Origin of the sequence: Haloarcula terrestris, assembly GCF_031624315.1 — an archaeon.
GTDB lineage: Archaea > Halobacteriota > Halobacteria > Halobacteriales > Haloarculaceae > Haloarcula > Haloarcula terrestris.
On sequence record NZ_JAMQOM010000001.1, the window covers coordinates 383,918 to 440,297 of the forward strand.

Below are 56,380 nucleotides of genomic sequence, written 5' to 3' on the forward strand. Positions count from 1 at the left end.
CACCTCGTCGGGGCCGGCCTCGGCGGGATGGTCGCGCTCAAATACGCCCATCAGTACAGCCGCGCCCGCTCGCTGACGCTGTACTGCACGGCGGCCTCGGGCGACGCCGTGGACCGGGACGCACTCGATTCGCTCGCACTCGATGCGCAGTCATCACTCGACGGTGCCTTCTCGCCAGCGTTCCGCGAGCACGACCCGGACCTCATGGACCGGATTGCGGACTGGCGCGCCGAGGAGGACGCCACCGGCGAGGCGCGCGCGGCCCAGGCCGCGGCGATGACGGCCTTCGACGCGCCGCCACTGTACGAGATCACCCAGCCAGCCGAGGTGTACTACGGCCTAGAGGACCCCGTAGTGTCGCCCGAGGCCGCAGAGTCGCTGGCGGCCGACCTACCCCGTGGAACAGGGGAGGCTGTCGAGGGCCGGCACTGCTGTTACGTCGAATACGCCCCGGCAGTGACCGACCGCCTGCTAGCGCTGCTTGACGAACAGACCGAGTGAGTCCATCCGCTACGGCAGGAAATCGTCGTCTATATACCCCGAGCAGTCGACGGGAATCGCACGCCACATCTCGTAGATTGCGCCCTTTGTCGTCCAATTTTCTCCCTCCATCATCGCTGCACAGCCGCGACAGAACTCACCTTTCGTCAGTTCACCGGTGTCGAACAGGACATACAGCAGGTACGTCGGCGGAACGACGCGGTAGCTCATTCCGGTCTCTTGCTGTCGTTTCTGGAGCCTGTTGCGAGCCGCCACGTCGTTTATGCAGATGACCTGGTACGCAGACCCGTGCTGCTCGATTTCCGTCTCGATAGAGATCTCGCCGGCATCCTCGCCACTCGGTGCCGGGACGACAGTGACAGTCGAGAACGCCGCGTCGCTGTCGTCAAACGCTTCGAGTACGCGCTTACTTCCGTGATGGAGCCGGTGTTCTCTCGTCCCGTCGTGTGCGTATTCGTGGTTCTCTCGAACGTGCCGCTGGAGTTCGTTTCTGCAAATATTGGTCGTCGTCAGTTTGAGCGTCGTCGTCGCCGTCGTCCAGTAGTCAGACATCGCGACGGCGATCAATGCGCTCGTGTCTGCGAGTATCGGATAGCGCGTCTCAGACATGCACAGAACAGTTACTGGACGAGGTCACTCGTGTCGTCAGCCACAGCGGCCTCCATCTGTTCGGCCTCGGCCTGCATCGTCTCGAACTCGTCACCGAGCAGGACCCGGGCGGCGTCTTCGCTGATTTCGCCCGCCCGAAACTGATTCCAGACTGCCAGTTTCTCCTCTGCTTTCGTGACCTCTGGGAGCAACGCCCGGAGTCCCTCGCGGGCCAATTTGCTCGTGTTCAACCCCTCGACACGCAGAGATTCCAGCGTCTCCAGGGCCTCACCGACCTCCTTCGGACGGAATCGGACGGCATCTGAACTTCCCATACAGTACAGTACGCGTCAGAACAGTAAAGTTTTACCACAACTACCACAGCTACTACAGCTGAGTGTGGGGACCATCTACCCTGGCTGTCGCCTGCAACAGAGATTCTACACCAGTGCGGACGCAATCCACAAATACGCGGCCTGATAGGTGATAGGTATGACTGACCGGACGGCGGCCGTCACGCGGACCACGGCCGAGACGGACATCGAAGTCACGCTCGACGTTGACGGCGACGGCGACAGTACAGTTGACACCGGCATCGGCTTCTTCGACCACATGCTCGACTCCTTTTCTACCCACGGGCTGTTCGACCTGACCGTCCAGTGTGACGGCGACCTGGATATCGACGACCACCACACCGTCGAAGATGTCGCCATCACGCTCGGCGAGGCGTTCACCGAGGCACTGGACGACAAGCGCGGCATCCGCCGATTCGCCGACCGCAAGGTCCCGCTTGACGAGGCCGTCGCGAGCGTCGTCGTCGACATCTCCGGCCGGCCGTACTTCGCGTTCGACGGCGAATTTTCACAGGACTCGGTCGGCGGGATGACCAGCCACATGGCCCAGCACTTCTGTCGCTCGCTCTCGATGAACGCCGGGCTGACGCTGCACTGCGGCGTCGAGGGCGAGAACGCCCACCACGAGATCGAGGCGCTGTTCAAGGGGCTGGCGCGGGCACTCGACGACGCGACTCGTATCGACGAGCGACGGTCCGACGTGGCGAGTACGAAAGGCGAACTCTAGCCGACTGCACCCTCTGTTTCGGTTGCTGTCGGCATCGATTAGTGGCCCCATACCCATCCTTGCGTATGTTCGACGAGAACATCCGGAAGTTTATAACTGATAGTAATATTGTATCCAGGTGTTTCATGACTTCTAACTCCCGAAAACGCCGTAGCCAGCAATAGTTGCTGGTTTTTCGGCAGGCGTTTGATTACTATCAGTTATTGCAGACAGACGGGCAGAAACCGGGTGCTGGCCGGACGCAAGCACATGCGTATTCACCACTTGCCAGTCTGTCATCTCGGTGCGTGTATTGCTACGGATTCCTGCCCCCTAAATCCACCGATTTCGCGGGCTTAGGTGGTGTGAAACCCTGAAATCGGGTGTGTGAAACACTGATCCTCTCCCCTCTCAACGTAAACGGCCCAGTCGAGACTACTCCGACGCAGTCTTGCGATTAGAAATCAGGAGCGGTTTTCGATGGTTTCCCGGAGATACCCCGGCGGTTGTTCGTTGTCACTCGCCGTCGTCGGCAGTCGGGAAGTCAGACAGTTTCGTTTAGTGACGACGATATTTCTGGTTAACTGATTTGTCGTCGGGACAAACGTATGCCTCCCTCGTCAAGTTTTCATACTGATTTATCTTTCCTAACACATCAAATTGTAGAATGTTTATGGTTTTTTATATTGGCTTTTCGATACCACCGTCCCCCTCTTGCGGGGGTGTTCCGCAGGATTTCCGGGTTTCTGGAACCAGTAAATCCCCTATCGCTTACGCATTATTCACCGAAAGGTTTAAGTATCTGGAAATACTACCATATAATGTTGTCGGAAACGGCAACCTGCACACGGCCCCAGTCATGGCCCTCTGCGCAGTGTGTGTGATCGCAGTGCAGCAACATCGGTGTGCTGTTCGACACTGGGCCGGGAAGTCGGGATTAAACCGGCAAGGCCCACCCTTTCCGTCGCATGAGTGCAGATATGTCAGAAGAAACGAGTATGTGGATGAAGCGAGCCGACAAGCAACTGGTTCGGGAGTACCGGGACGCCGTCTTTGGCGATTCCGACGTTGCTCTCCGACACGCTGTCCGTCACGCCGTACAGCAGGCCCGAGGTGACGACGAATGAAGGTGACGCTGGAAGTGTCCGACGAGTACGAGCAGGCTGTTCGTCGTCGTATCGAACAGTTGCAGTCCAAGCGTGCCCGACAACTCCGTAACGCAGGCCGGGACGAACTGGCTGCGGAAGTCGAGGACGCCGACGCCGACGCTGCGCAGTACATGAAGGAACTGGTAAGGGACGACTTGGCCGACGCCGGGCTGGTGGACGAATGAAAGAATACACGATCCGGGTAGACGACGACGGTGTCCGTAGCAAGCATGACGCGCTTGTCCGGCTTGCACAGCGGAGTCGTCGGGCGTCCCGAATGAGTCGGGACGACATCGAAGCCGAAGGGCCGGACGACGACGTGGCCCAGTTTCTCGCCTACATCGTACACGAGGAGTCGGGGAACAAGAAAGGCCGGTAACTGGTAGTATGTGGGCTGAGAGTCCGGTATGCTGTATATCGCATACGAAGGCAGGGTAGGGCTGAAACCCCGCTTTCTGTCCCGCTCGGACACTCTCGTCCCGATTCTCCCGTCACCGACGGGACACCTATTGTCGCAAACATGTCTGTATGCAGTCTGAAAGCAGAGGAGTACGGTGTACGTCACTACACCGGAGTCAACGAGAATCGGCTTGGGTTCGCACGGGGTGAGTCCCTGTGCTAACTGACAGTATGAGCGCCACGCATAAAAACGTTTCGGTGCGTGGCGATTCCGACGCCCCAGAGCCGTCCGGCGAAACCGTGCGACGGCTTGCGGTCGAAGCCGGGAAGTTCGTGGGTGTCGAAGCCGGGGAGTCCCTCCCCGTCGTCGAAGTCTGTCGGCAAGCAGAAGCCAACGGGTACGCCGACGAGGAGATCACCCAGTTGCTCGCCGACGCCGGAGTCCGTCACGCCGACACCGTCACTGTGCCGGAGCAGGGGGGCTTGTTCGGCGAACTGTGGAAACCAGATGCTGGAGTACCATACACCGACGCCCCAACAGATCCGGACACAGAGACGCCCGACGCTGTCGAACGATTCCGGAACTGGTTGGAACAGAAGAACAACGACGATGCGATGGGGCACACGTACTCCCGTCACACGGCAAACCGGCGATACGCTCGCGCCAAAGACGTGGGCCGTCACTTCGTCTCGGAGTACGACACTTTCAGCACCGTTCTCGTCACCTACGACAGAGGTGTACCGGACGACGACGAGATGGTGGCCGAACACGCAACGGGCTTCTACCCCCGGAAAGTCACCCGAACCCGGCGGGAACTGCTGAAGGAACTGGGAGTATATCGGGAGTACGCCGGTGTCTCCCTGTTGGCCCCGAAACTGGGGCCGGGTGGGGACGACAGAGTACCATACCCCGACGCCCCAAACGACGGTGTAGTGACGACACACGCACACTCGTTCTACTGGATACCGGGCGACGTGTCCGAATCAGACTTCGCGCCCCTGATAGACGCCACCGACGCCGACGTACATGTGTCCGTCCAAACGCACGACTCGTCGGCAGTGACGACGCCGGAACGGGTGGCCGACAGAGGGACCGATGTGGACGGTGCACGGGGCGATACGACGGCCCTTCCGCACGAGGTAGGAAACAACCTGCCGATGCTGAAAACGCTTGTAGACGCCCGTGGCTTGCCCAGATACGCCGAAATATGGTGTGCGCACATGCGTCTCGGAACCGACGACTCACTCGATACGGACGGCGTCTCACTGTGGCGTCCGATGCACAATGGACGGCATACGTCCCGGTTCCGGGAGATCGCGGACGAATCGTATCAGTCCGACGACGGCGACGAGTCCGGGTGAATGAATGCCCTGTGGTGGGGCGCCGGGTTACGGTACTCCAGTGAGGGGGTGGCTTAGAACGGCCCCGGTCCGGGGAGGATGTCAGAGCCGAATCCACCATCATCCTCGTAGAACCGTCCTCCACACTTCGTACAGATGATGACGGTTGTACCGTCCCCGTGTTGTCCACCGATAGGGCCGAGTTTGCCCCCTTTCTTCTGTTGGACTGTCTGTGTTTCCTTGTGCTTCGGGTCACAGTCGCATAGGTCGTGCTCGCTCTCGACCTCTGTATACTGCGACTTGTCAATTGGCTCATCAACAGGCCCGTCATCACCTGCTGGAGTTCCGTATGCCGGAGTCGTATCGCGGTCGGAAACCGGTTCTGATGGTCCGGAAACCTTTGTGAGTTCAGGGTCGGTAAACTCCTCGTCTACTTGCTGCTGCGACCATCCATGAGCGTTCAGAAGGTGTGAGCGAATTGCATGCTCACTGCCTTCCTCTGCACAGACGGGACACTCAGTCCTGTCTCCGAAACCGTCACCGGTATCCTCTGGGTTTCGTTCTCCGAATCCAGTCATCTTACTCGTCGTCCTCCTCGTCTCTTTCGTAGAGTCGCACCGCCTTCGGCGTCAACCGGTAGCGATAGGCTTGGTTGATGAATACGATCTCGCCGTAGTCGTCGCGGGTTTCGAGGTCGTCCTCCTCCTGTATCGCCTCGACTGCGTCGTTCAACTTCTCCAGCGGATCCCCGATGCGCAGTTGTTCTTCGACCGCAGCTGGTTTGTAGTCGAAGGCAGAGGCGACAGTGTTGCGAATGGTTGGCCCTGCTCCGTCGGCCACGGCGGGAGTATCGTCGCCCTCTATCGGGTCGTCGTCGTGCATGTGGTCTATGAGGGCTTCGATAGCCTCAGTAGCCGTTTCTTCGACTTCGCCCATGATGAAAGCGTCTTCGTCTCGCCAGTCGGCGATTACGAAGGTGTCCGGGCCGGGCCGTCGGAACTCCTCGACCATGTCGATGTCTACCAGATGCTTTAGCGACGTTTTCGGTTTATGATCAAGGTCCAGGTGTAGTTCATCTTCGACGTTTGCCCGCTTGATCCCGTCGTGTGCCGGGCCTACGTCGTAATCCCACATCCCGTGAGAGATTTCAACCTGTTCGTCCGTACTGTGAGCGTTGCTTTTCTCGTCTCGAATCTCGTCTTCAGCGTGTTCTTTCGCCATTTTTCATGGTGGCTGCGTTGAAATCAACAGGGCACAACGTTAAACACGCATGGACGACAACTACCAGTTGCGCAGTTGCCCTATTGCGTCACCCACGCAGTGGGGTAGACTGCTGGCGTGTGCGCCCGAAGGTTGATGGCCCGTGGGCACACACCAACGATTCGCTTCTGGGCGCCCAGTCGTGCGTAAAGCACAACTTGGCAGTTGGTAAGTCGTTCCTGAGCCTTTTAACACTTTCGTGGGTTATGGACATTCGTCGTGCTACTATACAAGGCAAGACATATTTTTCACTCTATTCCGCCCTGGATTATTAGGAAGTCCTTAATCTAACCGATTCGGACTGGCACCAATTTGGACGACTGTACAATTTCGGCGTTAATGAGTACGTAATTCAGAGCGATAACTGGGTATCATAATGGTCGTCCTTCGAGTCGGAGTGTCCCGGACGACGTATTCCCGCCCGTTCCCATCTCTCCGAACTGCGTGTTGTCGAGAATGACAGCGTATTCCGGACTGGTTACGTCTGTCGATGCTGCACCTATCCCCTCTATCTGATCTGAAAAATCAAAGTTGGGATCATCCCGCTCCTCGAAATCTTCCATCTCGTCGCCGTCGATGATGTAGAAGTCAACCCCGTTGCCTCCTGTGATGTTGAAGTCGTATGTCAATCGGATGTTGATTGACGACGAGAACCCCTGTGATGTCCATTCTCCGGGTTCAAGGCTGAATCGTCCGCCCGCTACGAATCGGCCCCCTTGTGTCTGAAAGTCCCACGACTCCCATGCGTCATCACCCGCATTTTCAAACGTGTAGTCTGACGAGCCACCGAGTGCCGAACACCCGGCAATTGCCGATACTGACGCCACAGACGCTGAACTGCGGAGAAACGTCCGTCTGTCCATACGTAATTGGTAACCAACTGAACACAAAAAGCCTGCCCTCGTAACCGGCACATTCGTGTTGGTGAGCCACCTAACGGCGTCTCCTACGAAACGGCGAACGGTTCAACCTGACAGCCAGTCGTCGGCTACCCGGTTCATCCGCCGGTACTCGTCAGCCCTATCGTACACGTCTCTCAGTGTGTCGGGCGACGTTCCGACGATGTTGGCGACTGTCGAGTGGCTGTGATCGTCCAACAGACTGGTGATTGCTCCGTGACGGACTTGGTGCGGGCTTCGAGTCTCGTTGCAGTGCTTATACACCTTCGAGGGGTAGGGGTTGCGTCCGTGTTCGGCCCGGTACTCACGACACCCGTCACACTGACACTCGTCTCCGTACGTCGTCGGGCAAGTGAGCCAGTGTGCCCGTTCCCTGACGGTTCGGCCCGACAGACGGGCGTTGTGTTCCCCAGTGAGTAGGCCATACAGCCCGTACTCGTCCGGTTCGTCGTGTTCCTTCCGGGAGTCCGTGGCTCCGTGCTCGCTCCCGTTCTCGACGTAGTGACGGAACACTTCGGCATGCTCCGGTTGCAGGGGAACAAGACGGCCCGCCAGTTCCTCCCGCTTGTTCTTGAGGGGCAGTCCCTTGTCGTCTTCGCCCCCCAGTTCGGGCCGATCCTTGAGCCGAAGGTGGGGCTGAAACCCTTGTTCCTCCGGCCAGTCGTCGGGCTTGGACAGTCTCAAGTCGTCCCGATCCAGTGCCCGAATCGCAGACACCCGGAACCCGTACCTGAACAGAAGCAACCAGAGGACATGCGCACGACCCCCGAAGTGGTTGGCACGAACCCACTTCGTGATTTGCTCCCCGCGTTCGGGCGGTAGCGGATTCGAGCGGATCTTTTCGTCGTCGTCTACCTCCGGTTTCACGGCGTCCCACGTCTCGTCGTCGGGCACGTCGGACGGATCGATCCAGCCCCTCGACTGTGCGTGTCGAACGACTGTCTTGATCCGTGACAGGTGCATGCTACGACTGAGTTTCGTCTTGTCGTACTCGTCGTGAGCCACGATCCAGTCGTCATGCCGTCCGGGAAAACTCGCCGTGAGATCCGTGAGATAGATGTGTCCCTGCTCATCCATCCACTCACAGAACTGTCGCCAAGCACTCTCGTACGGTTGCAGTGCCGAGTGTGCTTTTTCGTCGGCCTTCCAGTGTTCCTTGAACTGCTTGAACACCCACTTGGGCCGTTGATCCTCGATGTCGTCGGCCCCGTCGTCGTGTTGCAGTTTCTCTGCTACTGCTTCCGCTATCGCGTCAACGTCGGCGTTCGTTGATTCGCTGGCGATTCCTCCAGTCCTATCGGTTTGACGTTCCACTCTGTGTTCGGTTGTGTCGGTATCAGACATGCGACGTAACACCGCACCGAACCGACGGACAGCGCGGTGGTGAATAACTGAAAGGCATATTTCTTCCCTTCAGTATGCACATGTGCATATTTCCACTCATAGCACTTGAAACCTTGGATTTATCGGGTTTCTGATGCCGGTGTTCTTGCCCCCACTTAAGGGTTTTAGAAACCCCAAGACGGAAGCAGTCCGCCTGCAATGACTTCCGCATGTTCGACGAGATCATGCAGAAGTTCGAGGACTCTCCCGGCCAGCAGGATGTCATCCGCCTGCTGCTGGAACGGGGGTTCTCGGTCAACGAGGACGGCCGTGTCGTCTCGGGTGGCATCGAAATCCCGAACACGGGCATCGCCCGCGAGGCCGGCGTCGACCGCCGCGTGGTTAACGCCACGACGGACGCGATTCTCGACGACGACGATCTGCGGCGCATCTTCCGCAACATCTCCTCCGTACCGAGCCTGCTCGACCTCGCGCCGGTACTCGATCTGCACGCAGTCACAGTCACCGTTCGGGCCGCCGACGAATCCGGCATCGTCTCGACGGTCACCTCGGCCATCGCCGACCGAGACATCTCTATCCGGCAGGTTCTGAGCGAGGACCCCGAGTTCACCGACGAACCGAAACTGTACGTCATCACCGACGAGGAACTCCCCGGCGACCTCATCAACGAAATCCGCCGGCTGGCGTTCGTCCGGACTATCGAACTGGCGTAGCGCCGGCCGATTTTTGACGGGTCCCGCCCACAATCCGGTATGAATCCGCGAACGCTTGTCCGCCTCGAAGGAGCACTCGTCGGTGCTGGGGCGACCGCGCTGTACGTCCTGCAGGGGCGGTCCCTGCTCCTCTTTCTCGCCCTGATTCTGGCCCCCGATATTTCGATGGCTGGCTATCTCCACAGCACGCGCGTCGGTGCGGCCAGCTACAACGTGGTCCACACGTACCTGGCTCCGGGACTGCTGGCCGTCATCGGCGTCGTCGCTGCGATGGAGATCGCCGTCGGTGCGGCGCTCGTCTGGACCGCCCACATCGGGGCGGACCGGCTGTTCGGCTTCGGGCTGAAATACGCTGACCGGGAGTTCGGCGACACGCACATTCAACAACTCTGACGATGCCAGCAACACTCACCGTCGAGACGCCCGCCGGCGAAATCCACGAACTCACTGCAGAGGTCGGTGCCGTCCTCCGAGATGTCCTCCTCGATGCCGGCCTCTCGCCGCATGGCCGGTACGCGAAACGGGTCAACTGCGGCGGCCGCGGCATCTGTGCCACCTGTGGCGTCCGGCTCGCCGACGCGCCCGACCCCGATCACTGGCACGACGACCTCGCCGACCGATTCGGCTACCCGCGTCTCTCCTGTCAGCTCCGCGTTCGAGACGGTATGGCCGTCAAACTGCTTGACAAGCGGGTCTGGGGATCACGGCAGTCCGGCGACGGCACGGACTGACTCGACTTGTGGCCGCGGAAAGCGCGAACGACAAGCGCTATTCCGCCACCGGGTGTATCCCGATTTGTGACGGACAGCTACCGGACCGTGCCGGGCCGCGGCGAGGCGCGCTTCGAGGTACGGGGCTCAGAGTTCATCGGCCGCGTCGCGCCCGCAACGACCGTCGAAGCCGCCGAAGCGTTCGTCGACGCCGTCGGCGAGGAGTACGCCGACGCGACCCACAACGTCCCCGCCTATCGCGTCCGAGCGGATCCGTTTCGGGAGTATGCCAGCGACGACGGCGAGCCAAGCGGCAGTGCCGGCGACCCCGCACTGAACGTCCTCCAGCAGCGCGAGATCGAGAACGTCGTCGCCGTCGTTACGCGCTACTACGGCGGGACGAACCTCGGTGTCGGTGGCCTAGCCAGTGCCTACTCCAAGGCGGTGAAGGAGGGTGTCGACGACGCCGGTGTGGTCGAGGAGGTGCCCCACGAGCAGTTCACCGTAACCGTCGCCTACAACGACTCCGGCAGCGTTCGAAGCCTGCTTGAATCAGCAAGCGTCGAGTTTGATGCTGACTACGAGGCCGAAGTCGTCTTCGACGTTCGGGTGCCTACCGTCGAGGGCAGCGAACTGCGGGACCGGATCCGGAGCGCGACCAGCGGGCGGGCAGCTATCGAGCTGGAGTGAGAATCGTTACTCGTAGCTCGGCAGCCGCGCCGACTGCGCCGATCCGTCGATGAAGGGCAGGTCGACCTGCTGTGCGCTGACCGGGTCGCCGTCGACGCGAATCGTCAGAGCGTCTTCGGGCCGTTCCCAACTGAGATTCGCAAGGGCAATCGGGGCTTCCCGCATCGGACTCCGGCCGGCGCGGGTCACGTCGCCGACGTGCTCGTCGCCGGCGAACACCGCGGCACCGGGGTCGGGACACGCCTCGACGGCGAGGCCGACCAGCCGCTGGGTCGGATGGCCGCGGTTCTCGATTCGGGAGACGACCTCCTGGCCGACGTAACACCCCTTCTCGAAGTCCAGGGCGTTGCGCAGGCCCAGGTCGTTCGGGAGCGCGCCTTCGATCTCCGTGTCAAACAGCGGCGTCCCCGCTTCCAGCGTGAGCGTCTCCCAGGTCTGGTAACCGAAGGGGACGGCATTGAGCCCGCGGTTGACGAGCGTGTCGAAGACCGGCTCGGCGTCGTCGGCGCTACAGACCACGTCGTAGCTCTCCTCGCCGGCGAGGTTGTCCGTCCGGATGACCGAGACGCCGGCGTCGCCGAGCTCGCCCCGCTCGAACGTCAGCGGCGCTGGCGGGGTCCCGGTCTGGTGAAGCACGCTGGCGATTTTCTCGGTCGCCTTGGGTCCGTGGACGCCGAAGATAGCGAACTCATCCGTTGCGACATCGAACTCGACATCCTGAATGAACGTCTTGTCCGCCCAGTCGGCCGCGAGGTCCTCGGCCTTCTGTGGCGGCGTGAACACGAGTAGTCGCTCACCGGCGTTGTAGACGTACATGTCCGTGTCCACGCGACCGTCCGGATCGAGTAAGAGCGCGTAACAGCCCGCGCCGTCCTCGTCGGGCACGCGGTTCGAAACGGCGTTGTCGACGTAGTCGACGCGGTCCTCGCCGGTGACGACGATCACGCCGTAGCCGTACTCCATCGCTCCGACAACGTTCCGAACCGCACGGTGGGTCCGCTCCGGTCGCCCGTAGTTGTCGACGACGCGCCGACCGCCGACCTCCCTGAACGTCGCTCCGTGGGCCTCGTGGACGGACTCAAGAACAGTCATTGCACGGTCATGCGGCCCTCGCGGGGAAAAGCGTCCCGTTAGCGTCGTCGGCGTGCGAGGACAGCCACCGCGAGCAGTGCGGCCATCGTCAGGGCGACAGTGAAGCCCGGGCCGCTACCGTCAGTGGTCTCGGTCGCCGTCGCCGTCTGTTCCGGCGTCGTAGCCGCTCCCCCTGTCGTCGTCTCCTCGCCCGGTCTGAAGACGGTGACGTTCGTCGTCGTCGTGAGGTCCCCGGACGACGCAGCGAAGGTGACGTTGCCGGCCGTCGGGACCGTCGCGGTTATTTCGCCGTCCGCGTCGGTCTGTCCGACCTCGGTCCCGTTCCGGGTCACTGTCGCGTTCGCCACCGGGTTGTCGTACTCGTCGACCACTGTTAGCCGGACGTTTGCGTCCACGATGACCTGTCTGTTATCGGGCGTGAGCACAATCTCGGGCGTCCGCTGGATCGTGACGTTGATCGACTTCGCGCTCTCGCGAATCCTCACTTGTTGTTCGACCGTCTCGTATCCTTCCTTGGTCACGATCACGTCGTAGCGGTCGTTGACCGGGACGCTGACCGAGGCCGTCCCGTCGGCGAGTGTCGGGACGGTCCCGCCGGACCGGTCGTCGGATTCGACGCGGACGGTGGCGTCCCGAATCGGTCGCGGCTCATCGAAGTGGTCGTCAGCGACGGTGGCTTCCAGCAGGACCGACCCTTCCCGTATCTCGACTGTCGCGGTCGTCTCGTCGGAGACAGCAACAGTGGAGAGGTTGCGGTAGAACCCCGGCTTCGTGACGATAACGCTGTACTCCCCTTCCTCGATGCGCTGTGTCGTAATGGCCCCGTCGTCCCCGGTGTTCCGGTCGACCACGTAGTTCCCGTCGCGGTACAGGCGGACGCGGGCGTCCGTCGCGGGTTCACCGTTCGTGTTCACAGCGTTGACCGTCGCCGTCGCCGACTCCGAGACTGCGACTTCGATGGGCTCCGACTCGGCGTCCTCAACGACATACGGGACGTTTCGGACGTACTCGTCGTCGTCTATCTGGAGGGAAACGTTTGCGCCCCCCGGCACGTCGACGAGCGCTTGACCATTCGCCCGTGTCGTCTCGTTGGCCGGTCCGCCCGCACCGTCGTCCCACGTCGCTGTGATATCGATACCACTGAGCGGGTCGCCGTCCTGATCGACGACAGTGACTGTGAGTGTGACCTGAGACTGTGCAGCGACTGTGCCTGCCAGCACTCCTGCCCCCACGAGTAGTACGAATAAACCGGCAATCAACGTGGTTCGGTCAGTAAACATACCTGACTAGTAAAAGAGAGAGCATAAATCAGTACTGGCGGTATGGTCCATCGTGTTTAGTTAAGCGTGAAAAGTGAGGCGGACGGATTTCTTGGTGCCTATGCCAGAAATCAGCCGCCTCAGCGGAGATAGAGACTGGATTGATTTGGATTTTGTGGAGCGCGAGCGGACACCCGAGTCCGCGATGGCACTGGGTATTCAATCGCACGTTGCGGGATTGTCACTGTCGAATACCGTCGAATTACTCGAAGATTTGGGTGTCCAACGCAGTCGCAAAGCCGTCCACGATTGGGTGCAGAAAGCCGATCTACAGCCAGAATCTGGGAAATCTCCGAATCAAATTGCGCTCGACGAAACAGTGATTCGGATCAACGATCAGCAATTCTGGCTGTACGCCGCCGCCGATCCGCAATCAAACGAACTGCTTCACGTCCGGCTATTTGCGACGACTACGACCACCCTCACAGAAATTTTCCTGCGCGAACTTCGGCAAAAACACGATGTCAAAACTGCCGTCTTTCTCGTCGATGGCGCTCAACACCTCCAAACCGCACTTCAACGAGCCGGACTCCGATTTCGGATGTGTCACCACGGAAATCGGAACGCTATTGAACGGATTTTTCGAGAGCTGAAGCGTCGAACCTCGTCGTTTTCAAACTGCTTCAGCCACGTAGACCCGGAAACCGCCGAAAACTGGTTGCAGAGCTTCGCTCGATGGCTCAACGCTACTAACTAAACACTACCGTATGGTCCGCCTACGGCCGTCTAGACTGCTGTTTACTGACAAGGCGCGACACTTCGGACGGTTCGAGCGGCGTCAGCGGCCCCGACATCGTCCGGGAGAGCGCCGCCGCCGCGACACCATGGAGCAGTGCCTCGTCCGTGTCCGCGCCGGCGGCCAGTTGCTGGAGCGTCGCTCCGACGAAGGCCTCGTGTTGCCCTGACTCGTCACCGCCTGTCGTCTCGATGGCGTCCTGTTCGTGGACGACGCCGTCGTGATAGGCCACGGCTCCGTACTCGCTCCGTGTGAGAATCACGCGGGTGAGGTCGTACTCTGTCGCCAGCGCGTGAACGAGTTCCCGCGGACTCCCAGTAGTGTCAAACACTGTGGACGCCTGCTCTTCGGCGGCAAAGAGGGTATCGACGGCTGGAAGGAGACCGTCGAGTGCATCGCGCGCATCGTCGGCGTCCCACAGCCCCGGGTGGAAATCGAGGTCGAACGCCCGCATCCCCGCGGCCGCTCTGAGCAACGCGCCCGTCGTGTCCGCGACGGTATCGGACAGCGAAAGGGTCGCCCCCGAGGTGAACACCACGTCCGCGTTCTGGATCTCACCCATTGGAAGTTCACCGGGTGTCAGCGTCGCCATAGCGGTGTTACCGCGGTCCTGCAGCAGCCGTTCGGCCCGGGGCGGATCGGCGTCCTCGTGGAAGGTGAGCCCCTGCCGGCCGGCCGCTGGGTCGGCCCAGACGACCTCTGTCTCAAGTCCGCACTCCTGTAGTTCTGCGACGACGCGCCGTCCCAGCGGCGTATCCGGGACTTTCGAGAGCCACTTGGCGTCGGCCCCGAGCCGGCCGGCCGTCGCTGCGACGCTGCTTGCAGTCCCGTCGACGCGGATCGAGGCCTCGCGGGCCGTCTCGAACCGTTGTCCGTCCGGGGGTGCAAATCTGAGGGCGGTCTCGCCGAACGTTACGAGTGACATACCGCGTGCATCGGGAGACGTAGGTTTAGTTTAATCGGCTGTATCGGCTGCTGTGTCGGGGACGGCTGCCCCTCCCCTCGTGCTACCGCCGCCGGCCACCGTGGCCGGGGTAGTCCCGCTCGAACCGATCTTCGAGTTCCTGCCGGTCGATGTGGATGATCGTCGGTCGCCCGTGGGGACACGCGTAGGGGTTCTCACAGTCGTCCAGCGCGGCGAGTAGCTCCCGGACGGAGCCCTCTGTCAGCGACGTGTTCCCGGTCACGGAGGGGTAACACGCCAGGTCGCCGAGCAGTTCGTCGGCCGCCGCTTCGACGGTCGCCGCCGCCTCGTCGTCGCCAGCGACGAACGCCCCCAGCACGTCCCTGACAATGTCCGGGCCGGCCGCGTCAGCGATGACGCCGGGGAGCGTTCGGACCTCGACGGTTCGCTCGCCCGTCCGCGCTGTGTGAAAGCCCAGGCTCGCCAGCGCGTCGCTGCGCCGGTCGAACACCTCGGCTTCGCGGGCGGTCAGCTCCAGTTCGACGGGGTCGGCCAGCGCCTGCGTCGTGGTTTCGCCCTCGAACTTGGCCTTGAGCCGCTCGTAGTTGACCCGCTCGTCCGCGGCGTGCTGGTCGACCAGTACGAGGCCGTCGTCCGTCTCAGCGACGACGTAGGTATCGGCTAACTGCCCGAGAATCCGCATCGAGGGCAGCGACTCGTGGCTTGTCTGCGGTGCGTCGCCGAGGCGTGCCTGCTCCTGCGCGCCGGTGAATTTCCGGTCCCCGCTCTGTGCGGCTGGCCGTCCCGGTGTGGGCGCCGCGGACGGTCTACTGTCGCTATCTCCACTCGAAACGCTACCCTCTGTTCGGCTCGCTCCGGATTCGCCCGACGCATCGCCCGTCGTCTCGGTTGCGGAGGACCGTTTCGTGTCGGCTGAACTGGACGACGAGGCCGTCTCGGACGGCTGGCGATCGGCTGTCCCGGTCTGCGTGGTGTCTGTTGTATCTCCGGGTTCAGTGTCCGACGCTGTCGTTGCCGTATCGTCACCGCTCTCGGTCGCTGTGGCGTCCGTGTGCTCTGTCGGTACCGCTTCGTCCACGGAATTCCGGTCCTGCGAACCAACACCTCCAGAGACGCTATCGCCGTTCTCTGATGACTCCGGCGCAATCGCCGTCTGCTCGGGCGCTGATCGCCCGCGTGGTGCCGTGGAGCGCAGTAGTCCCTCTCGCAACAGCGCGTCCTCGACGGCGGTCCGGACCTGCTCGCGAACGCCCTCGTCGTCCGCGAAGCGGACCTCCATTTTCCGGGGGTGAACGTTCACATCCACGTCGCCTGCGGGCACGTCCAGAAAGAGGACGGCGAAGGGGTAGCGGTCCGGTGCGATCTGTGTCCCGTAGGCGTCGACGACGGCGTCGCGAACGGTGCCGGCTCTCACATAGCGGCCGTTGACGTACGTCGAGAGGTACTCGCGGCCGGCGCGGTTGGTCTCGGGATGGGAGACGAGGCCGTGGACGCCGTCGAGCGGGCCGTCGGGGAAACTGCCGGGGTCGTCGCCATCCGCGTTCGCTCCCGAGCCGGCACCAACCGGGATCATCGACTCGGCGACCTCCCGTCCGTAGACGGACATTACGGTCTCGCGCAGGTCGCCCTGTCCCGTCGTCGAGAACGTCTCGCGGTCGCCGTGGGTCAGCGACACGGCCACGTCCGGGTTCGCCAGCGCGTAACTGGCGACGACGGTGTTGACGTGGGCGAACTCCGTCGACTCCTGTTTGAGGTACTTCCGGCGGGCCGGGACGTTATAGAAGAGGTCTTCGACCGCTATCGTCGTCCCCTCCGGACAGCCGGCGGGGCCGACCGACGTGACTTCGCCGCCTTCGAGCACCAGTTCGGTTCCCACGTCGCCGCCCCGGGGCCTGGTTTGGATAGTCAGCCGCGACACCGCCCCGATTGCGTGCAGGGCCTCGCCGCGGAACCCGAGCGTGCCGACGCCGCCCTCCAGGTCCGCGATGTCGTGGATTTTCGAGGTCGTGTGTTTCTCGACGGCTGTCTCGACGGCCTCGCGGTCCATCCCGACGCCGTCGTCCGTGACGCGGATTCCGTCTGTTCCCCCGGCCTCGACGACGACTTCGACCCGGGTCGCGTCGGCGTCGATGGCGTTCTCGACCAGTTCCTTGACGACGGAGGCCGGCCGCTCGACCACCTCGCCGGCCGCAATGCGTTCGACGGTCCGGTCGTCGAGTCGCTGGATGTCGGTCATGCGTGCCTCCGCATATATGGTTGCTACCCGCTAACGGACGAAGCGACTTGATACTGTCTGCCCTCGCCGCGCCTATCAGCTTAATCATGGAAATAGTTAACATAGAACAGTCCTGACCCCCGCATGGTGACGACCCATGTGCCACCACAGAGAACGCTCCTGGACAGAAGCGACCGCGGACGACGAGGCAACTGACGAGGACGAGGCGGAACTGCCGTCCTTCCTCAACGAGGAGGCGACCGAAACCGAGGTGCTGACCGACGGCGGCGACAAGGCGTAGCAGCGACACACTCCACGGCAGAGGTGCTGGCAAACCTGCCGTTTTTTCGCGGACGCGAGTACCGCAAACCCGATAGGTAAAGTACGCTCGCCGTCACACGCCAGTATCCTGTGGATTTCGCATGGAACAATACGACCAACTCTACCGGCTCTACAAGAGCGTAGACACGACGACGCTGCGAGGATATCAGGAGTTCGTCGACCTGTTTCCCCCGCTTAGCTCGACTGTCGCGCTGGAACAGTGGGAGACCGCCAGCGACCGCCTCGATGAACTCAAAGCAGACATCACCGACGAGTTTCCCGGGACCGGCGAGACCTACGCGGAGATCGCAGCCCGGCTGACCCGCGACGAGGCCTTCACCGCGCTCGATCTCTACTCGAAGTACGGCCGGTCGGTGAACGTCCTCGTGCTGGATGTCGACGAGACGCTCCGGTCGGCCGGCGACACCGACAACGAAATCCCGCGCGATACGCTGTATCTCCTGACACAGTTCCACGAGGCGGGTGTCCCCATCGTCGTCTGTACCGGCCAGACCTTAGAGAATGTCAAGGGGTTCATGATTCAGGGGCTGGGCAACGACCTCGTTTCCTCCGGACAGATGAGTATCGTCTACGAGTCCGGCAACGGCGTGTTCACGCCCAAGCACGGGGAGGACACCAAGCGACTCCTCTACGAACGCCTCGACGACGCGGTCGTGGACGTGTTCGAGACCGTCCGCCGGCGAGTCCTCTCGGAGGCCCCCGACGCCGTCGGCAAGCGCTGTCACCTCCAGGGCAACGAGTTCAACGTCACACTGAAACCCAACGCCGAGGTCGGCAGCGACAACGCCGTCGAAATCATCGACGAGTCGCTGCGGTACCTCTGTGGCCTCGTCGGGGACGCCATCGCCGCGCAGGTCGACGCCGACGTGGACGACCCCGCAGGCTACGCACGGGCCTACTTCAGCCGCGACCCCGAAATCCTGGACGTGCTTGAGGCCGGCGGCCTCTCGACCGACGCCGACATCGACGACGCGCCCGATGCGTTTCGTGACATCCTCGAACGCGTCGACCTGGGCTACTACGAGGGCGATGCGGCCGAACTCGTGAGCCTCGAACTGGACAAGTCCGCCGGCGTCGAGGAGGCCTTCGACGTGCTGGGTATCGATGACCCGTTTGCGCTCGTGATGGGCGACAGCAAGAGCGACCTGCGGGTGATGCGATGGATCGACGACACCGACGCCGGCATCGCCGCCGCGCCCGCACACTCCTCACCGGACGTACTCGACCACGTCAGCGCCAAGGACGACCTGGTGTACGAGGCCGGCGACGCCAGCACGGTCCTCCGGACCATCTACGGGCTCCGTCTCATCGAACAGTTGGACGAGCAGAGCGGCTAGGACGCGGTTTTACCGATTGACTTCGGTTCCGTCGCTACGGTGCTGCTCGGGCCATTCGCCAGCTGACGGCGATTCGGGGTCGATGTCAGCGACGAATCGCATCGTCGTGATGTTGAGGGTTAGCCCCAGAAATCCCCCAACCAAGATTCCGAAGGGGATGCCGATAACTGGAATGTTGACGACGACGGCGGTCGCCACCGCCGAAACGAGCAAAACGAGCGCCAGGTAGCCGATTGTGTAGGAAAGGTACGCCCCACCGTTGACAGCCAGTTTGTACGACCGCCTGGCCGCTGCCACCACCCCAGTCCGGCGCAGGACAATCAGATACGGCGTCGCCCAGAACAGATACCCCGCGGCGATGAACGCTGGAATCAAAAGGAGCACAGCGCCGACCATCGCGCCCCCGCCACCGAGGCTCCCGAAGCCAAACAGTCCCAGTGCCAGTGGGACGAGAACAACATACGGGAGAGCAGTTATCACCAGAAACGGGACAAAATATGTTAGCACGCTCATCGCGAAGCCCTCGTGGCGACCGAGGAGGTCTGCGGCGATTGTTCCGAAGTACCCCGCACTCAGCCCGGCACGTAGCAATATCGCTCCCGGGATGACCAGCGACGCGAACGGGGCCGACAGGGGGAGGCCAGGGTTTGCCGTGACACCGTTACCGGGCAGACTCACGAACTGCCAGATGGTCACAACGGACGCGGGGACGCCGAACTTGATGCCGATGTGCGCCCCGTCGTAGGTGAGTATTTGCCGGATACTATCCGTCTGCATGACCGCGAGCAGTATCGGGACCAAGATCAGCGAGATGTGATCGCTCGCTCTCTGCCAGCCATCAGCAATTCGGGCAGTGAACGTCGGCATCAATCGCGTTCCCCCGCCAGAGTCGGGTATTCAGTTGACACTGATCGCGATACACATAGTGCCACAGATTCGAGCCGTCGCTGTGCAACGGTCGTACGGTTGGTGGAGGGCATCGACTGGGATATCCGCACACGATATGTTATGCGTTCTGGTGGGACCGGGCTGGCATCTCGCGTCACCCAACCATTAGGCGTCTCCCAGCCGAACAACCACTATGAGTCTCGATAACGTGTTTGGGCAGGTGCCGGACCCGGAGTCGTACGCCTTCCCGGACTACTCGCTCCCGCAGGGCGACCCCGTCAAGCCCATCGCGCTGACCGACGGCGAACTGACGGCGCTGCTCGACCTGTACGACGCGTTCAGCGCCGTGGACCCGACGGGGATGGACTCGAACCCGTTCCTGCGGGCGACAAGCGAGTTCCTCCAGCAGACCCTCGGTGCGCCGCTATCCCGCCCCGACGAGGAACTGAACGACGACATCGCCGCGCTGCTCAACGACTTCTCGGACGATTTGGGCGGGCGGTCGATGGGTGTCGTCGACGCCACGCCAGCCCACCACCGGACGCTGTACTTCTTCCTGACCAGCTGCAAGGCGTATCACATGGCTCCGCACCTGCAGTTCGACCCCGACCCGGCCGCCGTCGAGACGCTGTATGCGGTGTACGAACGCGTCACCGAGCAGGCGTTCTATCTCAAGCGGCCGAAAAGCGTTCTTGAGTGAGTCCCAGCACACGCCCGCATGACGCTCCGGACCGTTTATCGGGCAGCGAAATAAACTGCCGCCAATGACAGCCGACCAGCCCGAGATACCGGTCGTTTGCGAGGAGTGTGGGACGCGAACGTCGGTCGCGTTCGAAAATGTCGAGGACGCCGTCGCGCGCCACAACGAGCAGATCCACGACGGCGACCCGGTCGCGGAGGTCGATCCCGACGTACTGGAGGAACTGACCGACCGACTGGCGAAGGACATCGGCCTGCTGGAATAGTCAGTCGACCGGCGTCAGTCGTCCAGCGGCAGCCGCTCGTAGGCCTCGCGGTCAGCGCCGGCGGCCAGCGCCTGCGGCCGCAGCCAGCAGACGTGCTTGACCGTCCGCGGGCCGAGAACGTGCGGCGAGACGAACCGCGGTCGCTCCGGCGCGGTTCCGGGGCCGTCGCCCAGCGCGAGAACAGCGCCGGTGAGGTCGGCGAGCGGGATACACGCCAGGTCCCCGTTGGCCGATTCGAACTGGATGTGCGTCGTGTCGCCGGGCATCGCCGCCGCCTCCAGCAGGTCGAACACGGCGACACCGGTGTACTCGCGTTCGATCCGGTCGCCCGAGGCACATTCGAAGGCAATCGGTCCGGAAACGACATCGAACGGCAGCGCCGCAGGGTCGACATCCCAGGGGAGCACTAGTGGGTCAGCCCCGTCGATACGGACCGTCGGGCGACTCTCCGGCGTCTGTGCCATACGTGTCGTTCCTGCTGGAGGGCCTTCAGCGGTTCGGGAAGACTGGGGAACGCCGCCCCGCCGTCACTCTCTGGAGTGAAGCGAGTAGGCGATAAAGAGGACGCCGACGAACTGGAACGCGCGAGTGACGAGTGTCAGCGGTTGCTGGAACTGGCTGGCGAGCAAGCCCTGTCGGAGGAGGACCGAGCCGGCGAACGCGACGACGAAGGCCACCGCCGTGAGACAGAACAGTCCGACGGAGAGGTACTGCATCGCGCGGCTGTCGTGCCGGCGATACCCCCGGTAGGCCTGGTAGCCGACGTACCCACCCAGTACTGTCGAGCCAAACGCCAGCGCGGTGATGAGCCAGTTCATGAGCGGTTCGATAGCGACCATCTCAGAGGTTCTCCCACATTTTTGTGAATCTATCCGCGGTGTCCTGTTCGTCCTGTCCCGGGAACGCCGGCGGTTCGGTTCGCTCGATAGCGGTCTCGAAATCGCCGTCAGCAAGCGCCAGCGAGAACTCAGAGAGCGTGGCAGCGAACACGCTGTAGTCGTTGCCGCCCGTCTCGATCTGGGTCTGTTCCTCGATGAGGCCGTACTCCTGGAGCCACTCGACCCGTCTGTACACGGTCGGTTGTGACATCTCACACTGGTCGGCGAGCTGTTTCGCGGACATGGGTTTGACACTCGTTGCTGCGAGGATGTCCCGGGCGTACTCGTCACTGAGCAGGTCGAGGATGTCGCCCACGGCCGGGTCCTCACTCACGTACCGGACCAACGACCCGTCCCTGAATAAAAGGTCCCGTCAGTTTCCGAGTCAGAAGTCAGCCACGACACAGCGTCAGCGGAGACCGGCGCAGTCAGGGAGCATCGCGGGGCGAGGGGCGGGGACCAAGCGGCACGGCCCACAGCACCCTCAGGGTGGCAGCCCCGGGGAACCCCGGGGCAGTGTGGTGGACAGACAGCGGCCGTCGCCGGAGGGCGATGGTGGCACGGTGTCATCAGGGCCGCTGCATCCGTACCGAGGGGTGGTTGGATAATATAACGTACAGTCGAACTTCTGACCCAGAAAACGGTGGCCTGATACGCCAGCGTGGGGGCTTACTCGCCAGCGGGGCAGCCGACTGATTGGCCGATTGCGATGAGCCGGTCCGCCGAGACGCCCTCGCCGCGGATCGTGTACCGGTAATTTTCACAGTTCCACGACACCGACGGTGTCAGGTCTCGACTGACCACTGCCGGTCGGCCGTCGATTGTCACCGTGGTGTTTTGCTCGGGACCGTCCGTCGTTCGGTTGTACTTGCTGATGGTGAACAGACTGGTCCGGTTCGCGTACCGGAGGCCGACGCTGTGGATCTGCCCCCGGGTCTGTGTCGCGTCTGTCAGTTCGTACCCCGGTGGGATATCTGGCGTCGGGACCCGGATGTCGGTGTCGGCGTCCAGGGCGCTGACCGACTCGTAGGTCTGTGTCTCGGGCCCCTCCGGGACGGTGACGGTCGTGTTGTCCGGGAAGTTGGGGATGAACACGTCCTCGGAGACGCCGGTGTCGTAGCTGACGTTCGTGTACGTTGTCGTCACGACTGTCCGTTCACCGTCTGTCGTCCAGGCGGTGCGCTTTTTGACCGGGAAGAACCGCTCAGTGTCCACCCAGATCGTCTGCTCGTAGGCCGCCGTGTCGTTTGCCGGAGCCACGTGGACGACGTAGGCCTCGCGCCCGTCGACGGTCTCCGTCCCCCCGTAGCTGACGGTCAACGACCCGGCGGTGTCGCCGGACACGCCGGCCGGCTGTCGCTCGCTCTGGGGGACGACCGGCAGCGGTTCGACCGACTGGGGCTCGGACGTATCGTCGGCCGCCGTGGACATGTTGAGCCGCGCGAATAGCCGCCCCAGACGCGCTCCGCGGTCTGACCCGGCCCCGCTGAGCGAGATGCGCGTCGCGCTCGCCCGATCCTGGTTGTACAGCCACAGCGTCGAGCCGTTGGAGACGCGAAGATCGTACCGCCGTGCGGTACTGTTGAGGACTGCTAGCCGTTTCTTCTGCGTCCCCGGCCGGAGCGCGGCGTCGTAGGTCGTCCGGCTCGTCACCGTCCCGTTCCGGGTGATTGTGGTCGTCTGTGTCGCGTTGACACCGGCTATCGCCTCGTAGCGTTGCTGTACGTCCGCGTCGACCTGGGGCTGGTCGGCTGTGCCCGTACTCGTGAACGCGAGCGACCACGCTGCGACGGCCAGCACACCGACGACGACCACTGTCGCGATGGTGAGGACCAGGCGTTCTGATGTGAGGTGTCGAGTGACCATGTGTGGGATGCAGGGCAGGGGACTGTCCGCTTCGCACGAGCAGCAGTGTTACCTATCACATCTGTGGCATCACAAGTAAAACCTCCTGTCCGCCGCGATCATACTGTCGGCTGTACGTCTGTGAAGAATTTCGCCACCGCGAATATCTTGAAATAGTTACAGCCGACAGTATCAGTAATCCCCGAGAACGCCGAGGCGTCTGGCCCGCCGGGTCGTGTACTGGAACACGACGTACCCAAACAGGACGTAGCCGGCCGGGACGCCGACGAGCAGTCCCAGGTCGAGGGCGGAGAACTGCCAGATGCGGGTCCCGTCGACCATCGCCCGCTGCAGGAGCGCGCTCCCGTGAGCCAGCGGTAGCACCCGTGTCCAGCCGAGTTCGAACACCGGTGCGGAGATGAGGATTATGAAGCCAAACTGGAGCAGATTGAGCCAGTTCCCGATGCGCTTGTACAGCACCGCGACGCCGCCTGCGGCGAATCCAAGGCCCAGCACCGACGCGATGGTCAGCGACGCGACGAGACCGACGGTCAGAAGGTTCAACTGGAGCGTCGTCCCGGTGATCGCCAGCATCACCGCAAGCACCACCGTCGAGGTGATGAACGTGCGGACGACTTTCGCGAGGCCCTTGCAGAACGCGACCGGCGCGAAGCCAAACGGCGTCATGACGTGGCGTTCGAGGGTGCCCCACTGGGCCTCGCTGGCGATGTCGTTCGAGATAGACTGGTAGGCACCCACGGAGAGCGACCACAGGAAGTAGCCGACGATGATGCCCTCGATGGAGTCGGTTATCGCTTGCCCGGCGAGCATCCGGCCGCCGTAAAACAGCAGGCCGAAGAAGAACACCGAGATGACGATGCCGCCGACGGCGTTGGCCGGATAGCGGACGAAGATGAGGTACTCGCGGTACAGCACCGCCCGCGCGAGGTCGAGATAACCCGCCTGCATGGCGGCATCGACAGCCGGGGTTTCGCCGCCGTCGCTCACGTGCGTGTCTGGACTCGCTGTCATCGGCGCTGCTCCCTCGCCGTCATCGGCTCGGCTCCCGGCCAGTGATGGTCTCCTGCCCAGTGATTTCGATGAACACGTCTTCGAGATCCGGCTCGACCGTGCCGACGCCAGCGAGGGTTACGTCGTGGTCTCGACACAGCGCGATCAGGCGGTAGAACCCGTCGCTGTCGGTCGCCACCTCAACGCGCCGCCCCCGCTCGACGCTCGTCACCTCGACCACCTCGAAGCGCTCCCGGATGGTCGCCAGCAGGTCATCGGTGATGTCCGGGCTGGTCACGGCGAACCCGCTCGCGGTAAACTCCTCAAGCACCGCCGAGACGCTGTCGTCGGCGATGATCTCCCCCTCGTTCATGATGATTACCCGGTCACAGACATCCTCGATGACAGCCATGTCGTGGCTGCTGACGACGGCGGTGAGGTCGCGCTCGTCGACGATGCGGCGCAGTTCACGCCGCAGTGTCAGCGAGCTTTCCACGTCAAGGCCGAGCGTCGGTTCGTCCAGAAACACCAGGTCGGACTCACTGGCCAGGACGCTCGCCAGCGACACCTTCTGTTTCATCCCGCGGGAGAGGTCCCGAACGGGCTCATCGGCTTTTTCGAGGAGGTCCAGTTTCGCCAGCAGCCGCTCATGTCGGTCGGCGACGGCGTCGGGCTTGACGCCCTTGATCGTCGAGAAATACCGCAGGTTCTCCCGGACGGTCAACCGCCAGTAGTCGTTTCGCGCCCCTTCGAGCATCGCGTCGACGTGGCGGTAGGCCGCCCGCGGGTGCTTGTTCATGTCGATCCCCTGCACCCGAACCCGTCCGGAATCAGGCAATACCAGGCCGAGGATCGACTTTATCGTCGTCGTCTTGCCCGCACCGTTGGGTCCCAGCAGGCCGACGACCGTCCCCTGCTCGATACGAAACGACACGTCGTCGACGGCCGTCACCGCGTCCGCGCCGCTGCCGAACTGCTTTGCCAACCCCTCGACGGCGAGTGCGGGCGTCGCTCGATCTCCCGTTGAGGTCGACTCCTCGACGGTCCGCGCGCCCCGCCGGTGGGGTCGCTGAGATGCCATTACTCGCATTGGGGGCTTCAGGAGTAAAAGACCACGTCCGGGAGCCGGTCCCCCTCCGGTCCCACCTGCTCAGGCGGGTTCGAGACCCGTCACTTCGAACCGTGCGCCGCCGGTCTCGCTCTCGGTGACCGTGACGGTCCAGCCGTGGGCATCGGCGATCCGACGGACGATTTTGAGCCCGAATCCGGTCCCGTCTTCGCCGGTCGAATACCCCTCTTCGAACACCCGCTCGCGGTCGTCCGGTGGGACGCCCGGCCCGTCGTCTGCGACGTAGAAGCCGTGCCGGTCCGCATCTTCGACCGGCCCAACGCTCACAGTTGTGTTTTCCCCGCTCTGTTCGTCGTCGGACTCCGACCGGCCGCTCCCGTGTTCCACACTGTTCCGAAGCAGGTTCGCCAGCAACCGTCGGAGTTTCGCCGGGTCCGCTCGGACCTGGCGGTCGATTTCGACGGCAAGCGTGGCCCGGTCCGCCTCGACGGTCTGCCAACACTCCTGGACCATCGTCGCGAGCGCGACGGGTTCGATATCGATCGCTGTTTCGCCGGCCCGTGCGAACGTCAGGAGGTCGTCTATCAGCGCTCGCATTCGCTCGTGGGCATCCGACACCTCATCGAGATAGTCGCTGTCGCACTCCGTTCTTGCCAGATCCAGGTTCCCCTCCGCGATGGTCAGCGGGTTTCGGAGGTCGTGGCTGACGATGCTGGTGAACTCATCGAGGCGTTCGTTCTGGCGTTCGAGTCGCTGTTCGTACGCCCTCCGCTGGGAGATGTTCCGGCCGATACCGACAGCTCCGACTGTCTCGCCGTCGGTGTCCGTCAGCCGAGTGCCGGTGAACTCGTAGGGAACGAGCTCGCCATCAGCAGTCCGGATCTCGGCTTCAACGGTCGTCCGCCCGTGGTTCAACGCCTGGTCTATCGCCTCGTGGATCGTGTCGCACTCCTCCGGGGGGAAGAACTCGCAGACTTCGAGATTGCTGATTTCGGCGTCGCTATACCCCGTGACCTCGGGGAGTCGCCTGTTCCACCGCCGGAAGCTCCCGTCCGCGTTGAGAACGTAGAACAGGTCATCGAGCGTATCGAGCGCCTGGTCGATGAACTCCCGTTCCTCGCGGAGCTGGCGCTCGCGGTCGAGCCGGTCAAGCGCCGCGGTCGCGTGTACCGTGAGCGTCCGTGCGAGCGTGACATCGGTGTCGTCGAACGCACTGACCTCGCATGAGCCGATGAGGAGGACGCCGTGGTCCCCAAGCGGGAGGAGGATCTCGCTTCGGATGTCTGTCTCCGGATTGTACCGGTCTGGGTTCGAACTGATGTCGTCGTGGATCCGCGTCTCCCCGGTTTCGAAGGCCTGCCACGCGAGCCCGTCGCCGGGCGTGAACACCGGCGGTTTACCGATGAGTTCCTCGACCTGGTCGGTCCAGGTGACCGGAGTCAGGCCGTTGTCGTCGGCGAAGTGGACCGCGTTGGCCGGCATGTTGAGGATGGTCCGCGCCGCATCGACCGTGATCTGGGCGATTGCGTCCTCGCTTGTGGCCCGCATGAACGCCCTGGCGGTGGTGTGGAGTTCTTCGATAACACGCTCACGCCGCGTGTTGTGTGCGTGTTCGGTCTCGTCAGCTGCCCGTTCGACGGCGTCGACAACGCTGTGTGCGAGTCGCACGTACGGTTTGGCACCGCCATCGGCCCGGAGATATTCGGTGACACCGGCCGAAATTGCGTCGCTGGCGGCTGCTTCGCTCCCCTCGCTGGCGAACAAGATAAACGGCAGATCCGGCTGTCGCTTGCGGACCGCATTGAGGAACTCGACGCCAGTCTGCTCCGGAAGGTCGTAGCCAGCGACGACGCAGTCGAACTCGTTCCCGTCGAGCCGGTGAAGTCCATCGGCGACGGTCGTCGCTGCCACAACTGTGATACCGCACTGCTCCTGTTCGAGGACACTTGTAGATGCATCAGTAATTTCCGGATCGTCGTCGACGTGGAGCACACGGATCCGGTCGGTCATTACCTGTCACCAGTGACAACTACCGTATAGCTTTTCGGTCGTAAATATCGCCGTTGAAAATCAGCCGGCCAGCTACTCGTCGTCCAGCTCGGCCTGCCACTCCTGGACTTTCGCCATCAGCTCGACCGGCGGCGTCTCATTGACATCCAGCGCCGTCAGTTCCGAGAGGACTGCTTCGGTCTCCGGGTCGAGCGACGCCGCCGTCTCGTCGCCGCCAGGGGTCTCGGTCACGGATCCCTCTGGCGCGTGTTCGGGGCTGCCGTCTGTCGCTACCGGCTCGTCAGCCCCGGCCGACGTGTCTCCCGACTGGGCCGCCCCGTCCGTGAACTGACCCGAATCCAGGTCGAAGACGGTCTGTGTCGTCCCGCCGCTGTCCCCCTCGCTGCCCCGAATCTCGATGGCCTTGTCGTCGCGCAGGCGGTCGAGCACCTCCTGTGACCGGTCGACGACGGGCTCGGGGACGCCGGCGAGGTCGGCGACGTGGACGCCGTAGGAGCGGTCGGTCGGCCCGTCCCGAACGGTCCGGAGGAAGGTCACGTCGCCGTCCCCCTCGGCGGATCGGGGTTCGCCGTCGACCGCGACGTGGACGTTCTCGACAGTCGGCAGCTCCTCGCCCAAGGCCGTCAGCTCGTGGTAGTGGGTCGCAAACAGCGTCTTCGACCGGATCGAATTGACGATGTACTCCGTCGCCGCCCAGGCGATAGAGATCCCGTCGAAGGTCGCGGTTCCGCGGCCGACCTCGTCCAGAATCACGAGTGACTCGTCGGTGGCCGAGTGGAGAATATTGGATAGCTCCTGCATCTCGACCATGAACGTCGAGCGGCCCTGTGCGAGTTCGTCCAGCGCGCCGACGCGGGTGAAGATGCCGTCGACTACGCCGACCGTCGCCGACCGCGCCGGGACGAAGCTACCTACCTGGGCAAGAAGCGTGATGAGCGCGGCCTGGCGCATGTACGTCGATTTCCCGCTCATGTTCGGGCCGGTGACGATGAGGAACTGGCGGTCGTCGTCCATGTAGAGGTCGTTCGGGACGAACTCCGTGGTCTGTTCGACGACCGGGTGGCGGCCGGCTTCGATGGACAGTTCGTTGCCCTCGACGACCGCCGGCCGGGTCCAGTCGTTCTCGACGGCGTGGACCGCGAGCGACGCGAACGCGTCCAGTTCCGCCAGCGTCCGCCCCACGTCCTGCAGTAGCGTCGCGCGCTCGGCCACGCGCTCGCGGAGTTCCTGAAACCGCTCGTACTCCATGTCGTGGCGACGTTCCTCCAGGCGCAACACGTCCCGCTCCTTCTCATCGAGTTCGGGCGTCGTGTACCGTTTGGAGTTCTTGAGCGTCTTGATATGCTGGTACTCGTCGGGGACGGCGTCGGTCTCGCTCTTGCCGACCTGGATGTAGTAGCCGTCGGTCTTGTTCCGGTCGACCGAGAGGTGAGTGATGCCGGTCCGCTCCTTCTCGCGCTCGGGCAGCGTCTCCAGCCACTCCAGGGCGGCCTCGTGCTCGTCGATGACCTCGTCGAGGTCGTCGTCGTACCCTCGCTTGAACAGGCCGCCCTGGCGGACCGTCCCCGGCGGGTCCGCGACGAGCGCACTGTCGAGTTCCGCGGCCAGCGCGTCGGCCGCGTCCCGGTCGGCACCGTCGAGGGCGTCGGCGAGCGGCGACTCTGCCAGCCGCTCGGTCTCAATCACGGCGTCGGCGACCTGGCCGAGCAGCGCCAGCGTCTCCTGTGCCGCTCGCAGGTCCCGCGCGTCGGCGCTGCCAGAGGTGGCCCGCGCCGCCAGCCGTTCGAGGTCGTAGGCGTCCGACAGCGTCTCCCGGATCCGCTCGCGGGCCATCGCCGCCTCCGACAGCGCCGCCACGCAGGCCTGTCGCCGTCGGAGTTCGGCCCGGTTTCGCCGGGGTCGCTGGAGCCACTGCTGGAGCAGCCGCCCACCGGCGGCCGTGACGGTGTGGTCGATGGTGTCAAACAGCGACCCGGAACTGTCACCCTGCATCGTCTCGGTGAGTTCGAGGTTGCGCTGGGTCGTCGCGTCGAGGTCGACGTGGTCGCGCTCGCCGTAGGCCTGCAAGCGCGTGACCGCCGCCAGCGTCCCGACACCGGTGTCTTCGACGTAGGACAGCACCGCGCCGGCGGCCCGGACTGCTACGTCCTGGTCGCCGATTCCGACGCTGTCGACCGTCTCGCCGCCGAACTGCTCGCGGACGGTGTGGCTCGCCCGGCCCGGTTCGAACGACGCCGCGTCGTGCAGCGTCAGCGCCGCGTCCGTCCGCTCGCGCAAGCGGTCCAGAAACTCGTCGTCGTTGCGCAGCTCGGGACCGGGCAGAATCTCGGCCGGCGCGAACGTGTACAGCTCCGTCAGCGCCTCGCCAGCGTCGGCGTCATCCAGTTGCGTGATCTGGAACTGGCCCGTGGTCACGTCCGTCGCGGCGATGCCGTAGGTGTCGCCGCCGTCCCGGCCGGTCTCCCGGACGACCGCGGCGAGATACTGGGCCGACTCGTCGCCGGTCTCCAGATGCGTCCCGGGCGTGACGACTCGCGTTATCTCGCGGGCGTGGCCGTTCTCGGTCTCGTGCTGGTCGGCGATGGCGACCCGGTAGCCCCGCTCGACCAGCGCGGAGACGTACGGCGTCAGGTCATCAACCGGGACTCCCGCCATCGGATAGGATGAACCATGCGAGGACTTCTGGCTCACCTTCAGGTCGAGCTCGTCGGCGACGATCTCGGCGTCCTCGGCGAAGAACTCGTAGAAATCGCCACACTGCATCGCCAGCAGATCCGCGTCGGTTCCCTCCTTGAGCGTGAGGAACTCCCCGACGATTCCCGTCGCCTCTGTCATACACGTCCGTGTGGCCGTCCCGGGCGTAAGGATTGCGGGTCCGACGCGGACACGACGCCCCCGATGAACCACCACAAGCGACAGGTCCCCCAACCTATTCATGCGCCACGAGCGGAGTGACCGTATGCAGCGACAGTCCCTCCTCGTGGCGGTCGTCGCCGCGGTCGCGCTGCTGTCGTTCAGTGTCGGGGCCGCGAGCATCGACGCCGCGACCGGCTCCGACCGGGCAGAGATGACACGGGACGACAGCGAGATCGACAACCCCGACGGACAGGGTCTCAGCGATCCACCAGGTGGTATCGACCCGCCGGAAAGTGAGAACGGCGCTCGCGCACTGTTGCCGAGTGTCCCCGCCCCCGCGGTCGGTGCGCTCGCCGTCGGCCTCGCGGTCGGCCTGGTCGTCCTCTGGCGGCTGGCCGGCCAGAGCCGGACCATCGACGAGACGGGCGGCGAGACGCCAACCGTCGCAACCGCGGAGTCGGCGAAGACCCCCGCACACAGCGCGGCCACAATCGACGTGCCCCTGACCAACGACGTGTACCGCGCGTGGGCCGCCCTCGAAGATTCGGTGACCGGGGACGACGATGCATCGTCCCCGCAAGACATCGAGGCGGACGCGACGGCGGCCGGTGCCGACCCCGACGCCGTCGCGTCGCTCCGGTCGGCCTTCGAGCGGGTTCGGTACGGCCGTGACGAACCGGACGCCGACATGGAGTCCCGCGCCCGCGAGGCACTGGAACGAGCCGCAGACGGCGCGGACACCATCGCGGCGGCCCCGGACGGCCTCCCGGAAGACGGTGCTACTGACGGCTCGACTACGGAGGACACCCGATGACGCTGCGCCGGGTCCCGCTAGCACTCGGTCTCGTTGCGACCGCACTCGGCATGGCACTTGCCGTCGTCGGCGCGCCGCTGTTGCCCGCCGGTGCCGTCTCGGACCTCCCGATACTCGCCGTGGCCGTCTTCGCGGGCGGCGTCGCGGTTCTCGCGTTGCTTGTTCGCTCGCTCGACGGCGAGCGCGGGGTCGCCCTGCCCGACACCGATAGCCAGTACGTCACGGTCCCCGGCGACGACATCGACGAGGCGCTTGCTGCCGGGGCCGGACAGGAAGCCATCCGGCGGCGCGTCGAGGGGGTCGCGGTCACCGTCCTCCAGCGTGACGGGCTCTCCCCCGACGAGGCAAAAGACGCCCTCCGGTCGGGTGTCTGGACGGACAGGAAGCCGGCCCGGGAACTGTTCGACGGGACGCCGATTTCCCTCCGAGCGCGGCTGTCAGGGTGGCTCTCGGGCGTCCACCCGTTCCAGCGGCGGGTCGCTCACGCGACGGCTGAACTCCGGCAGCGCGACGAGGAGCGATGAGCGAGACCCAACGGACCGGGCGCTGGTTCGGACTGGCCGGGGCCGCCCTGGTCGCCGTCGGCGTCGGGCTGGTGGGCCAGGTCCCCGCGCTCGTGTTGCTGGGCGGGCTCGGTGTCACGCTGAGCGCGTACGACCGCGTCGCCGTCCCGCCGGCGGCGAACATCTCGATACAGCGGTCCATCACGCCGACCGAGCCGGCGCTTGGCGAGCGGGTCACCGTCGCCCTAACAGTTCGCAACGACGGGTCGCGGACGATTCCGGACCTCCGGCTCGCCGACGGCGTCCCCGACTCCGTCCGGGTGGTCGAGGGGTCGGCGTCGCTCGGGACGGCACTGCGGCCCGGCGCGTCGACGACGATCACCTACGAGATTACCGGCGGGACCGACCGCTGCGTGTTCGACCCCGCCACGGTCGTCGTCAGGGACGTGGTCGGCGTCGTCGCCCGGCGAACCCGCGTCACGGCCGAGCCCGACACCGTCACCTGGGAGCAGCCGGCCAGTTCGGCGCTGTTGCCGCTGGTCCCGGCGGTGGCCCGCCGGCCCGGAACGGTCCCCGTCGACGAGGGTGGCGAGGGCGTCTCCTTCTACGCCGTTCGAGAGCACCGGTCGAACGACCCGCTCTCCCGTGTCGACTGGAACCAGTACGCCCGGACCGGGGACCTGCGAACCGTCGAGTTCCAGCGCGAGCAGTCCGCGACGGTGGTGGTCGTCGTCGACGCCAGGTCGGCGGCCGCACTGGCCCCGCGACCGGACGCCGAGACGGCCATCGAGCGGTCGACGATGGCCGCCGTCGCCCTCGTCGAGGGCCTCCCGGAGGACGGCCACGAGGTCGGAATCGCGGCGTACTCGCCACAGGGGGCGTGGCTCGCGCCCGGCACGAGCGCTGCCCACCAGCAGCAGGCCCGGGACCTGCTCAGGACTGACCGTGCTTTCGCCCCGACGACAGTTACTCGAACGCCGGACGCGGACAAGCTCATCGCGCAACTGCCGACGGCCGCGAACGTCGTCTTCCTCGGCCCGCTGTGTGACGACGACAGCGAGACGGTGGTCCGCCGGCTGGCCGCTCGCGGGCATCCGGTGACGGTCCTGAGTCCCGACCCGACCGCGACGGACACGGCGGGACATCGGCTGGCACGGCTCGAACGCCGCGAGCGGCTCCGTCGGCTGCGGGCCGCTGGGATCGCCGTCCACGACTGGGGCGCGACACAGCCGCTCGAACAGGTCACCGAACAGGCCTGGCGGGGTGGGCAATGACCGACCGGACCGGGGTGGTCTGTGGCGGTGCGGCGCTTTCGGCGGGCGTCGTGACGCTGTTCGTCGCCGGCATCAGCGTCGTCTCGACTGGTGCCGCTCTCGTCGGCGTGGTTCTGCTCGCCGGCGGGCAGTTGGTCCAGTCCAGGCGGCTTGTCGACCTCGCCAGCGCGTCGCTGTTCCTGGCGTTGCTGGTCGCCGCACTACAGGGAGCGACGACCACAACAGTGCTGGCCGCCGGCGGCACAACGGTACTGGCCTGGACGTTCGCCCACGCGGCCATCGACCTCTACGCGGACCTCGGGACGGCCCCGAGTACGCCCGTCGAACTCACCCACGTCGCGGGGACGACAGGACTAGTCGGGGGGGCCGTCGTGGTGACGACGCTGCTCTTTCGGCTCGATGTCCCACAGCTATCGCCGCTGGCGCTGGCGAGCATCGTCCTGGGGGCAATCGCGTTGACGGCGGCGCTCAGGCGATAGCGTCTGGAGGGGTGTTACTGCCGCGTCGGTCCAGCCTCGGGTTTCGGAGCGTCGGTCGGCATCAGCACGTCGTCGGCATCCGAGAGCGGGAGCCTGAGCGAGACGGTCGTCCACCCGTCGGCGCGTTCGTATTCGATGCCGCCACCGGCCGCCTCGGCGACCCAGCGAGCGAGCCAGATACCGAGCCCGCTCCCGTGCTGGAGGTTGGTGATGTCTTCGTCCTCGAACACGACGGCCCGCTCGACATCGGGAATACCGGGGCCGTCGTCGAGAACACGGACGAAGGCATCGGTACCGCGCCGCTCGGCCGTGATTCGGACGGTCGTGCCGTCGGGTGTGTGTTTGACCGCGTTCTCGACGAGATTGTCCAGCGCGTCGTAGACGGCTGTCCCACCGGTGACGGGGAGTGTCTCCGGAAGCGTCGTTTCGACCGGGACATCGGGGCGGTAGCTGTCGGCAACGGACCGGGCCAGTGCCGCTGCGTCGACCGACTGGTCGGGGTCCCCGTCGAGCGCGGTTTCGACGCTCCGGGCCTTTTCGCTGACGGCCGTGAGTCGGTCGGCTGCATCGAGGGCGCGAGACGCGGCCAGCGAGACGGACGAGTCGTCTGCCTGCGCACGGACGTAGTCGGACATCCCGAACACGACAGACAGTTCGTTCCGGAGGTTGTGCCGCAGGACGCGATGGAGGACGCGGAGTCGGCGTTTTTGCCGCCGGCTGTCCGTGACATCCGTGTACATCGCGAAGCCACAGCGACGGCTGTCGGCCGTATCGTACGGGACCCCGCGGTAGATGAATTCGCGGCAGCCGTCGGTCGTTTGCCGGGACACGACAGCGTAGTTGATTTCCCCCGAGGCGGTCCGCTGGTCGTAGTTGACTGCCTCCTCGACGCGGTCCCTGGGGACGATGTAATCGTTGAGCGGTTGACCGACGATCTCGTCGCGGTCGTAGCCGAACGTTTGGACGAACGCGGGGTTGACAGTTCGCACAATCGGGACGTAATTGACGATTTCGAAGCCAACGACCGCGTCTTGGATGAGATCAAACAGGTATCGGAACGGGTCGGAGGCCTCAGTCGTTCGACCGACCGAGCCGACGACGGACCCGTTAGCCGCCGTCGTGAGTTCAACCGTCACCGGGCCGGAGCAGTCGCTTTGCGGGAACGTAACCTGGCAGGTTCGTGTCACCCGGTCCGACGCGCTGCTGACGGCCTGTATCGCTGTGGCCAGCGTCTCGCGGTCCTCGGCTGCGACCACCGTTTCGGCAGGTCTCCCGACAAGTTCGTCAGTCGTCCGGTCGAGCAGTGTGGCGAACGCCTCCGTTGCGAACGTGAACCGACCAGTGTCGTCGATGCCGAACATCAGCTGTCTCGGACGCTGAGGAAGGGCGGGTCCGGTAAGTGCGAGACCGGCTGTTTCTCACCCACAGTACCACGCGGCGAGGCTGTGAGCGTTAGGTACTCGCGGCCGTCGGTTCGCGTCAGCGTGAGTTCCTGGTCGGCAGCACCCGAGTAGAACGCCCCGAGCGTCGCCGGAACGGCGTCGTCATTAATCACATTGACCACCGTGTCATGGGGTTCGAAGACGCCGTCGTCGTTCTCGTACCGGGCTTCTCTGGCAGCCTGTTCGCCCATCAGCCGAATCTCTCCCTGGATGTTCCCGATGATGACCAGTGGGGCATCCCGTCTGGTGGCCGTCGTCTCGTTGGCGGCAGCCAGCGAGGTCCGGTCGAGGTCGAACACGTTGTACCGAGGGTCCCAGTTCCCGAAGGCATCGAGGATGAACAGGGCGTCATCGTCGAGCGCATCGTCGAGCGAGCGGTCGGTCGCCGCGAACGCAGCGGCCAGCGTCGACCGGTCCAGCGACGGGGGCGGCGTCAGCGATATCGCCCGCTCGGCGGCGACAGCCGTCGCACACAGCTGGGCGATGGCACCGTCGATCTGCGTGTCGTCAGCGTACCGAACCACGGCCTGCCCGCCCATGACGAGCCCGCCGCCACAGAGGGTATCGAGGCCGTCGACACCGGTCGGGACCGTCGGTGCATCCGCCAGTCGGTCCTGCCGGTCGGCCTCGGCAGCGGCGAGTACGTCGTCGATCTCGTCCAGCATCGCGGTCTGCTCGGAGCGAGCGGCGCGGATCTCCGAGAGGTCGTCCTCGATGGCTGCAGCGCGGTCCGAAACCGTCTCACACCGCTGAGCGACGGCTTCGCTCGTCGTTGCCTGCTCGTCGGTTGCCGCCGAGACGGACGCGATGCCGTCAGCCGTCTCAGCGACGGTGTCGGCCACATCTTCGAGTCGGGCCATTGCCGTGGTGACCTGCTCGGCCCCGGTGTCGATGCCGTCGATAGCTTCATCGAGTTGGGCAACGGTGTCGTCCGTCGCATCCCGAACCGCCGCCAGCGTCGTTTCGATTTCGTCGGCCTGCTGCTGGGATTCCTCGGCGAGCCCCTTGATTTCGTCTGCAACGACAGCGAACCCGTCTGTATCGCCGGCGTTGCCCGCCCGTGCGGCCTCTATGGACGCGTTCAGCGCGAGCATGTTTGTCTGGTCAGCGATACGGTCGATACCCGCCAACGCATCGGCGATGCGATCGACCCGGTCCTGCAGGGCGGCCACCTCCGCGGCGACCGCCTGGCCCAGTTCGCGGACCTCGTCCATCGACTCGATGGCGTCGGCCGCGGCCTCCCGACCGTCGTTTGCCGCGTCCGTGGCCCGCTGGCTCTGGTCGCTGACTTCGGTCGCGGTCGCGGCGATCTCCTCGATAGTGGCCGAGAGCGAGGAGACTTCGTCGGCGATCCACTGTGCGTCGGTCGCCTGTGCCGTTGCGCGCTCGTCAATCGCCGCGAGCTGCTCGCCGACGGTCACTGACGCCGCCTGGACGACATCCAGTGCGCCCTGTGCGTTCGCGACGGCCCGTTCCTCTGTCACGGCCGTCGACTGGTCCGGAACGGAGGGGTAATGTTCCGAAGCCATAATCAGCTACATCCCCACCGAGAGATACTCGATTTGTGTGGTTTGCCGAGCAGTTGTACTACATACCCCCACTGTTTTCCGGACATTTATACCAAATCCGAATCTGTGGTCGCGAGGTATAATACTGTTGTCGCTGGCAACACCCGCCAGCCGACAGTGCGCGCAAGCAAAAACGGCCTATTTGGCCCCCTGCGGCCGGAACTGCGGTCAACAAACGTCCAAAATTCCAGTGTGCATATACGCGCTTTCTTGACGGAGAACAACCTTATATCCATAATATCATACCATAATCTGGACGGTCGTCTACCGTATCCCCCCTAATTTCCGGTTTCATAAAGGCAAACCTTATGTAGTGGTGTTACCAGAGGGTCTCCCGTGAAAGAGTTGAAGAAGTTGAGCCAAAGTGGGGCAAAGTTGGACATCCAAACGCCAGAGACTGAGAAAACGAAACAGGTGAACTAGAAATGAGCTACACTGCACTACAAGTCGACCCGGCTGTGCTCGCAGAGGGGGTTAACCTGCTGTGGGTACTGGTGGTATCGTTCCTCATCTTCTTCATGCACGCGGGCTTTGCCATGCTCGAGGCGGGCCAGGTGCGCTCGAAGAACGTCGCGAACCAGCTGACGAAGAACCTCTTGACCTGGTCGGTCGGAGTGGTGGTGTTTTTCCTCATCGGCTCCGGCATCTCGTCGCTCGTCGGAACCGGCTCCTTCGCGCCGGCGTTCGGCGCTGAGGCCGCGAACGACTACGTCGGCTGGCTGTTCGGCGCCGTCTTCGCGATGACGGCGGCGACCATCGTCTCCGGGGCGGTGGCCGGCCGCGCCAAGCTCCGTGCGTACATCACGTACACGTTCCTGCTGGCCGCGGTCATCTACCCCGTCGTCACCGGGCTGACGTGGGCCGGCGCCCACATCAGCATCGGCGGCGTGGTCTTCAAGGACTTCGCCGGCGGGATGATTGTCCACGGCATGGGCGGCATCGCCGGCCTCACCGCCGCCTACGTGCTCGGCCCACGCATGGGTCGGTACAACGAGGACGGCTCCGCAAACGTCATTCCGGGCCACTCGATGACCTTCGCCGTGCTGGGGACGCTCATCCTGGCCTTTGGCTGGTACGGCTTCAACGTCGGGACCGCAGCGAGCGTCTTCGTCGTCGAGGACGGCGCCCTCGCCCTCGGTGCCTTCGCGACGGTCGGTCGCGTCGCAATGACGACCACCATCGCGATGGCGATGGGTGCAATCGGTGCCGCAACGGTTGCATGGGCGAAGACTGGAAAGGTCGATACGCTGTACGTCGCAAACGGGCTGCTCGCCGGACTGGTCGGCATCACGGCGATCCCCGACACCACGACCTGGTGGGGTGCACTCCTGGTCGGTGCCCTCGCTGGCGCACAGCTCCCGCTCGTGTTCAGCTTCATGGAGAACCGCATGAAAATCGACGATGTCTGTGCTGTGTTCCCGGTCCACGGCAGTGCCGGTGTGCTGGGCACCATCATGTACCCGCTCGTCGCAACGTCCGGCACCGTCGGCTCCATCGGTAGCGCCCTCGCAGTGCAGGTAGTCGGTGTCGCCATCATCGCAGGCTGGACGATTGTGACCACTGGCCTCATCTGGTACGCCCTCAAGGCAGCCGGCCAGGCCCGCGTCACGCCCGAACACGAGCAGGAAGGGCTGGATGTCAGCGAGCACGGCGTCGAGACCTACCCCGAGTTCGGTGGTGGCGAGAGCGTCGTTGCCGACGGTGGTAAAGTGAGCACGAACGTACGGACTGACGGAGGCTCCCAAGATGACTGAGAACGACGAATCCGAAATCAAGATGATAGTGGCAATGGTTCGACCTGACAAACTGGGCGACGTGAAGAAGGCGCTGGCGGAGGTCGGCGCGCCGTCGCTGACAGTGACGAACGTCTCCGGCCGCGGCTCACAGCCCGCCAAGAAGGGGCAGTGGCGCGGCGAGGAGTACGTCGTCGACCTGCACCAGAAGGTCAAAGTCGAGACAGTGGTCGCGGACATCCCCGCAGAGGATGTCGTCGAGGCCATCGCCGACGGCGCCCACACCGGCGAGAAAGGCGACGGCAAGATATTCGTCCTGCCCGTGGACAACGCCTATCAGGTCCGGACCGGCAAAGAAGGACCCGAGGCAGTCTAAGCGGACGAAATGGTCGATGATACCGACAGACAGGTAGTGAACGCACTGCTCCAGGACGGCCGAGCCAGCGCCCGTGATGTCGCCGCCGCGACCGGTATCGCGGCGACCACGGTGTCGCGCCGGATGGACGACCTGGAGGCGACCGGTGTGATCGACGAATACACCGTCGACATCGATTACGGAGCGCTGGGCTATGATGTGACCGCTGTGTTCCAGCTCTCCGTCGAGGGCGACGGGCTCGGACGGGTGGTGGACCAGCTACGAAAGCGACGCGAAATGATCGCGGTCTACGAGGTGACCGGCGACCACGACATCGTGGCCGTCGGGAAGTTCACCGACACGGAGTCGATGAACGAGCGCATAAAGACGCTGCTGACCGACGAGGACATCCGATCCGCCTCCACGTCGGTCGTGCTGAATACGGTGTGTGAACACGAGCAGTTCCCGGTCGACGGAACTGACGCCTGATACTGTTGGCTGTAACTATTTCAAGAGATTCGCGGTGGCGAATTTCGTTACAGACTTACAGCCGACAGTATGCGGGAGCCGCTCGATTCTGTTCTTCGCTCCAATTTCGGCCCGACTGTGTATCGGCTTGGGACCCAGGAGTGACACGGTCGTGGTCCTGTTTTCGAACCGATATCAAACGACGGACCCAGGACGGAAGGGTTAATAATGAACATAGTAGTGCATTATTTATAATGGATTGGAGCGGTGAAAGGTCGACAGTGACGAGGCGGGAGGTACTGCGCGTCGCCGGTGCAGGTTCTATCGCTGGGCTTGCCGGGTGTAGTGGGGGCAGCAGTCGAACGACGCCGACCAGCACCGCCACACAGTACGCGAATCAGCCGGTCGGAGCGGACCGGGTGACGTTTGGCTTCACGCTGCCGCAGTCGGGACCGTTCTCGCCGGTCGGGGATCCCCAACAGCGCGGGTTCAAACTAGCCGTCAAGCACCTCAACGGAGGGGGCGCCTGGGTCGGAACGGAGGAGTGGGCGGCGCTGTCGGGCGACGGACTCCTCGGCCGGACGGTCGAGAGTGCCGTGGCCGACACCGGATCCAGTGCGGAGACCGCCCGGTCCGCCGCCGAACGGCTCATTGACCAGGACGGGGCCGTCATGATCGCTGGCGGCGGTTCGACGAACACGGGGCGGGCGCTGCTCGATTACTGTCCGAGCCGCGGCGTCGTTCACATGCTCGGGTTCGCGCCCGGGACGAGCAGCACCGGGAGCGACTGCTCGCGGTACGGCTTCCAGGAGATGCACAACAGCCGGATGGCAGCGGACGCACTCGCCCCGGTAGTCACCGAGCGGTTCGGCAAGGATATCTCGTATTACCAGCTCCACGCCGACACCGACTTCGGCGTCACGCAGGCCGAACAGTTCGACCGCCGCCTCGAATCGGCGGGCTGGAACGGCATGGGAAGCGCGGAAACACGGGTCGGGACGAAGGACTTCAGGCCGCAGTTGAAGGAGGCCACCACCGCCGATTCCGACGTGGTCGTGCTCTCGTATCACGGCCGGGATGCGGCCACCGTGCTAGACCAGGCGACCGAGGAGCTATCCGAGGAGACGGGCATCGTCATGCCCATCGTCACCCGGGAACTGGCGCGGTCGGCCGGCGCGAGCATGACCGGCGTCGTCGGGACGATCCCGTGGGACCATCGCGTCGATGCGCCGCTCTCAGCGGCGTTTACTGACGCGTTCGAGAACGCGTACGTCGGCGACCAGATACGGCTGCCGTCGGGCCAGGCGCGACTGGCCTACGCACAGACGCTCCAGTATGCCGCGGCTGTCGAGCGGGCCGGCACGTTCGAACCGCCGGCCGTCATCCGCGAACTCGAAGACACCACCTACCAGGCCGGGCTCGGCGAGGCGACGCTGCGGGCCTGTGACCACCAGTCGATCAGACCGGTGCCCGTCGTCGAAGGCCCCCAGGAAGGCCCGGCGGTCCTCGATCTCGTTCAGGTCTCGTCGGATGTCTCGTACGGCTGTTCGGAGGCTCCGGCGAACGAGTGTACGGACCTGGGACCGTACGAGCCCGAAACGACGGATAGCTAATACGGATTGTTGGAGCACTGTACCGGTATGTGTCGAAACCGGGGTCGGCACGATTCAGATACGATCTACAACAATCCGTATAAGGGCCGACGGACGCGGTCCCAGCGGTGGCGTTAAGCCGCTTGCGACGCTCCAGAGGGTATGGGCCTGAAAGTGGACGTGCGGAAGCTGGATCTTTTCAACCAGATGGCAAAGGAGGGGTCGGGCACGGTCGCGGAGAACCTCGGTCAGTTGACCGGGCTGGACGCGACAGTTCGGACCTCACAGATCAATTTTCTCGACATCGAGGATGTCAAAACGCACATCGGCCACGACAAAGGGGTCGGCATCTACGTCGAGCTGAACGAGCCGCCCTACGGCTACGTCCTGTTCCTGCTCGAACCGGCCGACAGCAAGAAGATGGCCAGTGCGATGATGGGCGGCATGGGCGAACCGAGCGAGGGCGATGGGTTCTCCGATATGGAGCGGTCGGCGATGCAGGAGATCGGCAACATCATGACCTCCGCGTTCATCGACGGGTGGGCCAACGTGTTGGAAACGACCATCGACATGGGGACGCCGAACTTCGTCTACGGGCCGGCCGACGGCATCATCGACGAGATGGGTGGCTGGCCGGACTCGGATCTGGTGTTCGTCGTCGACTCGCGTATCACCGTCGCCGACGGCGATCTCGGGATGACCGTCTACACGTTCCCCGAACTGGAGGATCTCGTCGCACTCATCCAGGACATCGACCTCGACACTGACGTGGCAGCGGACACCGAAGCCGACAACATTTTAGACTGAGATCGACACGCCGACCTGTCCCCTGTTCTCCGAGCGGTCGAAACGTGTGTACTCATCGACCTGACAGTCACAGGTTCGCCGTGACCCGGTGGCAACAGAATCCATACTTATTGATTACCTATGTGATTGAAAAAGTATTATATATAACTATAATCAAAACGAATGGTATGCGATTGGAAAGCGGGGGCGAAACGGTGGATAGACGGTCCGTGTTACAGGTCGCCGGTGGGGTCGGTACCCTGGGACTGGCCGGGCTAGCGGGGTGTCAGGGCGGGGGTTCAAGAACTGAAAACACGCCGGAGCACCCACCGCTCGGCAACTATCCGGTCGACGGCGACACGGTCACGCTCGGTTTCAACGTGCCACAGTCGGGACCCTACGCCGCCGAAGGGCGCGACGAACTCCGGGGGTATGAACTGGCGGTCAGCCACCTCAACGAGGGCGGCGGCTGGGTCGGACAGGGCTCTTTCGACATGCTCAGCGGTGACGGCATACTCGGGAAGACTGTCGAGTCCATCACCATGGACACGAAGACGAAACCGGAGGTCGCAACGGCCAACGCCGAGGAGATGATCGAGCAGGACGACGTTGTCATGTTCTCCGGGGGCTCGTCCAGTTCCGTCGCCATCGCCCAACAGGAGGTCGCTCAGGCCGAAAAGGTCCCGTACATGTGCTGTCTGACCCACTCGAACGATACGACGGGGGCGGACTGTGTCCGCTACAGCTTTCGGGAGATGTTCAACGCGTACATGACTGCGCAAGCGCTGCGTCCGGTGCTCACGGAACGGTTCGGCCAAGACACCCAGTACGTCCAGATCTATGCGGACTACACCTGGGGCGAGACCATGGAGGCATCCATCCGTGATTTCTTCACCGCAAACGGCTGGATCGAACTCACGAGCATCGCGACGCGTCTCGGGACGACGGACTACGAGGTGCCGCTCGAGCAGGCCCGGGACGCCGGTGCGGAGGTGGTCTTCCTCAACCACTACGGACTCGACGCCGCAAACTCACTGACAACGGCCCAGGAGATTCTGCCCGACGAGGTGGAGATCGTCGTGCCGCTGTACAACCGTATCGTGGCACGGAACGCCTCGAAGGCGCTCGATGGCGTCGTCGGAACGGTCGCGTGGGACACCAGCATCTCGTCGGACCGCTCCAACGACTTCAAGAACGCCTTCACCGCCGAGTACGGGAACGAACAACAGCCCTCCGGCGTGGCCCATCTAGCCTACGCACAGACGCTTCAGTACGCCGCCGCCGTCGAGCGTGCCGGCACCTTCTACCCGCCGACAGTTATCCGGGAACTCGAAGACCACGACTACTCGGTCGGGCTGGGCAGCCAGACGATGCGGGCCTGTGACCATCAGGCCCAGCGCGGCGTCCCCGTGGTCGAAGGACTGCCCGAATCCGAGCAGTCGCGTGGCCGTTTTTATGACCTGCTCAACGTTACTAACGCGGTCGGGTACGAGTGTGACAGTGGGCCAGCGACAGAGTGCGATCTCGGGGCGTACGGCGATTAAACCACTGGTAGACAAGGCCCGAACAAGGGGCGAAAACGAGCCACAGAGAACCGAACGGGGCCATAGACACGAGCAGGCCCCAGCTGTCAGAGGCAGACGGACACGCCCCGAAGGGGGCGAGTCACGTCGCAGAATCCGGCCGTTCGGGGCCGGGACCGCGTTACTCCAGTAGTTCCGGTGCCGCGTCGTATGCCACCTCCTGAGCCGCGGATTCCAGTCGGGCCACCGGGTCGACCCCGTCGTGGCTGGGTAGGTTGTCCGTTTCCGCCATGGTTAGTCGTCCGCCGAGATCGGCTGGCCCTCGGCGTCGGTCGGGGCCGGGCTGTCGCCTTCGTCGAAGGGGTACCACGACTGTTTGCCGTCGGTCAGACACGGATCGGTGTACCCCTCGACCTCGTGGGGTTCAGCCAGTTCGACGATAGTCTCGTGGCCGGTGGCGTCGACCCACTCCCGGAAGGTCTGGCCCTCGGAGCGGAGCGCGGCGTAGGCTTCAACGATGTTGGCGATCATGCCGGGCGCTTCGTCGGCGGGCACGCGCTGGCGGACCCACTCGATGAACGACGGATTCTCGCCGATGCCGCCGCCGACGCCCACGTCGACGGCTTCGACCATCTCGCCGTCCTTGCGGGCGCGCATCCCCTGCAGGCCGATGTCGGCCGTCATCGCCTGTCCGCAGTCGGCCGTACACCCCGAGAAATGCATCTTGATGCGGTCCACGTCGTCGGGCACCTCGACGTTGTCGCCGAGCCAGCGCAGCATGCGGGCCATGCGCGCCTTCGTCTCAGTGAGCGCCAGCGAGCAGAACTCCGTGCCGGTACAGGCCATCGCGCCCTGCACGAACGGGTTCGGCTCCGGAGAGTGTTTCTCCAGCAGCGGCTCGTTGAGGAGATTCGAGAGGTTCCCGTCGGGAACGTCCATGATAAGCGGGTTCTGTCGACGGGTCAGTCGCACCTCGCCGGAGCCGTAGGCGTCGGCGAGGTCAGCCAGTTCGATGGCGTCCTCGGCCGAGAGGCGGCCGACGGGTACCGAGAGGCCGACGTAGTTCTTGTCGTCTTTCTGGTCGTAGACGCCGACGTGGTCGTGGGCACCGTATTCGGTGCGCTTGCCGGCGTTGTACGTGTACTCCCCGCGGAAGTCGGTACCGGCGGTTTCGAGTTCGAAGTCCAGGCGTTCGTCCAGTTCCTCGCGGATGGCGTCGGTGCCGTGCTCGTCGACGAAAAAGCGGGCACGGTTCTTCGAGCGGTTCTGGCGGTTGCCCGCTTCGTGGTAGTATTCGACGAATTCCCGGACCGTTTCGACGGCGTGTTCGGGCTGAATAAACAGATCGAGCGGGCGTGCCTCTCGCGGCTCGCGGCCGCCGAGACCGCCGCCGACACAGACGTTGAACCCCTCGACTTCCTCGCCATCGATGATCTTGCGGGCCGGCTCCAGCCCGATGTCGTTGATGCTGTCCTGAGCACACCCCTGCCGGCAGCCGGACACCGAGATGTTGAACTTCCGGGGCATGTTCGACAGGTCGTTGTCGTCCCGGATGGTCTCCTGAATCTCGTCGAGAATCGGGCGGGACTCGACGAACTCCTCTGCCTTGCCGGCGACCGGACAGCCGGAGATGTTCCGCATCGTGTCCCCGCCCGCCGAGCGCGAGGAGACGCCGACGGCTTCGAGCTTCTCCCAAATCTCCGGAATGTCTTCGAGTTTGAGCCAGTGGAGTTGGATAGACTGCCGCGTCGTGAGGTCGATCCAGCCGTTGCCGAACTCGGGGTTCTCGGCCGGCCCCTTCGCGTAGTCGCGGGCGACCTCGCCGATAGCCCGGAGTTGGTCGGGTCTGAGGACCCCACCGCAGTTAGTCAGCCGCATCATGAAATACGACTCCTGGCCGCCACGGTGGTGGAACACACCCCAGAATTTGAACCGCGAGAACCATTTCTCGCGCTCGTCTTCGGGAATGGACTCCCACCCCTTCTCGGCGAACTCCTCTAATTTCTCTCGTACTTCGTCACCGTACAACTCCTCCTTGTATTCCTCTTTCTTATGTACCATCGTCAGTCACCCTCAGTTTTTGATGAATGTGATGTTTTCTCGAACATATTTTCCCGAACGTCCGCTAATTCACGTCTAAACACTTGCTCCGATTGCTTATAACCCTAATCGTTGAAAAAAAGAAGAACAGAGCGAGGCAGCACAACACCCGTCCAGAATTATACCGTCTGGGAGGTGTTTAAGGAGGTTATATATCGAAGTCAGTTACAGATATAAATCGCAAGACAGCGCTGGGATAGGCAGCAGACACTGGGGTCACGATCTAGCTAAACCGAGCTACCGCGATCCGACCGACCCGGACTGCGTCTGTGGATTCGTAGTGTCAGTTGCGCGTGCCGGACCGGCGTCAGGTGCCGGATAGAGGGCGAATCGAACCGCGGCGTCAGCGGGCACATCGCCGAGCGCAGCCCGCTGGTCCTGGCGGCAGTTGACGGTGATTTCCCCCACGGCGGGGGCGAAACAGGTAAAAGGGGCGTCTCAGTCGTCGCCGGCGGCGGCAGCGGGGCTTTCCTCCGTGCGACCGGTGAACCCGGCCGTGTTGGCAACCTTCGCAATCTCGGGCTGGAACACCCATGCGGACAGCAACACAATCGGAATCATGGTGACAGCGGCCACAGAGTACCCCAGGTGGAGGTTCGCCAGCCACGGCGCGGAGTAAAACAGCGGGTAGACGATCCCGCCGACGGTGCCGACGCCGCCGACGACGCCCGCAACCGACCCGGAGCTATCGGGGAACATCGCCGGTACCTGAGCGAAGATCGCGCCCTCAGCCCACGCACAGCCCGTGCCCACGAGGAAGCCGATGACGACAGCGTTCAGCAGGACCCCGGAGAGTCCGGCCAGCGTCATGCCGAACATCATCACGACGATGAAACAGAGTCCGAGGAACGTCCACTGCTCGCGGTACTGGCCCTTGAAGAACGGCAGAATGTTCTTTTCCTTGCGCGCCAGCAGGTCGCTGCCGTAGCCGCCGAACGGCCGGAGCAGTCCCGCCGCAATCGAGAACGTCGCCGCGAAGGTGCTCGCGATGACGAGGTTGTCCTGGTTGAACGCTTCGCGGTAGTAGGTAGCGAGCCACCCGTTCATCGACAGTTCGAGGCCGAAGGACATGATGTACGCAGCCGCAAGGACGACCGTCCCGTACCGCGTGGCCGTGTGCACCCAATCCTTGAAGCTGGTGTCTTCCTTGGTCGCCTGGCGTTTCTCCTCGGACTTCGCGGCCTCGCCGAGCGTGTAGTAGGCGATTGCGAGGAAAATCGAGACGATGCCAGTGTAGAAGAACGCGGCCCGCCAGTTCGTCGAGAACAGCGGTCCGTTCCAGCCGGAGCCAAACACTCGTGGGAGGATCAGCGCCCCGCCGGCGGCACCGGCGTTCCCGACACCGGCGTAGATCCCCTCTGCCAGGCCGAGGTTCTCCTCTTCGAACCATTCGGCGACGTGCTGGATGCCGATGACGAACGTGATGCCGGCCGTCGCCACGATGAGGCGCAGTACGAAGAACACGGAGTAGTCCTGTGCGAAGGCACTTCCTATCGAGAACACGCCGACGTAGGCCAACACGATGGCGAAAATAGCCGGCGCGCCGAACTTATCCGAGAGCCAGCCAGTGAGCATCCGGCCGAACGGAGCCATCCAGATGGCCGAACTCGCCAGGATACCGATTTCCGCGGTCGAGAGCCCGAACTCCTCGGCCATCGGGCCGGTAAACGGCGCGAAGGAAAACCATATGAGAAACGAGAAATTGAACCCGATAGTCGCCAGCAGCAGCGTCCGGTACTTCGTCATCTTGATCAGTCCCATGCCGACACCTCCGTTGCGGACTGACTATCATATACATTCATTAGCGAGTGATTGTCCACCAATCCGATTTTATTTTGGATGTGTGACCACATCAGTACATGAAAGGCGAATGTCCCAGCAGTTAATAACAATAACCCTTTACAGAATGGGAATTATACTGCCGCTGGATGGATAGTCGGCCAATATACCATCGGATATTCTCTCCTTAAGGACATTGAACGGTCGCTTGTAGCCACTATAATTAGACGTATATTTGTATAGTATCCGTCATTGAAACATACGTTTCGCGTGGAACCGGTGTGGGAGAGACAAAGCGGGACAGAAACGTAAGCAACAATGCTGATTCATCCGTTCACAGAGCGATCAGCGGCGGGACGGAAACAACCGAAGGCCGCTCTCAGTCGGCCGTGGCCGGCGGCAGTTCGGCCTCGGCGGCGACCAGCCGGGCGGCACACTGCTTGAAGTTCGGCTCGTCGGACTGGGGGTCCCGGTCCGAGAGGGTCAGCCGGTTCGTCGCCGGGTGGTGAATCGGGAGCCACACCATCCCCGCAGGAACGCCCTCGTCGCGGTCAATGGCGACCGTCGCGGAGCCGCGGCGGGTTTCGACAGTCAGTTCGCCGTCAGTGACCAGCCCGCTGTGTGCTTCGACTGTCTCGGGGTGGATGCGGGCCACCAGCGTGCCGGCCTCGCCGCCGCGGGACCGGACGCCGGTGTTGTACCCGTCGGCCTCGCGGGCCGTGGTCAGTGTCAGCGGGTAGTCGTCGTCGGTCGGCTCCGGGAGCGATCCCTGGCGGCCGGTCGAGAACTGCGCGCGGCCGGAGGCGGTGGGGAACGACCACGACTCCTCGTCGTAGTAGCGGTAGCCGCCCGAACTGTCCTCGTCGGACGCGGGCCACCTGACGGCGTGTACGTCGTCCAGCCGTTCGTAGGTGATGCCCGAGCAGTCCGCGACCGTGCCCTCGGTGAGCGCGGCGAACTCGTCGAACACGTCCGATGGGTCCGGCGTCGTGCGCTCGAACAGGCCGGGGAACAGCCGCGAGCCGATGGTGGCGATGATGTCCAGATCCGGCCTGACGCCGCTCGGTACGTCAGTCGCCGGTCGGACCCGGGAGATGGTCCGCTCCATGTTCGTCGTCGTGCCCTCGCTTTCCCCCCACGTCGCAGCAGGGAGGACTACGTCGGCGATCTCCGTCGTTTCGGTGTGGAAGGCGTCCTGCACGACGACGAAGGCGTCTTCGAGCGTCTCGCGAACCGAATCAGCTTCCGGCATTCCGGCGACTGGGTTCGTTGCGACGGCCCAGACGGCCTCGGGTTCGTCTTCGAGCATCCCGACTGGACCGGGGCCGGTGTCGTCGGGCAGGCGGTCGACCGGCACGTCCCAGTGGTCGGCGACGAGACGGCGGTGGTCCGGATCCTCGAAGGCCCGCTGACCGGGCCAGGACCCCTTCGAGGAGCAGATGCGGGTCCCCATGGAGTTGGCCTGGCCGGTCAGCGAGAACGGGCCGCCGCCGGGCCGGAGGTTCCCCGTGGCCAGCGTCAGGTCGATGAGCGCCCGGGAGGTCTCGGTCCCCTGGACGTGCTGATTGATGCCCATGCCCCAGTAGATGAGCGCCTGCTGGTCCATCGCGTCGGCCAGCAGGTCCACCTCGGCCAGCTCGACGCCGGCCTCGGCGGCCGCGTCCTCGGCGTCTGGCAGCGTCGCGAGCAGGTCCTGAAAGCCCTCGGTCGCCTCGTCGACGAACTCACGGTCGACCCGGCCCGTCTCGACGATGCGGGCGAGCACGGCCCGGGCCAGCGCGAGGTCCTTCCCGGGGTCGGGTGCGACGTGGTGTTCGGAGTTCTCCGCGGTCTCGGAGCGGACGGGGTCGACGACGATTATTTCGACGCCGTCCTCGTCGGCGGACTGCTGGATCCAGCGGAACATCACGGGGTGGGCGACCGCCGGGTTCGCCCCCCAGACGACGTGGCGGTCGGCGTCGCTGATGTCGGCGTAGGTACACGGCGGCGCGTCGCTGCCGAAGGCCTGGTAGTAGGCGGTGACGGCGCTCGCCATGCACAGCGTCGTGTTGGCGTCGTAGTTTTGCGTGCCGAAGCCGCCGCGAGCGACCTTCCCCAGGGCGTAGGCGGCCTCGTTGGTCTGCTGGCCGCTGCCCAGCACAGCAACGGAGTCGGGGTCCTGCTGATGAACGGCCTGAAGCCCCTCGACGGCGCGGGCCAGCGCCACGTCCCACTGGGTCTGGCGGAGTTCGCCGCCGCTGCGGACCATCGGCCTGGTGAGCCAGTCCCCGTCGGGGTCTTTGCTCTCCCGGAGACCGCGAGCACAGGCCAGTCCCTGATTGACCGGATGCGCGGCATCACCGCGGGCGGTGTCGATACCGTAGCCCACGTCCGCGCCACGATGCATATGTCCACAGCCCACCGCACACCGCATACACGTCGTCGGCACCCAGTCACTCATACTGTCTCACGCGCCGTTCCGACGCCCATCTGTCCACTCTTACATAATATTACAATACGTTCGGCGACCATTCTCGTATCTACGTAGAAGAACACACAATGTATAACAGTAACTCTTTACGAAATCTTTACTTTCGGGACGAGATTCGGACATCCGTCCATCGGCCCGGTCGCGCTATCGGGTAACAACAGTTTCTTTCTGACAGCGGTCGAATCTCTCAGCATGAACCACGAGCAGTCGCGAGCGCTGTACGACCGCGCCCTGTCGGTGCTGCCGGGCGGCGTCAACTCCTCCGTCCGAGCCACACGCCCCTACCCGTTCTTCGTCGAGAAAGGCGACGGCGGCCACGTCATCGACGCCGACGGCAACCGCTACATCGACTTCGTGATGGGCTACGGCCCGCTCCTGCTTGGCCACAGCCTGCCCGAGCAGATCCAGTCAGCGATCCAGCAACACGCCGCCGAGGGACCGATGTACGGCGCGCCCACCGAAGTCGAGGTCGAACTGGCCGAGTTCGTCACCCGCCACGTCCCCAGCGTCGAGATGCTGCGGTTCGTCAACAGCGGCACCGAGGCGACCGTCTCGGCGGTCCGGCTCGCGCGTGGCTACACCGGCCGCGATAAAATCGTCGTCATGCAGGGCGGCTACCACGGCGCACAGGAGTCCACGCTGGTCGAGGGCGAAGGGGACCACACCGCCCCATCCAGTCCCGGCATTCCCGAGAGCTTCGCCGAACACACGCTGACCGTGCCGTTCAACGACGAAGACGCCACCCGCGAGGTATTCGAGGAACACGGCGACGACATCGCCGCGGTCCTCACCGAACCTATCCTCGGGAACTACGGCATCGTCCATCCGGTCGAGGGCTACCACGACACGCTCCGGGAACTGTGTGACGACCACGGCTCGCTGCTGATTTTCGACGAGGTCATCACCGGCTTCCGCGTCGGCGGCCTCCAGTGTGCCCAGGGCGCGTTCGACATCGACCCCGACATCACCACGTTCGGGAAGATCGTCGGCGGCGGCTTCCCGGTCGGGGCTATCGGCGGCAAAAGCGAGATCATCGAGCAGTTCACGCCCGCCGGCGACGTGTTCCAGTCCGGGACGTTCTCGGGCCACCCCGTCACCATGGCGGCCGGGCTTGAGACGTTGCGGTATGCAGCTGAACACGATGTATACGAACACGTCAACGAGCTCGGCGACCGGCTCCGGTCGGGCCTGCAAGACATTCTCCGGGATCAGGCCCCCGAGTACACCGTCGTCGGCCGGGACTCGATGTTCAAGGTCATCTTCACCCGTGACGGTCCCGATTCCCTCGAAGGTCATTGTGAAGCGGGGTGCCGACAGCGGGAATCCTGTCCGCGCTTCGAGTACTGTCCCAAGAACGGGGCCGACGTAAAGCAGGCCGAGACCGAGCGGTGGGAACGCCTGTTCTGGCCCGCGATGAAAGACCAGGGCGTGTTCCTCACGGCGAACCAGTTCGAGTCACAGTTCATCTGTGATGCCCACACAGGTGAAGACATAGAGAATGCGCTCGAAGCGTACAAAGAGGCGATATGAAGTGAGCGACGACGACATCGCACTCTCGGAAAAGCGGATGTACGGCGAGAAGCGCCCGGAGACCCACGCCTACGTCGCGTCGGGATTGGGCGTCACGCGGGTCGAAACGGCCGGCGGCCAGATCGGCCGGTTCAGCCTGAGCGAGCGCTGTACCGCTCGTGACGTGGCCGGCGCGAGCGGCGAGGTCGCGGTCGCCACCGACGAGGACGTGCTCGTGTTGACCGACGACGGCTTCGTCCCGACCGGGTTCGAGCCGGCTACCGCCGTTGGCTACGACGGCGACGGACTGCTCGCAGCCGGCGACGGGCGCGTCGCCCGCTACGTCGACGGCGAATGGACCGACCTCGGGAGCGTCGACGACGTGCGCGCCATCGACGGCGACCGCCTCGCCGCGGCGGATGGCGTGTACGCCCTGCCGTCGCTCGACCGGCTCGGCCTGGTGGACGTGGCCGACGTGGCCGGCGACTACGCCGCGACCGAGAGCGGGCTGTATCGATACGAGAACGGGAGCGCTGACGGCGGCGAGTGGATCGAGGTCCGGTCGGGCCGCCATCTCGCGGTCGAAAGCGACGGCGACCGGGCCCACGCCGCCGCGGCGGACGGTCTGTACGAACTGACAGCCGGCCTGTGGGAGCCGTGTGCGTTGCCGGCGACCGAGCGCGTCGTCGACGTGACCTACGGCGACGACACCTACGCAATCACCGAGAACGGGACCTTCCTCGTGGCGACCGCGGCCGAGGCGACCGCCGACGGACAGGGCGGCTGGCGACAGCGCTCGCTGGGCGTCCCCGAGGTCGTCGGCGTCGCCGTGGCCTGACGAGCGCGACCCACCCCAGCGGCGTCGAGTGGCCGCGTGCCTGTCTCACGCGGCCCACCCGCTTACGGAACCGAAACAGGGTTTAGCCCGGGCAGCCACCCACCGGATATGATTATCCCCGGGGCGGACACGCAGGCGTTCGCGGCGACCCTCGCCGAGGCGACGGGCGAAGGGCTGGGACGGGTCGAGTACGAACGGTTCCCCGACGGTGAGCACGTCGTCCAGGTCCCCGAGGCGGTGTCGGGTGAGCGGGCGGTCATCGTCGCCTCGACCGTCGACAGCGACGCGCACCTGCAGTTGCTCCAGTTGCAGGACGCGGCCCGCGAAAGCGGCGCGAGCGAGGTCGTCACCGTCATCCCGTACATGGGCTACGCCCGCCAAGATGAGGCGTTCAAACCCGGCGAGCCGGTGTCCTCGCGGGCGATGGCCCGCGCTATCTCGACGGGGACCGACCGCGTGCTGACGGTGAATCCCCACGAACCCGCCGTCTGTGACTTCTTCGACGTGCCGGCCACCCACGTCGATGCCGCGAGCGTTCTCGCTGACCCGCTGCCGGAGAACCTGGAGGACCCGCTCTTTCTCTCCCCCGACGAGGGCGCAATCGACCTCGCCAGGACGGTCCGGGACGCTTACGGCGACGGCGAGACGGACTTCTTCGAGAAGGAACGGGACTACGACACCGGCGACATCGAGATCAGCCCCAGCGACGCGCCGGTCGCGGGCCGGGACGTGGTGCTGGTCGACGACATCATCGCCACCGGGTCGACGATGAGCGAGTCCGTCGGCGTCCTCGACGACCGCGACGCCCAGCGGATCTTCGTCAGTTGCGTCCACCCGATGCTCGCCAGCAACGCCCTGACAAAACTGAACAGCGCCGGCGTCGAAGCCGTCTACGGGACGGACACGCTCGAACGCGCCGTCAGCGAGGTCAGCGCCGCGCCGGTCGTCGCCGAAGAACTGTAGTCACCACTTCGCCAGCCCGCTCCGCCCGTGCTGGTAGGTGAGGATGCCGAGGAAGGCCGCGACGCCGGTAAAGGCCGAGGCCGCGCCGAGGTAGAACACCCACTCCATGCCGGCGTTCGTCGTCAGCCAGCCGCCGGCCAGCGGCGCGAGAACGGAGCCGGGCCGCCACACCAGCGAGCGGACGCCGAAACTCGACGCGACGCCGTTGCCGGTTCCCTCGTCAGCGAACAGCGCCATGCTCGCCGGTTCGCGGATGGAGTCGGCGATTCCCAGCAGCGCGTTCAGGGCGACCAGTGGCAGGAACGCCGCCGAGAGCGACCCGAAGAACGGGTAGCTCTCAGGGAGTCCCAGCGCAGTCCCGATAGCTGGCGTGAACGGGACGACGAGCGCGACCAGACCGTAGCAGAGCCCGCCGATAAAGACGAAGCGCGCCCGGCCGAAGCGGTCAGACAGCGATCCGGTGTAGGGCTGGGCGAGCATGTTTGTGAACTTCTCCGCGGCCAGCACCACCGCGACCGCCGTCGCGCCGTTTATCGCCGCGTTGTAGCCCAGCCCGCCCCGTGCGGCCGCGACGCCGGCGAAGATGGGGACCCACGTCCGAACGAGCGTCACCGCGATGGCGTACTGCGCGCGAAAGCTCGTGATCGTGAGAATCCGGCGGTTCATCGCGAGGTCGGCGAAGGCGAATCCCTCGGTCGTGGTCTCGTCCGGGTCGACCCACAGCCAGACCGCGAGCGCGGCAGCGCCGCAGATGACCAGCAACAGCCCGAACACAGCATCGAAGCCGAACCGGTCGTAGAGGAAGCCAGCAGACAGCGACCCGCCGATGGCCGCGGCGAACCGCCAGGCGTTCGACGTGCCGATGGTGGTCCCGCGTTCGGTGTCGCGGGCGAGCTGGCCGACGAGCGAGAGGCCGAGAAGGCCCGCGACGGTGGCTGCGACGCCCTGCAGTCCGCGAACGAACACGAACCCCCAACTGGAGTCGACAAGCGGAAAGAGGCCGTACACCAGTGCCGCCAGGGCGAGACCACCCACGAGGAGAGAGCGCTTGTCGAAGCGGTCGCCGAGATACGACACCGGGATCACCGTCCCGGCCTGAGCCAGCGTCAGGCCCGTCGCGAACATCCCGAGGACGAATCCCTGCGGGTCCAGCAGGTCGATGTAGGTCGGCAACAGCGTCAGCAGCGTCACCAGTCCGAACGCGTTCGCAAAGCGGGTGAAATACAGCGCGTACAGTTCGCGGGACTCGGTCACTGTGTCCTCGCAGGCGAGTCCGGTACTAACCGCTTACGAACCACCTTTTTGCTGCGAGGGGTGTCCTCGGCGCCGTGCGGCCTGCGGGCACCCCTACTTGCAAAAACGTGGGCGAAAAAGCAGCACGCTCCCTCCGGTCGCGTGCTGTTCTAATCAGACGCTTCCGCAGCCGCGACCGGAGCTATCGCGATCTCCATTTCCACACCTTCGACCTCCCAGGTCTTGCGGTGGCCGTCCTCGACGCTGCCGAGTTCGTCGGCCCGAACCTCCTCTTTGATGAGGGCCTCGTGTTCGCGGACCAGCGAGTCCACGCGCTCGTCGTCGATTGCGAGGTCGACGCGGATGCGCTCCTCGATGTCCAGTTCGAGGTCCTTGCGCATCTCCTGGACCCGACGGATGACCTCGCGGGCGTACCCCTCGCTCTCGATGTCCTCGGTGAGCGCCGTGTCGACGTAGACGACGCCGCCGCCGTCGAGCGCGGCGAACTCCGTCCCGGTGACGCCCGCGGGCGTCTCGCGGCGGAACTCCACCATCTCCTCGGTGAGGTCGATGTCCTCACCCAGGGCCTCGATCACTGTACCTTCGAGGGTATCGAGTGACTGCTCGGCGACGCGGGCCTCGTTGAGCGCGTTCATGACGCGGCCGGCGTCGTCGCCGAAGGCCGGGCCGAGTTCGCTCATGTCGGCTTCGGCGGAGTACTGCAGCTCGCCCCACTCCCCGTCAGCGCCGACGACCTCGACGGCGCGGGCGTTGAGCCGGTCGGCGATGATGGCCTCCTGGGCGCGAACCGCGTCAGCCACGTCGTCGCTGTCCACGTCAACGACGACGCGGGTGACGGGCCAGCGGAGCTTGCGTTCGGCCTGCTGGCGGGCGTTCGAGCCCGCTTCCTCGACCTCACGGACGACCTCGATCTCGCGTTCGAGCGCGGGATCGTGGAGGTCCTCGTCAACCTCGGGCCAGTCGCACATGTGAACCGTCGGATGGCCCGAATCCCCGGTGAGCGCGCCGTAGACCTGCTCGGCGACGAAGGGGGTAAAGGGGGCAAACAGCGCAGCCACGGATTCGAGCACGCGGTAGAGCGTGGCGTACGCGGCCTGCTTCGACGCGCTGTCTTCTTCCTCCCACATCCGCTCGCGGACGACCTGGATGTAGAACCGGGACACGTCCTCGACGACGAACTCCAGCAGTTCGTCGACAGCCTTGTCGTTCTCGAACTCGTCCATCGAGTCGGTCATCGCCTCGGTCACGCTCTGCAGGCGCGAGAGCACCCACTCGTCGACAAGTTCGAGATCGTCGCGGACATCTTCGACCGTCGTCGCTTCGCCGGCTTTGCCGCCTTCGCCTCGATCCGACTGCGTCGGATCGCCGGGCTCGAAATCGTCAGCTCGCATGTACGGCAGCGGGAACCGGGCGACGTTCCAGAGGATGTTCAGCCGCCGTTGCATCTCGGCGGTCTCCTCCCAGGAGAAGTTCATGTCTTCGCCCTGGGCGGTCACCGACAGCAGGAACAGCCGCATCGGGTCGCGGCCGTGCTTCTCGATGACCTCGTGGGGGTCGATGAGGACGCCCTTCGATTTGGACATCCCGCGGCCGTCGGGCATGTTGGCGTAGCCGTGCATCAGCACCTGCTTGTACGGGATGTCGCCGGTCGCGGCGGTGCTCATTCCCAGTTGTGACCAGAACCAGCCGCGGGTCTGGTCGTGGGCCTCCATGATGAGGTCGGCGGGCCACAGTTCCTCGAAGTCCTCCGTCTGTTCGGGGTAGTTGACGGTCCCCCATGTCGCGACGGAGGAGTCGAGCCACACGTCGAACACGTCGCCGACGCGGGTGTAGGTCGTGCCGTCCTCGGTGATGGTGAGGTCGTCGACCGTGCCCTTGTGGAGATCCACGCTCTCGGGGTCGATGTCCTGGTCGACGCGCTCGGCGAGTTCCTCGCGGTCGCCGACGACGATGGCGTCGTCCATGTCGCCGCTCCAGTCGTCAGGTAACCAGATCGGAATCGGAATCCCCCAGTAGCGCTGCCGGGAGACGTTCCAGTCCGGCGCGTCCTCGACGAAGTCCCGGAAGCGGTTGTCGCGGGCCCACTGGGGGTACCACTCGCTGTCCTCGATGTTCGCCAGCAGTTCGTCCTTGATGTCGGTGACCGTAATGAACCACTGGTCGGTGACGATGCGGACGATGTCGGTGTCACAGCGCCAGCACTGCCCTTCACGGACGGTGTGGCCCTCCTCGCTGGAGAGTAAGACGCCGTTGTCGTCGAGGTCATCGATGACCGCGTCGTTTGCGTCGCGGACGAACGTGCCGGCGTACTTGCCCGCGGCGTCGGTGTAGACGCCGTCGCTGCCGACGGGACAGAAGATTTCGAGAGCGAGTTCCTGGCCCCGCTCGAAGTCCTCCTCACCGTGGCCGGGCGCGGAGTGGACCAGTCCGGTGCGGTCGGCCTCCACGTAGTCGGCGGTGTACACCTGGCCGGAGCCCTCGCCCTTGGCGTGGTCCGGCACTTCCTCGGCCAGCGGGTGGTCGTACTCCCAGCCGACCATCTCCTCGCCGGTGAGTTCCTCGACGACCTCGTAGTCGTCGTAGCGGCCCGCTTTCAGCACGTCCTCGACGCAGGCCTCAGCGACGTAGAGCCGTTCCGTTTCATCGTCTTTCTCAGCGTCGACACCCACGTAGTCGAGATCGCCGTCGGCGGCGACGAAGGTGTTAGCGACGATGGTCCAGGGGGTCGTCGTCCAGATGACCAGACTCCCTTCGGGGCTCGCGGTTTCACCGCTCGCGTTCTCCGAATCC

General features: G+C 64.3%; 54 protein-coding genes (2 of these 54 cut by a window edge). 28 read left to right on the forward strand and 26 right to left on the reverse strand.

All coding sequences use genetic code 11. The features are described from left to right. A protein-coding gene (locus NDI54_RS02115; protein WP_310894830.1) for an alpha/beta fold hydrolase crosses the window boundary here: on the forward strand, window positions 1-501 show its 3' portion. The gene continues 261 nt to the left of window position 1, outside the view; only the last 501 of its 762 coding nucleotides appear in the window; the start codon falls outside the window, past its left edge; its stop codon occupies window positions 499-501. 9 nt (window positions 502-510) lie between these two features. Here the strand turns inward: NDI54_RS02115 and NDI54_RS02120 are convergent, their stop codons facing one another. After that, window positions 511-1,110, reverse strand: coding sequence for a hypothetical protein (locus tag NDI54_RS02120; RefSeq protein ID WP_310894831.1), 600 nt, complete (start codon window positions 1,108-1,110; stop codon window positions 511-513). Window positions 1,111-1,121: 11 nt separating this feature from the next. Further along, window positions 1,122-1,424, reverse strand: a complete 303-nt coding sequence (locus NDI54_RS02125) for a hypothetical protein (RefSeq protein ID WP_310894832.1) — start codon at window positions 1,422-1,424, stop codon at window positions 1,122-1,124. 157 nt (window positions 1,425-1,581) lie between these two features. On the opposite strand from NDI54_RS02125, the gene hisB reads away from it, so the two are divergent. The 5 genes from hisB to NDI54_RS02150 all read left to right on the forward strand — a co-directional run bounded on the left by hisB (window position 1,582) and on the right by NDI54_RS02150 (window position 5,057). Then, window positions 1,582-2,169, forward strand: a complete 588-nt coding sequence (gene hisB, locus NDI54_RS02130) for an imidazoleglycerol-phosphate dehydratase HisB (RefSeq protein ID WP_310894833.1) — start codon at window positions 1,582-1,584, stop codon at window positions 2,167-2,169. 947 nt (window positions 2,170-3,116) lie between these two features. Continuing rightward, window positions 3,117-3,275, forward strand: a complete 159-nt coding sequence (locus NDI54_RS02135) for a hypothetical protein (protein ID WP_310894834.1) — start codon at window positions 3,117-3,119, stop codon at window positions 3,273-3,275. After that, window positions 3,272-3,481: a hypothetical protein gene (locus NDI54_RS02140; protein WP_310894835.1), complete on the forward strand. Its 210-nt coding sequence runs from the start codon at window positions 3,272-3,274 to the stop codon at window positions 3,479-3,481. The genes NDI54_RS02135 and NDI54_RS02140 overlap by 4 nt, the downstream gene beginning before the upstream one ends. Then, window positions 3,478-3,675 (forward strand): hypothetical protein, encoded by a 198-nt coding sequence (locus tag NDI54_RS02145; protein ID WP_310894836.1) that lies wholly within the window; start codon window positions 3,478-3,480, stop codon window positions 3,673-3,675. The genes NDI54_RS02140 and NDI54_RS02145 overlap by 4 nt, the downstream gene beginning before the upstream one ends. A 278-nt stretch (window positions 3,676-3,953) precedes the next feature. Then, window positions 3,954-5,057, forward strand: a complete 1,104-nt coding sequence (locus tag NDI54_RS02150) for a hypothetical protein (RefSeq protein ID WP_310894837.1) — start codon at window positions 3,954-3,956, stop codon at window positions 5,055-5,057. Between the two features lie 53 nt (window positions 5,058-5,110). On the opposite strand, the gene NDI54_RS02155 is transcribed toward NDI54_RS02150, so the two are convergent. The 4 genes from NDI54_RS02155 to NDI54_RS02170 form a co-directional block, all read right to left on the reverse strand. Further along, entirely contained in the window at window positions 5,111-5,614 is a 504-nt protein-coding gene (locus NDI54_RS02155) for a hypothetical protein (RefSeq protein ID WP_310894838.1), read from the reverse strand. Between the two features lies 1 nt (window position 5,615). Beyond that, complete coding sequence (locus NDI54_RS02160) at window positions 5,616-6,257, reverse strand: hypothetical protein (protein ID WP_310894839.1); 642 nt, start codon at window positions 6,255-6,257, stop codon at window positions 5,616-5,618. Window positions 6,258-6,667: 410 nt separating this feature from the next. After that, on the reverse strand, window positions 6,668-7,159 hold the full coding sequence (locus tag NDI54_RS02165; protein ID WP_310894840.1) for a hypothetical protein: 492 nt from the start codon (window positions 7,157-7,159) through the stop codon (window positions 6,668-6,670). A 102-nt stretch (window positions 7,160-7,261) separates the two neighbouring features. Continuing rightward, complete coding sequence (locus NDI54_RS02170) at window positions 7,262-8,539, reverse strand: phage integrase SAM-like domain-containing protein (protein ID WP_310894841.1); 1,278 nt, start codon at window positions 8,537-8,539, stop codon at window positions 7,262-7,264. 209 nt (window positions 8,540-8,748) lie between these two features. Between NDI54_RS02170 and NDI54_RS02175 the strand changes: the two genes are divergently transcribed. From NDI54_RS02175 to NDI54_RS02190, 4 genes are all read left to right on the forward strand, one after another. Beyond that, the gene (locus NDI54_RS02175) at window positions 8,749-9,252 is read left to right on the forward strand and encodes an ACT domain-containing protein (RefSeq protein ID WP_137683421.1); all 504 of its coding nucleotides are present in this window, start codon (window positions 8,749-8,751) and stop codon (window positions 9,250-9,252) included. Between the two features lie 39 nt (window positions 9,253-9,291). Continuing rightward, window positions 9,292-9,645, forward strand: coding sequence for a DUF4260 domain-containing protein (locus NDI54_RS02180; RefSeq protein ID WP_310894842.1), 354 nt, complete (start codon window positions 9,292-9,294; stop codon window positions 9,643-9,645). 2 nt (window positions 9,646-9,647) lie between these two features. Then, window positions 9,648-9,983 carry a 2Fe-2S iron-sulfur cluster-binding protein gene (locus NDI54_RS02185; RefSeq protein WP_310894843.1) on the forward strand — a complete coding sequence of 112 codons (336 nt, stop codon included), beginning with the start codon at window positions 9,648-9,650 and terminating at the stop codon, window positions 9,981-9,983. A gap of 66 nt (window positions 9,984-10,049) precedes the next feature. Beyond that, the gene (locus NDI54_RS02190; RefSeq protein ID WP_310894844.1) at window positions 10,050-10,652 is read left to right on the forward strand and encodes an IMPACT family protein; all 603 of its coding nucleotides are present in this window, start codon (window positions 10,050-10,052) and stop codon (window positions 10,650-10,652) included. 6 nt (window positions 10,653-10,658) lie between these two features. Here NDI54_RS02190 and ygfZ read toward each other — a convergent pair whose 3' ends face one another. Beyond that, on the reverse strand, window positions 10,659-11,744 hold the full coding sequence (gene ygfZ / locus NDI54_RS02195) for a CAF17-like 4Fe-4S cluster assembly/insertion protein YgfZ (RefSeq protein ID WP_310894845.1): 1,086 nt from the start codon (window positions 11,742-11,744) through the stop codon (window positions 10,659-10,661). Between the two features lie 38 nt (window positions 11,745-11,782). Next, the gene (locus NDI54_RS02200; protein ID WP_310894846.1) at window positions 11,783-13,024 is read right to left on the reverse strand and encodes an Ig-like domain-containing protein; all 1,242 of its coding nucleotides are present in this window, start codon (window positions 13,022-13,024) and stop codon (window positions 11,783-11,785) included. 100 nt (window positions 13,025-13,124) lie between these two features. Here NDI54_RS02200 and NDI54_RS02205 point away from each other — a divergent pair, with 100 nt between their 5' ends. After that, complete coding sequence (locus tag NDI54_RS02205) at window positions 13,125-13,760, forward strand: IS6 family transposase (RefSeq protein ID WP_310894847.1); 636 nt, start codon at window positions 13,125-13,127, stop codon at window positions 13,758-13,760. A 19-nt stretch (window positions 13,761-13,779) separates the two neighbouring features. Here NDI54_RS02205 and NDI54_RS02210 read toward each other — a convergent pair whose 3' ends face one another. Both NDI54_RS02210 and mutL read right to left on the reverse strand, forming a co-directional pair. Further along, window positions 13,780-14,724, reverse strand: coding sequence for a sugar kinase (locus NDI54_RS02210; protein WP_310894848.1), 945 nt, complete (start codon window positions 14,722-14,724; stop codon window positions 13,780-13,782). A gap of 82 nt (window positions 14,725-14,806) precedes the next feature. Then, on the reverse strand, window positions 14,807-16,960 hold the full coding sequence (gene mutL, locus NDI54_RS02215; protein ID WP_310894849.1) for a DNA mismatch repair endonuclease MutL: 2,154 nt from the start codon (window positions 16,958-16,960) through the stop codon (window positions 14,807-14,809). 136 nt (window positions 16,961-17,096) lie between these two features. Here mutL and NDI54_RS02220 point away from each other — a divergent pair, with 136 nt between their 5' ends. Further along, window positions 17,097-17,240, forward strand: a complete 144-nt coding sequence (locus tag NDI54_RS02220; protein WP_310894850.1) for a hypothetical protein — start codon at window positions 17,097-17,099, stop codon at window positions 17,238-17,240. A 121-nt stretch (window positions 17,241-17,361) separates the two neighbouring features. Then, the gene (locus tag NDI54_RS02225) at window positions 17,362-18,618 is read left to right on the forward strand and encodes an HAD family hydrolase (protein WP_310894851.1); all 1,257 of its coding nucleotides are present in this window, start codon (window positions 17,362-17,364) and stop codon (window positions 18,616-18,618) included. A gap of 9 nt (window positions 18,619-18,627) precedes the next feature. On the opposite strand, the gene NDI54_RS02230 is transcribed toward NDI54_RS02225, so the two are convergent. Further along, complete coding sequence (locus tag NDI54_RS02230) at window positions 18,628-19,485, reverse strand: hypothetical protein (protein ID WP_310894852.1); 858 nt, start codon at window positions 19,483-19,485, stop codon at window positions 18,628-18,630. Between the two features lie 214 nt (window positions 19,486-19,699). On the opposite strand from NDI54_RS02230, the gene NDI54_RS02235 reads away from it, so the two are divergent. Further along, window positions 19,700-20,206 (forward strand): hypothetical protein, encoded by a 507-nt coding sequence (locus tag NDI54_RS02235; RefSeq protein WP_310894853.1) that lies wholly within the window; start codon window positions 19,700-19,702, stop codon window positions 20,204-20,206. A gap of 64 nt (window positions 20,207-20,270) precedes the next feature. After that, a complete protein-coding gene (locus NDI54_RS02240; RefSeq protein WP_310894854.1) occupies window positions 20,271-20,471 on the forward strand; it encodes a hypothetical protein in 201 nt (66 codons plus the stop codon). A gap of 14 nt (window positions 20,472-20,485) precedes the next feature. Here the strand turns inward: NDI54_RS02240 and NDI54_RS02245 are convergent, their stop codons facing one another. From NDI54_RS02245 to mutS, 8 genes are all read right to left on the reverse strand, one after another. Beyond that, window positions 20,486-20,935 carry a molybdopterin-binding protein gene (locus NDI54_RS02245; protein WP_310894855.1) on the reverse strand — a complete coding sequence of 150 codons (450 nt, stop codon included), beginning with the start codon at window positions 20,933-20,935 and terminating at the stop codon, window positions 20,486-20,488. 63 nt (window positions 20,936-20,998) lie between these two features. Continuing rightward, window positions 20,999-21,310: a DUF7521 family protein gene (locus NDI54_RS02250; protein WP_310894856.1), complete on the reverse strand. Its 312-nt coding sequence runs from the start codon at window positions 21,308-21,310 to the stop codon at window positions 20,999-21,001. Window position 21,311: 1 nt separating this feature from the next. Beyond that, window positions 21,312-21,683 (reverse strand): ArsR/SmtB family transcription factor, encoded by a 372-nt coding sequence (locus tag NDI54_RS02255; protein WP_394347813.1) that lies wholly within the window; start codon window positions 21,681-21,683, stop codon window positions 21,312-21,314. Between the two features lie 335 nt (window positions 21,684-22,018). Then, window positions 22,019-23,215: a LolA family protein gene (locus NDI54_RS02260; protein ID WP_310894857.1), complete on the reverse strand. Its 1,197-nt coding sequence runs from the start codon at window positions 23,213-23,215 to the stop codon at window positions 22,019-22,021. 171 nt (window positions 23,216-23,386) lie between these two features. Then, window positions 23,387-24,226, reverse strand: a complete 840-nt coding sequence (locus NDI54_RS02265) for an ABC transporter permease (protein WP_310894858.1) — start codon at window positions 24,224-24,226, stop codon at window positions 23,387-23,389. A gap of 19 nt (window positions 24,227-24,245) precedes the next feature. Continuing rightward, window positions 24,246-25,286: an ABC transporter ATP-binding protein gene (locus NDI54_RS02270; RefSeq protein WP_310894859.1), complete on the reverse strand. Its 1,041-nt coding sequence runs from the start codon at window positions 25,284-25,286 to the stop codon at window positions 24,246-24,248. A gap of 69 nt (window positions 25,287-25,355) precedes the next feature. Further along, window positions 25,356-27,284, reverse strand: a complete 1,929-nt coding sequence (locus NDI54_RS02275) for a hybrid sensor histidine kinase/response regulator (protein WP_310894860.1) — start codon at window positions 27,282-27,284, stop codon at window positions 25,356-25,358. Window positions 27,285-27,356: 72 nt separating this feature from the next. Next, window positions 27,357-30,119 (reverse strand): DNA mismatch repair protein MutS, encoded by a 2,763-nt coding sequence (gene mutS / locus NDI54_RS02280; RefSeq protein WP_310894861.1) that lies wholly within the window; start codon window positions 30,117-30,119, stop codon window positions 27,357-27,359. A 124-nt stretch (window positions 30,120-30,243) separates the two neighbouring features. On the opposite strand from mutS, the gene NDI54_RS02285 reads away from it, so the two are divergent. The 4 genes from NDI54_RS02285 to NDI54_RS02300 are packed head-to-tail and all read left to right on the forward strand — an operon-like array spanning window position 30,244 to window position 33,210. Then, entirely contained in the window at window positions 30,244-30,954 is a 711-nt protein-coding gene (locus NDI54_RS02285; RefSeq protein WP_310894862.1) for a DUF4129 domain-containing protein, read from the forward strand. Beyond that, the gene (locus tag NDI54_RS02290; protein WP_310894863.1) at window positions 30,951-31,478 is read left to right on the forward strand and encodes a DUF7269 family protein; all 528 of its coding nucleotides are present in this window, start codon (window positions 30,951-30,953) and stop codon (window positions 31,476-31,478) included. Before NDI54_RS02285 ends, NDI54_RS02290 begins: the two co-directional genes overlap by 4 nt. Further along, entirely contained in the window at window positions 31,475-32,731 is a 1,257-nt protein-coding gene (locus tag NDI54_RS02295; RefSeq protein ID WP_310894864.1) for a DUF58 domain-containing protein, read from the forward strand. Before NDI54_RS02290 ends, NDI54_RS02295 begins: the two co-directional genes overlap by 4 nt. Further along, a complete protein-coding gene (locus tag NDI54_RS02300; RefSeq protein WP_310894865.1) occupies window positions 32,728-33,210 on the forward strand; it encodes a DUF7519 family protein in 483 nt (160 codons plus the stop codon). Before NDI54_RS02295 ends, NDI54_RS02300 begins: the two co-directional genes overlap by 4 nt. Window positions 33,211-33,224: 14 nt before the next feature. Here NDI54_RS02300 and NDI54_RS02305 read toward each other — a convergent pair whose 3' ends face one another. Both NDI54_RS02305 and NDI54_RS02310 read right to left on the reverse strand, forming a co-directional pair. Next, window positions 33,225-34,571, reverse strand: coding sequence for a sensor histidine kinase (locus NDI54_RS02305; protein ID WP_310894866.1), 1,347 nt, complete (start codon window positions 34,569-34,571; stop codon window positions 33,225-33,227). After that, the gene (locus NDI54_RS02310; protein ID WP_310894867.1) at window positions 34,571-36,181 is read right to left on the reverse strand and encodes a methyl-accepting chemotaxis protein; all 1,611 of its coding nucleotides are present in this window, start codon (window positions 36,179-36,181) and stop codon (window positions 34,571-34,573) included. The genes NDI54_RS02305 and NDI54_RS02310 overlap by 1 nt, the downstream gene beginning before the upstream one ends. A gap of 464 nt (window positions 36,182-36,645) precedes the next feature. On the opposite strand from NDI54_RS02310, the gene NDI54_RS02315 reads away from it, so the two are divergent. The 6 genes from NDI54_RS02315 (at window position 36,646) to NDI54_RS02340 (ending at window position 42,698) form a co-directional block, all read left to right on the forward strand. Further along, the gene (locus tag NDI54_RS02315) at window positions 36,646-37,974 is read left to right on the forward strand and encodes an ammonium transporter (protein WP_310894868.1); all 1,329 of its coding nucleotides are present in this window, start codon (window positions 36,646-36,648) and stop codon (window positions 37,972-37,974) included. Then, a complete protein-coding gene (locus NDI54_RS02320; protein WP_310894869.1) occupies window positions 37,967-38,329 on the forward strand; it encodes a P-II family nitrogen regulator in 363 nt (120 codons plus the stop codon). Before NDI54_RS02315 ends, NDI54_RS02320 begins: the two co-directional genes overlap by 8 nt. 9 nt (window positions 38,330-38,338) lie before the next feature. Continuing rightward, window positions 38,339-38,797: an HTH-type transcriptional regulator Lrp gene (lrp, locus tag NDI54_RS02325; protein ID WP_310894870.1), complete on the forward strand. Its 459-nt coding sequence runs from the start codon at window positions 38,339-38,341 to the stop codon at window positions 38,795-38,797. A gap of 233 nt (window positions 38,798-39,030) precedes the next feature. Further along, complete coding sequence (locus NDI54_RS02330; protein ID WP_310894871.1) at window positions 39,031-40,389, forward strand: ABC transporter substrate-binding protein; 1,359 nt, start codon at window positions 39,031-39,033, stop codon at window positions 40,387-40,389. 141 nt (window positions 40,390-40,530) lie between these two features. Next, entirely contained in the window at window positions 40,531-41,175 is a 645-nt protein-coding gene (locus NDI54_RS02335) for a chemotaxis protein CheC (RefSeq protein ID WP_310894872.1), read from the forward strand. A gap of 167 nt (window positions 41,176-41,342) precedes the next feature. Further along, entirely contained in the window at window positions 41,343-42,698 is a 1,356-nt protein-coding gene (locus NDI54_RS02340) for a substrate-binding protein (RefSeq protein WP_310894873.1), read from the forward strand. Window positions 42,699-42,971: 273 nt separating this feature from the next. On the opposite strand, the gene NDI54_RS02345 is transcribed toward NDI54_RS02340, so the two are convergent. The 3 genes from NDI54_RS02345 to nasA all read right to left on the reverse strand — a co-directional run bounded on the left by NDI54_RS02345 (window position 42,972) and on the right by nasA (window position 48,996). Then, complete coding sequence (locus NDI54_RS02345; protein ID WP_310894874.1) at window positions 42,972-44,738, reverse strand: nitrite/sulfite reductase; 1,767 nt, start codon at window positions 44,736-44,738, stop codon at window positions 42,972-42,974. Window positions 44,739-45,215: 477 nt separating this feature from the next. After that, entirely contained in the window at window positions 45,216-46,538 is a 1,323-nt protein-coding gene (locus tag NDI54_RS02350) for an MFS transporter (RefSeq protein ID WP_310894875.1), read from the reverse strand. Window positions 46,539-46,935: 397 nt separating this feature from the next. Then, on the reverse strand, window positions 46,936-48,996 hold the full coding sequence (gene nasA / locus NDI54_RS02355; RefSeq protein ID WP_310894876.1) for an assimilatory nitrate reductase NasA: 2,061 nt from the start codon (window positions 48,994-48,996) through the stop codon (window positions 46,936-46,938). A gap of 222 nt (window positions 48,997-49,218) precedes the next feature. Between nasA and hemL the strand changes: the two genes are divergently transcribed. The 3 genes from hemL (at window position 49,219) to prs (ending at window position 52,336) form a co-directional block, all read left to right on the forward strand. Next, window positions 49,219-50,556: a glutamate-1-semialdehyde 2,1-aminomutase gene (gene hemL / locus NDI54_RS02360; RefSeq protein WP_310894877.1), complete on the forward strand. Its 1,338-nt coding sequence runs from the start codon at window positions 49,219-49,221 to the stop codon at window positions 50,554-50,556. Window position 50,557: 1 nt separating this feature from the next. Continuing rightward, window positions 50,558-51,373: an HVO_0234 family beta-propeller protein gene (locus NDI54_RS02365; RefSeq protein ID WP_310894878.1), complete on the forward strand. Its 816-nt coding sequence runs from the start codon at window positions 50,558-50,560 to the stop codon at window positions 51,371-51,373. Between the two features lie 108 nt (window positions 51,374-51,481). Beyond that, on the forward strand, window positions 51,482-52,336 hold the full coding sequence (gene prs, locus NDI54_RS02370) for a ribose-phosphate diphosphokinase (protein ID WP_310894879.1): 855 nt from the start codon (window positions 51,482-51,484) through the stop codon (window positions 52,334-52,336). On the opposite strand, the gene NDI54_RS02375 is transcribed toward prs, so the two are convergent. Continuing rightward, window positions 52,337-53,590 (reverse strand): MFS transporter, encoded by a 1,254-nt coding sequence (locus NDI54_RS02375; protein WP_310894880.1) that lies wholly within the window; start codon window positions 53,588-53,590, stop codon window positions 52,337-52,339. It lies immediately after the preceding gene. A 149-nt stretch (window positions 53,591-53,739) separates the two neighbouring features. Next, on the reverse strand, window positions 53,740-56,380 hold the 3' portion of the coding sequence (gene ileS, locus NDI54_RS02380) for an isoleucine--tRNA ligase (RefSeq protein ID WP_310894881.1). Its footprint extends 656 nt past the window's final position; 2,641 of the gene's 3,297 nt are visible here — the last part of the coding sequence; its start codon lies off the right edge, out of view; the stop codon is at window positions 53,740-53,742.

Excerpts from the sequence above, each read along its gene's own strand:
- NDI54_RS02120 (WP_310894831.1), bottom strand. The coding sequence starts at position 1,110 with ATGTCTGAGACGCGCTATCCGATACTCGCAGACACGAGCGCATTGATC.
- NDI54_RS02125 (WP_310894832.1), bottom strand. The coding sequence starts at position 1,424 with ATGGGAAGTTCAGATGCCGTCCGATTCCGTCCGAAGGAGGTCGGTGAG.
- hisB (WP_310894833.1), top strand. The coding sequence starts at position 1,582 with ATGACTGACCGGACGGCGGCCGTCACGCGGACCACGGCCGAGACGGAC.
- NDI54_RS02135 (WP_310894834.1), top strand. The coding sequence starts at position 3,117 with ATGAGTGCAGATATGTCAGAAGAAACGAGTATGTGGATGAAGCGAGCC.
- NDI54_RS02140 (WP_310894835.1), top strand. The coding sequence starts at position 3,272 with ATGAAGGTGACGCTGGAAGTGTCCGACGAGTACGAGCAGGCTGTTCGT.
- NDI54_RS02145 (WP_310894836.1), top strand. The coding sequence starts at position 3,478 with ATGAAAGAATACACGATCCGGGTAGACGACGACGGTGTCCGTAGCAAG.
- NDI54_RS02155 (WP_310894838.1), bottom strand. The coding sequence starts at position 5,614 with ATGACTGGATTCGGAGAACGAAACCCAGAGGATACCGGTGACGGTTTC.
- NDI54_RS02160 (WP_310894839.1), bottom strand. The coding sequence starts at position 6,257 with ATGGCGAAAGAACACGCTGAAGACGAGATTCGAGACGAGAAAAGCAAC.
- NDI54_RS02165 (WP_310894840.1), bottom strand. The coding sequence starts at position 7,159 with ATGGACAGACGGACGTTTCTCCGCAGTTCAGCGTCTGTGGCGTCAGTA.
- NDI54_RS02170 (WP_310894841.1), bottom strand. The coding sequence starts at position 8,539 with ATGTCTGATACCGACACAACCGAACACAGAGTGGAACGTCAAACCGAT.
- NDI54_RS02175 (WP_137683421.1), top strand. The coding sequence starts at position 8,749 with ATGTTCGACGAGATCATGCAGAAGTTCGAGGACTCTCCCGGCCAGCAG.
- NDI54_RS02180 (WP_310894842.1), top strand. The coding sequence starts at position 9,292 with ATGAATCCGCGAACGCTTGTCCGCCTCGAAGGAGCACTCGTCGGTGCT.
- NDI54_RS02185 (WP_310894843.1), top strand. The coding sequence starts at position 9,648 with ATGCCAGCAACACTCACCGTCGAGACGCCCGCCGGCGAAATCCACGAA.
- ygfZ (WP_310894845.1), bottom strand. The coding sequence starts at position 11,744 with ATGACTGTTCTTGAGTCCGTCCACGAGGCCCACGGAGCGACGTTCAGG.
- NDI54_RS02200 (WP_310894846.1), bottom strand. The coding sequence starts at position 13,024 with ATGTTTACTGACCGAACCACGTTGATTGCCGGTTTATTCGTACTACTC.
- NDI54_RS02205 (WP_310894847.1), top strand. The coding sequence starts at position 13,125 with ATGCCAGAAATCAGCCGCCTCAGCGGAGATAGAGACTGGATTGATTTG.
- NDI54_RS02210 (WP_310894848.1), bottom strand. The coding sequence starts at position 14,724 with ATGTCACTCGTAACGTTCGGCGAGACCGCCCTCAGATTTGCACCCCCG.
- mutL (WP_310894849.1), bottom strand. The coding sequence starts at position 16,960 with ATGACCGACATCCAGCGACTCGACGACCGGACCGTCGAACGCATTGCG.
- NDI54_RS02220 (WP_310894850.1), top strand. The coding sequence starts at position 17,097 with ATGTGCCACCACAGAGAACGCTCCTGGACAGAAGCGACCGCGGACGAC.
- NDI54_RS02225 (WP_310894851.1), top strand. The coding sequence starts at position 17,362 with ATGGAACAATACGACCAACTCTACCGGCTCTACAAGAGCGTAGACACG.
- NDI54_RS02230 (WP_310894852.1), bottom strand. The coding sequence starts at position 19,485 with ATGCCGACGTTCACTGCCCGAATTGCTGATGGCTGGCAGAGAGCGAGC.
- NDI54_RS02235 (WP_310894853.1), top strand. The coding sequence starts at position 19,700 with ATGAGTCTCGATAACGTGTTTGGGCAGGTGCCGGACCCGGAGTCGTAC.
- NDI54_RS02240 (WP_310894854.1), top strand. The coding sequence starts at position 20,271 with ATGACAGCCGACCAGCCCGAGATACCGGTCGTTTGCGAGGAGTGTGGG.
- NDI54_RS02245 (WP_310894855.1), bottom strand. The coding sequence starts at position 20,935 with ATGGCACAGACGCCGGAGAGTCGCCCGACGGTCCGTATCGACGGGGCT.
- NDI54_RS02250 (WP_310894856.1), bottom strand. The coding sequence starts at position 21,310 with ATGGTCGCTATCGAACCGCTCATGAACTGGCTCATCACCGCGCTGGCG.
- NDI54_RS02260 (WP_310894857.1), bottom strand. The coding sequence starts at position 23,215 with ATGGTCACTCGACACCTCACATCAGAACGCCTGGTCCTCACCATCGCG.
- NDI54_RS02265 (WP_310894858.1), bottom strand. The coding sequence starts at position 24,226 with ATGACAGCGAGTCCAGACACGCACGTGAGCGACGGCGGCGAAACCCCG.
- NDI54_RS02270 (WP_310894859.1), bottom strand. The coding sequence starts at position 25,286 with ATGGCATCTCAGCGACCCCACCGGCGGGGCGCGCGGACCGTCGAGGAG.
- NDI54_RS02275 (WP_310894860.1), bottom strand. The coding sequence starts at position 27,284 with ATGACCGACCGGATCCGTGTGCTCCACGTCGACGACGATCCGGAAATT.
- mutS (WP_310894861.1), bottom strand. The coding sequence starts at position 30,119 with ATGACAGAGGCGACGGGAATCGTCGGGGAGTTCCTCACGCTCAAGGAG.
- NDI54_RS02285 (WP_310894862.1), top strand. The coding sequence starts at position 30,244 with ATGCAGCGACAGTCCCTCCTCGTGGCGGTCGTCGCCGCGGTCGCGCTG.
- NDI54_RS02290 (WP_310894863.1), top strand. The coding sequence starts at position 30,951 with ATGACGCTGCGCCGGGTCCCGCTAGCACTCGGTCTCGTTGCGACCGCA.
- NDI54_RS02295 (WP_310894864.1), top strand. The coding sequence starts at position 31,475 with ATGAGCGAGACCCAACGGACCGGGCGCTGGTTCGGACTGGCCGGGGCC.
- NDI54_RS02300 (WP_310894865.1), top strand. The coding sequence starts at position 32,728 with ATGACCGACCGGACCGGGGTGGTCTGTGGCGGTGCGGCGCTTTCGGCG.
- NDI54_RS02305 (WP_310894866.1), bottom strand. The coding sequence starts at position 34,571 with ATGTTCGGCATCGACGACACTGGTCGGTTCACGTTCGCAACGGAGGCG.
- NDI54_RS02310 (WP_310894867.1), bottom strand. The coding sequence starts at position 36,181 with ATGGCTTCGGAACATTACCCCTCCGTTCCGGACCAGTCGACGGCCGTG.
- NDI54_RS02315 (WP_310894868.1), top strand. The coding sequence starts at position 36,646 with ATGAGCTACACTGCACTACAAGTCGACCCGGCTGTGCTCGCAGAGGGG.
- NDI54_RS02320 (WP_310894869.1), top strand. The coding sequence starts at position 37,967 with ATGACTGAGAACGACGAATCCGAAATCAAGATGATAGTGGCAATGGTT.
- lrp (WP_310894870.1), top strand. The coding sequence starts at position 38,339 with ATGGTCGATGATACCGACAGACAGGTAGTGAACGCACTGCTCCAGGAC.
- NDI54_RS02330 (WP_310894871.1), top strand. The coding sequence starts at position 39,031 with ATGGATTGGAGCGGTGAAAGGTCGACAGTGACGAGGCGGGAGGTACTG.
- NDI54_RS02335 (WP_310894872.1), top strand. The coding sequence starts at position 40,531 with ATGGGCCTGAAAGTGGACGTGCGGAAGCTGGATCTTTTCAACCAGATG.
- NDI54_RS02340 (WP_310894873.1), top strand. The coding sequence starts at position 41,343 with ATGCGATTGGAAAGCGGGGGCGAAACGGTGGATAGACGGTCCGTGTTA.
- NDI54_RS02345 (WP_310894874.1), bottom strand. The coding sequence starts at position 44,738 with ATGGTACATAAGAAAGAGGAATACAAGGAGGAGTTGTACGGTGACGAA.
- NDI54_RS02350 (WP_310894875.1), bottom strand. The coding sequence starts at position 46,538 with ATGGGACTGATCAAGATGACGAAGTACCGGACGCTGCTGCTGGCGACT.
- nasA (WP_310894876.1), bottom strand. The coding sequence starts at position 48,996 with ATGAGTGACTGGGTGCCGACGACGTGTATGCGGTGTGCGGTGGGCTGT.
- hemL (WP_310894877.1), top strand. The coding sequence starts at position 49,219 with ATGAACCACGAGCAGTCGCGAGCGCTGTACGACCGCGCCCTGTCGGTG.
- prs (WP_310894879.1), top strand. The coding sequence starts at position 51,482 with ATGATTATCCCCGGGGCGGACACGCAGGCGTTCGCGGCGACCCTCGCC.